The 53657-nt window shown below is 72.7% G+C and carries 37 protein-coding genes (1 of these 37 running past the window's edge); 19 read left to right on the forward strand and 18 right to left on the reverse strand.

Annotated features, from left to right (window positions below):
• Positions 1-914 carry the 3' portion of a cellulose binding domain-containing protein gene (locus ACWD4P_RS08190; RefSeq protein WP_449778990.1) on the forward strand. Its footprint begins 475 nt before the window's first position, so the window shows 914 of its 1389 coding nt (coding positions 476-1389); its start codon lies beyond the left edge, outside the window; its stop codon occupies positions 912-914.
• Positions 915-1021: 107 nt separating this feature from the next.
• Here the strand turns inward: ACWD4P_RS08190 and ACWD4P_RS08195 are convergent, their stop codons facing one another.
• The 5 genes from ACWD4P_RS08195 to ACWD4P_RS08215 all read right to left on the reverse strand — a co-directional run bounded on the left by ACWD4P_RS08195 (position 1022) and on the right by ACWD4P_RS08215 (position 5301).
• Positions 1022-1708, reverse strand: a complete 687-nt coding sequence (locus ACWD4P_RS08195) for a nicotinamide mononucleotide transporter family protein (RefSeq protein WP_359817725.1) — start codon at positions 1706-1708, stop codon at positions 1022-1024.
• Positions 1709-1898: 190 nt separating this feature from the next.
• Positions 1899-2324, reverse strand: coding sequence for a riboflavin kinase (locus tag ACWD4P_RS08200; protein WP_449778991.1), 426 nt, complete (start codon positions 2322-2324; stop codon positions 1899-1901).
• Positions 2317-2874, reverse strand: coding sequence for a flavin reductase family protein (locus ACWD4P_RS08205; protein WP_359817721.1), 558 nt, complete (start codon positions 2872-2874; stop codon positions 2317-2319). Before ACWD4P_RS08205 ends, ACWD4P_RS08200 begins: the two co-directional genes overlap by 8 nt.
• Positions 2875-2909: 35 nt before the next feature.
• On the reverse strand, positions 2910-4256 hold the full coding sequence (locus ACWD4P_RS08210; protein WP_359817719.1) for an NtaA/DmoA family FMN-dependent monooxygenase: 1347 nt from the start codon (positions 4254-4256) through the stop codon (positions 2910-2912).
• A gap of 115 nt (positions 4257-4371) precedes the next feature.
• Positions 4372-5301 carry a ribokinase gene (locus tag ACWD4P_RS08215; protein ID WP_449778992.1) on the reverse strand — a complete coding sequence of 310 codons (930 nt, stop codon included), beginning with the start codon at positions 5299-5301 and terminating at the stop codon, positions 4372-4374.
• 136 nt (positions 5302-5437) lie between these two features.
• Here ACWD4P_RS08215 and ACWD4P_RS08220 point away from each other — a divergent pair, with 136 nt between their 5' ends.
• Positions 5438-6430, forward strand: a complete 993-nt coding sequence (locus tag ACWD4P_RS08220; protein WP_449778993.1) for a LacI family DNA-binding transcriptional regulator — start codon at positions 5438-5440, stop codon at positions 6428-6430.
• A gap of 176 nt (positions 6431-6606) precedes the next feature.
• On the opposite strand, the gene ACWD4P_RS08225 is transcribed toward ACWD4P_RS08220, so the two are convergent.
• Entirely contained in the window at positions 6607-7905 is a 1299-nt protein-coding gene (locus ACWD4P_RS08225; protein WP_449778994.1) for an MFS transporter, read from the reverse strand.
• A 974-nt stretch (positions 7906-8879) separates the two neighbouring features.
• Here ACWD4P_RS08225 and ACWD4P_RS08230 point away from each other — a divergent pair.
• The 9 genes from ACWD4P_RS08230 (at position 8880) to ACWD4P_RS08270 (ending at position 33840) form a co-directional block, all read left to right on the forward strand.
• On the forward strand, positions 8880-14996 hold the full coding sequence (locus tag ACWD4P_RS08230; RefSeq protein ID WP_449778995.1) for an acyltransferase domain-containing protein: 6117 nt from the start codon (positions 8880-8882) through the stop codon (positions 14994-14996).
• On the forward strand, positions 14993-16933 hold the full coding sequence (locus ACWD4P_RS08235) for a non-ribosomal peptide synthetase (protein ID WP_449778996.1): 1941 nt from the start codon (positions 14993-14995) through the stop codon (positions 16931-16933). The genes ACWD4P_RS08230 and ACWD4P_RS08235 overlap by 4 nt, the downstream gene beginning before the upstream one ends.
• A 46-nt stretch (positions 16934-16979) precedes the next feature.
• Complete coding sequence (locus tag ACWD4P_RS08240) at positions 16980-18782, forward strand: beta-ketoacyl synthase N-terminal-like domain-containing protein (RefSeq protein ID WP_449778997.1); 1803 nt, start codon at positions 16980-16982, stop codon at positions 18780-18782.
• A 2-nt stretch (positions 18783-18784) separates the two neighbouring features.
• Complete coding sequence (locus tag ACWD4P_RS08245; RefSeq protein ID WP_449778998.1) at positions 18785-20179, forward strand: cytochrome P450; 1395 nt, start codon at positions 18785-18787, stop codon at positions 20177-20179.
• On the forward strand, positions 20176-20871 hold the full coding sequence (locus ACWD4P_RS08250) for a formyltransferase family protein (RefSeq protein ID WP_359817703.1): 696 nt from the start codon (positions 20176-20178) through the stop codon (positions 20869-20871). The genes ACWD4P_RS08245 and ACWD4P_RS08250 overlap by 4 nt, the downstream gene beginning before the upstream one ends.
• A 636-nt stretch (positions 20872-21507) precedes the next feature.
• Positions 21508-25914 carry a LamG-like jellyroll fold domain-containing protein gene (locus ACWD4P_RS08255; RefSeq protein ID WP_449778999.1) on the forward strand — a complete coding sequence of 1469 codons (4407 nt, stop codon included), beginning with the start codon at positions 21508-21510 and terminating at the stop codon, positions 25912-25914.
• An 89-nt stretch (positions 25915-26003) separates the two neighbouring features.
• Complete coding sequence (locus tag ACWD4P_RS08260) at positions 26004-32462, forward strand: RHS repeat domain-containing protein (RefSeq protein ID WP_449779000.1); 6459 nt, start codon at positions 26004-26006, stop codon at positions 32460-32462.
• Between the two features lie 28 nt (positions 32463-32490).
• The gene (locus ACWD4P_RS08265) at positions 32491-33129 is read left to right on the forward strand and encodes a hypothetical protein (RefSeq protein WP_359817697.1); all 639 of its coding nucleotides are present in this window, start codon (positions 32491-32493) and stop codon (positions 33127-33129) included.
• Positions 33130-33246: 117 nt separating this feature from the next.
• Positions 33247-33840 (forward strand): DUF4291 domain-containing protein, encoded by a 594-nt coding sequence (locus ACWD4P_RS08270; protein WP_449779001.1) that lies wholly within the window; start codon positions 33247-33249, stop codon positions 33838-33840.
• Between the two features lie 29 nt (positions 33841-33869).
• On the opposite strand, the gene tgmC is transcribed toward ACWD4P_RS08270, so the two are convergent.
• From tgmC to ACWD4P_RS08310, 8 genes are all read right to left on the reverse strand, one after another.
• The gene (gene tgmC, locus ACWD4P_RS08275) at positions 33870-35012 is read right to left on the reverse strand and encodes an ATP-grasp peptide maturase system methyltransferase (RefSeq protein WP_449779002.1); all 1143 of its coding nucleotides are present in this window, start codon (positions 35010-35012) and stop codon (positions 33870-33872) included.
• Positions 35009-35980, reverse strand: coding sequence for an ATP-grasp ribosomal peptide maturase (gene tgmB / locus ACWD4P_RS08280; protein WP_449779003.1), 972 nt, complete (start codon positions 35978-35980; stop codon positions 35009-35011). Before tgmB ends, tgmC begins: the two co-directional genes overlap by 4 nt.
• Before the next feature lies 1 nt (position 35981).
• On the reverse strand, positions 35982-36254 hold the full coding sequence (gene tgmA, locus ACWD4P_RS08285) for a putative ATP-grasp-modified RiPP (protein WP_359817687.1): 273 nt from the start codon (positions 36252-36254) through the stop codon (positions 35982-35984).
• Between the two features lie 97 nt (positions 36255-36351).
• Positions 36352-37203, reverse strand: coding sequence for a helix-turn-helix domain-containing protein (locus ACWD4P_RS08290; RefSeq protein ID WP_359817685.1), 852 nt, complete (start codon positions 37201-37203; stop codon positions 36352-36354).
• A 32-nt stretch (positions 37204-37235) separates the two neighbouring features.
• Positions 37236-37769 (reverse strand): DUF6879 family protein, encoded by a 534-nt coding sequence (locus ACWD4P_RS08295; protein ID WP_449779004.1) that lies wholly within the window; start codon positions 37767-37769, stop codon positions 37236-37238.
• Positions 37741-37983 (reverse strand): hypothetical protein, encoded by a 243-nt coding sequence (locus tag ACWD4P_RS08300; protein WP_449779005.1) that lies wholly within the window; start codon positions 37981-37983, stop codon positions 37741-37743. Before ACWD4P_RS08300 ends, ACWD4P_RS08295 begins: the two co-directional genes overlap by 29 nt.
• Before the next feature lie 161 nt (positions 37984-38144).
• Positions 38145-38342 (reverse strand): DUF397 domain-containing protein, encoded by a 198-nt coding sequence (locus ACWD4P_RS08305; RefSeq protein ID WP_449779006.1) that lies wholly within the window; start codon positions 38340-38342, stop codon positions 38145-38147.
• Entirely contained in the window at positions 38339-38548 is a 210-nt protein-coding gene (locus ACWD4P_RS08310) for a DUF397 domain-containing protein (protein WP_449779007.1), read from the reverse strand. Before ACWD4P_RS08310 ends, ACWD4P_RS08305 begins: the two co-directional genes overlap by 4 nt.
• A 335-nt stretch (positions 38549-38883) precedes the next feature.
• Between ACWD4P_RS08310 and ACWD4P_RS08315 the strand changes: the two genes are divergently transcribed.
• Genes ACWD4P_RS08315 through ACWD4P_RS08330 form a run of 4 tightly spaced genes read left to right on the forward strand, consistent with a single transcriptional unit; the run spans position 38884 to position 41472 of the window.
• On the forward strand, positions 38884-40116 hold the full coding sequence (locus ACWD4P_RS08315; RefSeq protein ID WP_449779008.1) for a helix-turn-helix domain-containing protein: 1233 nt from the start codon (positions 38884-38886) through the stop codon (positions 40114-40116).
• A 56-nt stretch (positions 40117-40172) separates the two neighbouring features.
• Positions 40173-40403, forward strand: coding sequence for a hypothetical protein (locus ACWD4P_RS08320; protein WP_449779009.1), 231 nt, complete (start codon positions 40173-40175; stop codon positions 40401-40403).
• Between the two features lie 43 nt (positions 40404-40446).
• Positions 40447-40875, forward strand: a complete 429-nt coding sequence (locus ACWD4P_RS08325; RefSeq protein WP_449779010.1) for an ATP-binding protein — start codon at positions 40447-40449, stop codon at positions 40873-40875.
• A gap of 12 nt (positions 40876-40887) precedes the next feature.
• Entirely contained in the window at positions 40888-41472 is a 585-nt protein-coding gene (locus tag ACWD4P_RS08330) for a hypothetical protein (protein WP_449779011.1), read from the forward strand.
• Positions 41473-41828: 356 nt separating this feature from the next.
• Here the strand turns inward: ACWD4P_RS08330 and ACWD4P_RS08335 are convergent, their stop codons facing one another.
• From ACWD4P_RS08335 to ACWD4P_RS08350, 4 genes are all read right to left on the reverse strand, one after another.
• Positions 41829-42479: a hypothetical protein gene (locus ACWD4P_RS08335; protein WP_449779012.1), complete on the reverse strand. Its 651-nt coding sequence runs from the start codon at positions 42477-42479 to the stop codon at positions 41829-41831.
• 304 nt (positions 42480-42783) lie between these two features.
• Positions 42784-43554, reverse strand: a complete 771-nt coding sequence (locus ACWD4P_RS08340; RefSeq protein ID WP_449779013.1) for a hypothetical protein — start codon at positions 43552-43554, stop codon at positions 42784-42786.
• Positions 43538-44809, reverse strand: a complete 1272-nt coding sequence (locus tag ACWD4P_RS08345) for a hypothetical protein (protein WP_449779014.1) — start codon at positions 44807-44809, stop codon at positions 43538-43540. Before ACWD4P_RS08345 ends, ACWD4P_RS08340 begins: the two co-directional genes overlap by 17 nt.
• 84 nt (positions 44810-44893) lie before the next feature.
• Positions 44894-45529 (reverse strand): TetR/AcrR family transcriptional regulator, encoded by a 636-nt coding sequence (locus tag ACWD4P_RS08350; RefSeq protein ID WP_449779015.1) that lies wholly within the window; start codon positions 45527-45529, stop codon positions 44894-44896.
• Positions 45530-45615: 86 nt separating this feature from the next.
• On the opposite strand from ACWD4P_RS08350, the gene ACWD4P_RS08355 reads away from it, so the two are divergent.
• The 4 genes from ACWD4P_RS08355 to ACWD4P_RS08370 all read left to right on the forward strand — a co-directional run bounded on the left by ACWD4P_RS08355 (position 45616) and on the right by ACWD4P_RS08370 (position 53557).
• Positions 45616-46497 (forward strand): SDR family oxidoreductase, encoded by an 882-nt coding sequence (locus ACWD4P_RS08355; protein ID WP_449779016.1) that lies wholly within the window; start codon positions 45616-45618, stop codon positions 46495-46497.
• A gap of 471 nt (positions 46498-46968) precedes the next feature.
• Positions 46969-47406: an effector-associated constant component EACC1 gene (locus ACWD4P_RS08360; RefSeq protein WP_449779017.1), complete on the forward strand. Its 438-nt coding sequence runs from the start codon at positions 46969-46971 to the stop codon at positions 47404-47406.
• A complete protein-coding gene (locus ACWD4P_RS08365) occupies positions 47399-52117 on the forward strand; it encodes a caspase, EACC1-associated type (protein WP_449779018.1) in 4719 nt (1572 codons plus the stop codon). The genes ACWD4P_RS08360 and ACWD4P_RS08365 overlap by 8 nt, the downstream gene beginning before the upstream one ends.
• A 240-nt stretch (positions 52118-52357) precedes the next feature.
• Complete coding sequence (locus ACWD4P_RS08370; RefSeq protein WP_449779019.1) at positions 52358-53557, forward strand: basic secretory protein-like protein; 1200 nt, start codon at positions 52358-52360, stop codon at positions 53555-53557.
• The last annotated feature ends 100 nt before the right edge of the window (positions 53558-53657 follow it).

Below are 53657 nucleotides of genomic sequence, written 5' to 3' on the forward strand. Positions count from 1 at the left end.
ACTACTCCTTCGGCGCCGCGCAGACCGCGTACGCGCCCTGGGGCAAGGTCACCGCGGGCGTCGCCGGGGTCCCGGTCTGGGGCACCGCCCCCACCGGGCCGACCGTCCCGGCCGGCGCGGTGCTCTTCGACGACTTCGACTACTCCGGCCACGACGACCCGTCGCTCGCCGCCCACGGCTGGGGCGCGCGCTCCGGCGCCGGCGGTCCGGGCGTGGGCGGGGCCGCCTGGGCGGCCGAGAACGTCACCTTCGCCCGGGACGCCGGGAACTCGGTGATGACCCTGCGGACCGCCACCGCGGGGACTCCGGAGTCCACCCGGCAGAGCGAGTTCCACAGCCTGGCGACGAAGTTCCGGTACGGCACGTACGCCGCCCGGGTCCGCTTCGCCGACGCCCCGGTGACCGGCCCGGACGGGGACCACCTGGTGCAGAGCTTCTTCGCGATCAACGACCTCAAGGCCCCGATGGCCGACGACTACTCCGAGTACGACTTCGAGTACCTGCCCAACGGTGGCTGGGGCGAGCCCTCGAACATCTTCTTCGCCACCTCGTGGGAGACGTACGGCCCCGAGGGCGCCGACAACGTGTACACCACCTCCCGGAGTTCGTTCGCCGGCTGGCACGACCTCGTCCTGACCGTCGACGAGAGCGGCATCGTGTACTACGTCGACGGGGTCGAGTTCGCCCGCCACGGCGCCCGCTACCTCCCCGAGCGGCCGATGGCGATCGCCTTCAACCAGTGGCTCACCGACCTCGCCGGCCACGGCGGCACCGAGGAGCGCGCCTACGAGGAGCAGGTGGACTACGTCCTGCACGTCAAGGACCGGGTGCTGACCCCCGCCCGGGTGGGTGCCGCCGTCGCCGCCTACCGCGCGGCCGGGACGTCCTTCACCGACTCCGTGCCCGCCCCCTGATCCGACGGTCCCGGGCGGGCCGAAGCAGGTCCGGGCGAACCGCGGCGGAGCGAAGCGGGCCGGCCCCGGGTGGGACCGGCCCGCGGGAGACGCGCCGGGAGCGGCGGTCAGTCGGCGTCCCGGCCCTCGACCAGGAGGGCGGGCTCCAGCGGCGAGGCGATCTCCTGCGGCTTGCTGCGGGCGGCCCAGTCGCGGATCCCGAGCAGCACCATCACGAAGAAGATGCCGTAGACGATGCCGGAGAAGTACAGCTCGGAGTGGACGGCGAGCGGCACGCCCACCAGGTCGACGGCCAGCCAGACGAACCAGAACTCCACGTAGCGGCGGGCCTGGCTGTACATGGCGAGGATCGAGCCGACGAAGATCCAGGCGTCCGCGAGGACCATCCACCACGGCGCCCCGGGGTAGAACGAGGCGTCCGTCCCCTTCAGCACCGCGGCGAACGCGGCCGTCCCGGCCACCATCGCGGTGATCAGCAGGGCGCGTTCCCGCCAGGACGCCCAGCGGACGTTGATGGCGCCCTCCTGTTCGCGGCTGCGCTTCCAGGTCGCCCAGCCCCAGGAGGCCGAGACGATGATGACGATCTGCCGGGCGGCGTTGCCGCCGAGGTGCACGTTCAGGCTGGCGATCAGCAGCAGCACCGAGCCGAGGATCTGCACCGGCCAGGCCACCAGTGAGCGCCGCAGGGCCAGCCAGACGGTGGCGAGCGCGAGGATGTTGCCCAGGAAGTCTGACCAGTAGACGGGGAGACCGAAGAAGTCGAACTGCTCGTTCAGCCAGTGGAACGCGCTCATGACTCACACCTTTGTTCGTGCGGAGCGAGGTGGGGGAAGGGGCGGTCGGCCCCGCCGAAGCGGGGGGTGCGGGGCCGACCGGGCTCGTGGCGCAGGACGCGCGGGCCGCGTGGGGTGCGGGGCCGCGCGCCGGGCAGGTGCAGGGTGTTGTGCTTCGACTCAAAAGGAAGCAAAGGAAGATGACGGTGCGTCAGGACAGGGATGCGCGGACGTGCCGTCCGTGCGCGGAGTCCAGCAGCGCCTCGGAGCGGCGGACGTCCTCCCGGGCGGCGAGCAGCAGCTCGTCGACGGAGGCGAACCGCTCGGTGGCGCGGATCCGGGCGACGAACCAGAGGTCGACGTGCTCGCCGTACAGGTCGCCGGGCGCGTCGTGGCAGTACACCTCGGTGTGGATCTCGGGGGTGTCGCAGAAGGTGGGGTTGGTGCCGACGCTGATCGTCGCGCGGTGCACGGTGCCGCTCGCGCGGCGGGCCAGCCAGCCGCTGTAGATCGCGGGCGGCGGGACGGGGGTGCCGGGGTCGAGGGCGATGTTGGCGGTGGGGAAGCCGAGCCCCCGCCCCCGGCCGGCACCGTGCACCACGGTGCCGGACAGAGGGGTCGCGGGAGCGTCAGCCATGGGGGGTGAGCTCACGGAACTGGCTGGTGTGGAAGACCAGCGGCTCCACCCCGGGGAACAGCTCGACGGTGAGCAGTTCCAGCAGGACGATCTCGTGGTCGCCGCCGTCGTACACCGCGCCGACCCGGGCGGTCAGCCAGAGCGCCGCGTCGTGGATCAGCACGGCGCCGTCCGGCGTCGCCTGCCAGCCGGTGCCGTCGAACCGGTCGCCCGCGCGGGCGGCGAGCCGCCGGCAGAGCGCGCCCTGGCCCCGGCTGAGCACGCTCAGCCCGAGCGCCGGCGCCTCCGTCAGCCTCGGCCAGGTGGTCGAGGTGCGGGCCACGCTGACCGCGACCATCGGCGGCTCCAGCGAGATCGACACGAAGGAGCTCACGGCGAGCCCGACCGGTTCGCCGTCGCGCAGGGCGCCGAGCGCGACCACCCCGGTGGGGTAGGCGCCGAACGCCCGGCGCAGCGCGGCGCCGTCGAGCTCCGCCGGGTGCGGTTCCACCGGCCGCGGCTGCGCGGACGCGGCGGCGGCCGGGTCCGGGTGGTGGGCGGGAAGGACCATGGTCGTCGCCGTCCTCTCGTCGCGGTTCGGGTGGGTCAGTGCCGGTACTGCGCGGCCGGGTGGCCGGCCGGCAGCGCCCGGTCGGTGGCGCCGGTGAGCCGCTCGCGCAGCGACTCGCCGTCGCCGTACTCGCCGCGGAAGACGCCGCGGGCGCGCAGGAGGGGCAGCACCGACTCGACGAACTCGACGGTGGAGGCGGGCTGCACGGTCGGCGAGAGCAGGAAGCCGTCCAGGTCGGCGCCCTCCGCCAGGGCGCAAATCTCGTCGGCGATCTCCTCCGCGGTGCCGACCACCGGGCGCGCGCCGACGCCGTGGGTGTGCCAGTCGGCGAGCACGTCGCCGACGGTCTTGCCGGCGAACCGGGCGACCTGGGTCTGCGACATCTCGGTGGACAGCTCCGACATGGGGGTGTCGGGCGCGTACGAGGACAGGTCGAGGCCGGTGAACATGGCGTAGCTGGCGACGGTGACCTCCGGGCGCTGGGCGTCCAGGACGCGCTGCCAGCGGCGTTCGGCGTCGGCGGTGGTGGCGCCGAGCACGCAGGAGAACGCCGACATCACCTTGACCTCGTCGGCGCGGCGGCCTGCCCGGACGGCCTCCGCGCGGATCGCCGCGGTGTGCCCGGCGAGCTGTTCCACCGATCCGCTGCCGACGAACATGCACTCGCCGTGCCGCCCGCCGACCCGCCGCCCGGCCGGGGAGGCGCCGGCCTGGAACAGCACCGGGGTGCCCTGCGGGGAGCGGGCGGTGTTGCCGTAGCCGTGCGAGCGGAAGTACGGGCCGTCGTGCTCGACCAGGTGGACCTTGGCCGGGTCGGCGAAGCGGCCCGCCTTGTCCTTCTCCAGGGCGTCGGCGTCCCAGGCGCCCTCCCAGTACTTGTAGACCAGGTCGAGGAAGTCCTCGGCCATCTCGTACCGGGCGTCGTGCGCCACCATGTCCATCCCGAAGGCCTTGACGGCGGTGTCCGCGGTGCCCGTGGTCACGATGTTCCAGCCGAGCCGGCCGCCGGACAGCTGGTCCAGGGTGGCCAGGCGCCGGGCGAAGGCGTACGGCGGCTCCACCAGCACCGAGCCGGTCACCACCAGGCCGAGGTCGGTGGTGCTCGCCAGCAGCGCCGAGGCGACCACGAAGGGGTCCAGGCGCGGGAGGTCCAGGGTCTCCTCGGTGGCGATCGGCGGACGCACCCCGTTGATCTCCGACCAGCCCCAGGCGTCGGCCAGGAACAGGAAGTCGAGCTTGGCGTCCTCGCAGACCCGCGCGATCTCGCGCCAGTACCCGAGGGTGTCGAACAGGTGCCGGCGGCTGTCGGGGTGGCGCCAGGTGGCGGTGCCGCCCGCGTTGGTCTGGGCGTTCTCGAACAGGCCGAGCTTGAGGTTGCGCATGGGGTGTTCTCCGTTGAACTGGTGATGCGGGGGGGTGGGGGGACCGGGGGGGGTACGTCACAGCACGGGGAAACGGGTGGAACGGGGGCGGGGACCGCTGGGTCCCGTCAGGGTGCTACGGGAAGGCGGGGGCGTCGAGGAGGCCGGCGGTCGCGTCGAGCTGCGCCGCGGTCGGCATGGAGGACTGGGCGCCGAGCCCGGTCACGGCCAACGAGGCCGCGCGGACGGCCCGTTCGGCGGCGGCGAGCAGGTCGGCCCCCCGGGCGAGCGCGTCGGCGAGGGCTCCGCAGAAGGTGTCGCCGGCGCCGACGGTGTCGACGGCGTCCACGACGGGCGCCGGCAGGTGCACGGCCGGGCCACCGGGCCGGGTGACCAGCGCCCCGGCCGCGCCGAGCGTCACCACGACCGCCCGGCAGGGCAGCGCGGCCCGTTCCAGCAGTTCGCGGGCGCCGTCCGGTCCGGCGGGCAGCGGTGCGCCGAGCAGGGTGGCGAGTTCGCCGAGGTTGGGCACGAGGACGTCGACGGCGGCGAGCACCTCCGGGGCGACCGGCCGGGCCGGGGCCGGGTTGAGGACGACCGTGCCGTCCTGCTCCCGGGCCCGCAGCACCGCGGCGGCGACCACCTCGGGGGCGATCTCGTGCTGGACCAGCACGACCTCGCCCGCCTCCCGGGCCAGCCGCCGCGGCAGGTCCGCGACGGACAGCGCGGCGTTGGCGCCCGGGTTGACCACGATGGTGTTCTCGCCGGCCCGGTCGACCACGACCGAGGCGATCCCGGTGGTGCCCTCCGCGGCCGGGCGCACCTCCTCGACGTCCACGCCCTCGGCGGCGAGCGCCCGCAGGATGGCACCGGCGTCCGTACCGACCCGGGCGACCAGCCGGACCCGCGCGCCGAGCCGGGCGGCCGCGACGGCCTGGTTGGCGCCCTTGCCGCCGACGCCCTCCACGAAGCCCCGCGCGAGGACGGTCTCGCCGGGCCGCGGCAGGTCCTCGACGGTCAGGACGAGGTCGCGGTTGACCGAACCGACGACGGTGATGGGCGGCATCCGCACTCCTTGGAGACTCCGTGGGAGATCGATCTCCCACACTGTGGACCAGCCCCCGGAAACCGTCAAGTACCCTCGTGCTGCGCATTCCGCCAGCTCAGCCGAGCCCGCCCCCGACCCCGAAGGACCGCCCCACGTGACAGCGCCCCGACTCCTCGACGTGGCCGCGGCCGCCGGTGTCTCCCGCGCGACGGCCTCACGCGTCCTGGCCGGCACCCCGCGCAACGTCGACCCCGAGCTCGCCCGCCGGGTCGAGGAGGCCGCCCGCGACCTCGGCTACCGCACCAACCACTCCGCCCGGGCGCTGCGCACCGGCGCCACCGGCACCGTCGGCGTGGTCGTCCCCTCGCTCGCCAACCCGTACTTCGTCCAGCTCGTCGACGCCCTCGCCCAGCAAGTCCGCGGATCCGGGGGGCAGTTGGTGGTATCCGACGCCGCCAACGACACCACCGTCGAGGCGGAGCAGATCGAGACCCTGCTGGGCGGCCGGGTCGACGGACTGCTCGTCGTCCCAGTCTCCGCCGAGGCGTCCGGCCCCGCCGTCCGGGCCGCCGCCAAGCGCGCGCCCGTCGTCCTCTTCGACCGCTGGGCCACCGGCTCCGGCACCGTGGCCGTCACCCTCGACAACACCGCCGCGATGCGGCTGCTGCTCGACCACCTCGAAGGCCTCGGCCGCCACCGGATCGCCCTGGTCGCCGCCGACCAGGCGTCCTCCTCCGGCGCGGAACGCCTCGCCGCCTTCACCGGGGCGCGCGGCGCCGACGCCACCACCGTGCTGCTGCCCAGCTTCACCACCGACGCCGGCCGCACCGCGGGCCGCCGGATCGCCGAACTCCACGCCGGGATCGACGCCGTCGTCTGCGGCGCGGACGTCCTGGCCGTCGGACTGGTCAGCACCCTGCAGCGCTCGGCCGTCCCCGTGCCCGGCCGGATCGCCGTCACCGGCTTCGACGACACCGAGCTCCTCGAACTGCTCGACCCGCCCATCACCTCCATCCGCCACCCGCTGGCCGCCATGGCCGAACGCGCCCTGACCCTCCTTCAGGCACCTTCCCGGGAGCGCGCGGAGCGGGTCGAGCGCTTCGCGCCGCAGCTGGTGGTGCGCGCCTCCACGGACGCGAGCGCCTGAGGACCCGCGCCGGGGGCGGCGGCCGACGGATCGTCAGGAGGCGGCCCGGGGTGCGGAGCACCGCACCCCGGGCCGCCGTCGGGCACGGGCCGTCGAGCAGGAACCGTCAGGCACGGGCCGTCGGACAGGAACCGTCAGGCGCGGGCCATCAGGCGCAGGCCGTCAGGCACGGACCGTCAGGCCTTCCGCCGCCGCACCGCGATGACCGCCGCGCCCAGCAGGCAGGCGACGGCGGCGGTGACATAGGCGAGGTGGTAGCCGGCGAGCTGGTCCGCGCTCGTCGCCGCGACCAGGACCATCACCGCCACGCCCACGCTGGCGCCGATCTGCTGCGTCACGACGTTCACCGCGCCGGCGACGCCCTGCTGCCGCTCCGGCACCCCGGACAGGCCGGCGGAGGTCATCGACGGGAAGTTCAGCCCCTGGCCGACGCCGCTGACCACCAGGCCGGGCAGCACGTGCAGCACATAGGAACCGTCCTGCGGCGTACCCAGCCACAGCCCGGTGCCCACCCCGATCAGGACGAGGCCGACGGCCATCAGCGTCCGCGGGGAGTACACGGCCAGCAGCCGGCCGGTGGCGAAGTTGGCGGTGAGGAACACCGCCAGGGACATCGGCACCAGGGCGATGCCGGACTCGAAGGGCGAGTAGTGCAGCATCCCCTGCAGGTACAGCGGCGCGAAGAACAGCATTCCGACCGAGCCCGTGTACTGGAGGAAGGCCGCCAGGCTCGCCTCCCGCACCGAGGCGATCCGGAACAGGCCGAGCGGCAGCACCGGGTCGGCGGTGCGGCGCTCCCGCAGGACGAACAGCACCAGGCAGAGCACCGCCGCGCCCAGCACGATCCACGCCGTCGCGCCGCCGGTGCTGACGCCGACGACGAGCAGGGTGAGGCCCAGGGTGCCGGTGATCGCGCCGGGCAGGTCCAGCCCGCCGCGGTGTCCGGCGCCGTCGGGCAGTCCGATCCGCGTCGCGCCGAGCACGCCGAGGCCCAGGACCACCGAGAACCAGAGCACCGAGCGCCAGCCGAGGAACTCGGTCAGGACGCCGCCCAGCAGCACCCCGCCGCTGAAGCTCGCGGCGCCGACGGCCGCGTACACCCCGAAGGCCCGGTTGCGGGCCGGACCGGCCGGAAACGTGTCGGTGAGCAGGGCCAGCGCGGCCGGCCCCGACAGGGCGGCGCCGATCCCCTGGACGGCCCGCGCCCCCAGCAGCACCACGGTGTTCGGGGCCACCGCGCCGACCAGCGCGGACACGGTGAACAGGGCGACGCCGACCTCGAACACCCGTCGCCGCCCGAGGACGTCGGCGAGCCGACCACCCACCAGCAGGAAGCCGGCGAAGGTGACGGCGTAGGCGGTCATGACCCACTGGAGCGTGCTCTCGCCCAGGTGGAAGCGTTCCCCGACGGACGGCAGTGCCGCGTTGAGCACGCCGAGGCCGCTCACGTCCAGGGCCAGTGCCCCGGCCAGCACCCCGAGGGCGAGTCCGGGCCGGCGAACCGTTCCCGCTAAGGAACCGTCGGCATCGGCCGACGGCGTGTCAAGATTCTCAACTGCCATGCGGTCAGCTTGCATTGGTCGATCATCGACTGTCCACCCCGCCCGGCGCGCATGATACCGGGCGTCCGGGGCGCCCGAGACCGCCGGCGGCTCCCGAGGAGATCGAATCGGACACTTTGTCGATCAAATCCCGCCACCGCTTCAACCGGACGTCGAAATGCGCAATCCTGGAGCCCATGAACGCGTAGTCGAAACACTTCTCCGCACCAGCGGGCGGATGAGGACACCCGAGCCGCGGAATCCCCGGCAGCGAAAGAAGCCGGCAGTACGGCCGGCCAGAGCCGAACGCGTCGGCGAGAATTCCACAGTGAGCCGCTGATCGGTGAGCCGCTGAATAGCGGCCCACTCGAACAACCCCGAAGCCCCTGACCCTCACCCCCGTACCGCCGCGTCGCGGTCGGCGCTTCGAGCCCTTCTTCCTGCCGCGAGAGGAGCAGCGATGCCCGACCGCACGCCCATTCATGTCATGCCCACCCCCAGGGCCTCGCCCGTCGGGCGCCTGCCGTCCCAGGCGTCCACGCATGCCCTCGCGGACCGGTCCGACCACGGCACCGTCCGTCCGCGCCCTGCCCTCGACGTGCCGCGGAAAGCCCGGAACGTGCACCGCCTGCGGTCCCCCGGAGCCGTCCGGGCGGGCTGATCCGGCGCCGCCCGGGCCCCGGCTCCCGTTCGTTTCACCGGCTTTCCCGTCCCCCCGGGCACGGAGGCCGGAAAAACCCTTCCCGTCCGCATGCCGCGCGCCCGCCCCACGGCGCGACCGGTGCGGCGGAGGGCCCTTTCACGCCGTTTCCCCCTGCCCATTTCCGGCTGCCCGGATATCCGCCTCCCCCACCGGGCAGCCGTGAATCCCCACCCGTCATTCCATCCGCCCTGCTGAGGGAGTCGCCATGCCCCAAGAGCGCGCAGCGCGCGACATAGCCGCCGTCACGGATTTCCTGTCGGCCCGTTTTGCCGAACTGCTGGACCTGTCCGCGGACGCGGTGGACCGCTGGGCGCCGATGCACCGGTACGGGCTGGACTCGCTGAGGTCCGTGACGCTCGCGGCCTCGCTCTCCGAGTACCTCGGCCGACAGGTTCCGGCCACCTGGATGTGGCAGTACCCGACCCTCGACGCGCTGGCCCACGCCCTCGTCGAGGGCCCCCGGGCGGCGGAGCCCGCCCCGGGCACCGGGCGCCGCGCGCCCTCGCAGGAACCCGTCGCGGTCGTGGGCATCGGCTGCCGGTTCCCGGGCGGACCGGACCCGTCCGCGTTCTGGAAGCTGCTGGTCGACGGCGGCGACGCCGTCGGACCGGTGCCGGCCGCACGCCGCGAACTGCTCAGGGACCGGGCACGCTGGGGCGGGTTCATCGACGGCATCGACCGGTTCGACCCGCTGTTCTTCGGCATCTCGCCCCGCGAGGCCGTCCAGATGGACCCGCAGCAGCGCCTCGTCCTGGAACTGTGCTGGGAGGCGCTGGAGGACGCGGGCATCGCGCCGCACAGCCTCGCCGGCAGCGACACCGGCGTGTTCATGGCCTCCTGCTGGGGCGACTACGCCGCCCTGGCGCACTACCGCGGCCCCGACGCGCAGATCACCCCGCACACCGCGACCGGCATGCACGACGGCATCATCGCCAACCGGGTCTCCTACGTCCTCGGCCTGCAGGGCCCGAGCATGGCCATCGACTCGGCCTGCGCCGGCTCGCTCATCTCCGTGCACGTGGGCTGCCAGTCGATCCGACTCGGCGAGAGCGACCTCGTGCTCGCCGGCGGCGTGAACCTCAGCTTCGTCTCCGACTACTACACCGCCATGGACCAGATGGGCGCGCTCGCCCCCGACGGCCGCTGCAAGTCCTTCGACGCCCGGGCCGACGGCTACGTCCGCGGCGAGGGCGCCGGCGTCGTGGTGCTCGCCCCGCTGAGCGTGGCACTCGAACGCGACCTGCCGGTGTACTGCCTGATCAAGGGCAGCTCCTCCAACAACGACGGCCTCAGCAACGGCATGACGGCGCCGAACCCCCAGGCGCAGGAGAAGATGCTGCGCACCGCCTACCAGCGGGCCGGCATCGCCCCGCACCTCGTGGACTACATCGAGTGCCACGGCTCCGCGACACCGCTCGGCGACCCGATCGAGGCCAACGCCATCGGCGCGGTCCTCGGCGGCGACCGCCGTTCGGAGCCGCTGCGGCTCGGCTCCGTCAAGTCCAACGTCGGCCACCTGGAGGCGGCCGCCGGCATCGTCGGCCTGGTCAAGCTCGCGATGTCGATGCGCAACGGCGTGCTGCCGCCGAGCCTGCACTACACCGCGCCGAACCCGCAGATCCTCTTCGACGAGTACAACCTCAGCGTCCAGGACCGGCTGGAGCCCTGGCCGCGGCGCTCCGACGCCCGTCGCGGCGGCGTCAGCTCGTTCGGGTTCGGCGGCTCGATCTGCCACCTCGCCGTGGAGGAACTGCCGCGCCCCGAGGCCTCGTTGCTGCTGCTGGCCGCGGACTCCCGGGAGGCGCTGGCCGAGCAGGCCCGGGCGCTGCGCGACGCGACCGACCTGCGCGCGCTCTGCCGCCGCACCCCCGGCGACGGCCCGTTCCGGCTCGCCGCCACCGCCCGCGACACGGCCGAACTCCGCAGCGCGCTGGACGCCTTCGGCAGCGGGGCTTCGGCCCCCGGGCTGAGCACCGGGGAAGCCACCGGCCGCCGGCCCCGGATCGCGTTCCTGTTCTCCGGCAACGGCTCCCAGTGGGTCGGCATGGGCCGCCAACTCCTCGCCGGCCAGCCCGTGTTCCGCCGCTCCCTGATGAAGTCCGACCGGCGGATGCGGGAGCTGCTGGGCTTCTCCCCGGTCGAGCAGCTGCTGGCCGCCGACGGCCGTCTCGACGACATGGACGTCTTCCAGCCGCTGCTGTTCTCGCTTCAGGTCGCGCTGGCCGAGACCTGGCGCTCGCTGGGAGTGGAGCCGGACGTCGTCGTGGGCCAGAGCGTCGGCGAGTTCGCCGCCTCCCACATCGCCGGCGCCCTCGACTTCGACGACGCCTCCCGGCTGGCCGCCCACCACGGCCGGCTCCTCCAACTGCTGGCCGTGGGCCGCGGCGAGGGCATCGTGGTGATGACCCCCGCGGAGGAGGTACGGCCGCACCTGACCGGCGGGCTCACCCTCTCCGGCCACAACGGCCTGAGCTCCACGCTCGTCACCGGCACCCCGCAGGAGATCGACGACCTCGTCCGGCGGCTGACCGAGGCGGGCGTCACCAACCACCGGGTGCGGATGGGCCACGCCCCGCACTCCCCGCTGGTCGACCACGTGCTCGCCCCGCTGAAGGTCGAGCTCGACGGCATCAGGCCGCGCAGCACCCGCATCCCGATGATCTCGACGGTCACCGGCGAGCTCGTGGACGGCGCCGAGCTCGGACCGGACTACTGGGCGGACAACCTGCGCCGGGAGATCCGGGTGGTCGACGCCCTGACCAGGCTGCGCGACCACGACGTCGACGCGGTGGTCGAGCTCAGCCCGCACCCCCTGCTGCTCAAGTCGGTGTCGGAGATCCTGCCCGCGACCACCCTGCCCTCGATGCGGCGCGGCGCCGACGAGGCCTCGACCCTGCTCGGCTCGCTCGGCGCCCTCTTCACCGCCGGACTGCCCGTCGCCGCCCACCCGTTCCTGGCCGGCGACCGCGGGCGCCACACCGCGCCGGGCCGGGTCGCCCCCGCCGCACCGGGCCAGGCCGGTGGCGGTACGGCCGACGGGCAGCCGCACCTGGTGCCCGTCAGCGCCCGGACCGCGGGCGCGCTCGCCGACACCTGCCGCGAACTGTCCAACCACGTCGAGCGCCACCCCGACCTGCGAGTCTCCGACCTCGCCTACACCCTGGGCGCCCGGCGCAGCCACCACGGCCACCGGATCGCGCTGTTCGCCCGCGACCGGCAGGACGTCCTGGACGGACTCGCCCGGGTCGCCGCCGGCCGGCCGCACCCCGACGTCCTCACCGGCACCGTCTCCGGCAACGCCGACCGCCGGGTGGCGCTGGTCTTCTCCGGCGGCGGCACCCAGTGGGTCGGCATGGGCCGCGAACTGCTGCGCTCGCACGCCGGCTTCCGCGGCCGGATGCACGCCTGCGACGCCGCCGTGCGCGCGGCCGGCGGCTTCTCGGTGCTCGACCACCTCGCCGCCCCGGCCGAGGAGGCCAGGTACGAGGAGATGGACTTCCAGCAGCCGGTGCTGTTCGCCCTGCAGGTCGCGCTGGCGCAGGTCTGGCTCGACCTCGGCATCGAGCCGACGGCCGTCGTCGGGCACAGCCTGGGCGAGGTCGCGGCCGCCTGCGTGGCCGGCGCGCTGTCCCTGGAGGACGCCGCCCGGGTCGTGGTCGCCCGCTCGCACCTGCTGGAGCGCAAGGCCGCCGCCGGCGCCATGGTCTCCGTCGACCTGCCGGAGGCCGAACTGCTGCCGCGGCTCGCCCCCTACGCCGAGCGCGCGGCGATCGCCGTGGTCAACAGCCCGACCAGCGCGGCGGTCTCCGGCTCCCCCGAGGCCGTCGACGCCCTGGAGGCGGAGCTCCTCCGGGACGGGATCTCCGTGCGCCGGATCCGGGTCGAACGGCCGGTGCACAGCCCCGGCATGGACCCGCTGACCGAGCCGCTGCGCGAGGCCCTCGACGGCATCACCCCGCTGACGCCCGGCATCCCCTTCCACTCCACGGCCCTGGCCGGCGCGGTGAACCCGGTCGCCGACGTCGACTACTGGGTGCACAACCTGCGCGACCAGGTCCGCTTCGCCGAGACGATCGGCGCACTGGTCGACCGGGGCGTCTCCACCTTCGTCGAGATCGGCCCGCACGAGACGCTGCGCGGCGCGGTCGAGGAGATCGGGCTCGCCCGCGGCGCCCGGGTGCACGCCGTCAACTCCCTGCGGCGCGAGGAGAGCGACGTCCGCTGCCTGCTGGGCGCCGCCGCCTCGCTGTACGTCAGGGGCCTGCCGCTGGCCTTCGACTCCCTCTTCACCGACGACGTCGAGCTCGTGGAGACCCCGCTCGTCCAGTGGCAGAAGGAGCGCTACTGGATCGACACCGAACCCCTCCGCGACGCCGCGCCTGCCCACGCCGCCGGGACCGTGCCCGCGACCGCCGCGCCGGCGGTCACCGCGACCACGACGGCTACCGCTCCGGCCGAGGCCCAACCGTCCGGGAGCCCCGCGGAGGCGGACCGGCCGGTGGCCGAGCTCGTCCTCGCCGAACTCGCCGACGCGCTGGGCGTGGCGGTGGACAGGTTCGACGAGAACGCCGGGCTGCGCGACTTCGGCCTGGACTCGATGCTGGCGATCCGCCTCGTCAACCGGATGCAGTCCGTGCTCGGGCACCGGGTGTCGCCGGTGGTGTTCCTGGACGGCCGCTCCATCGCCGAGGTCGTCGCCCACTTCGTCGGCCTCGCCGAAGCACCGGCCGTGCCCACACCGGCCCCGACGGCTCCGACGGCTCCGACGGCTCCGGTGACCCCGGCCGCCCCGGCGGCTCCCGTCCGGGCCCCCGGGGCCGCGCCCGACGCCGCGCCCCAGCGGTCCTTCCTCGACGAGCTCTCCGAACTGGACGCCGAGGAACTGCTGGAGGAGCTGGACGCCCGCGGGTTCCTGGAGGCCACCGACGCCCCGGCCCTGGAACAGCTGCGCGCCGACGGCCTCGGCCTCGAACTGGCCCCGGCCTCGCACGGCCAGGCCTCCCTCTGGTTCATGCAGATGGTCGCCCCGGAGGCCGTGCCCTACAACTTCATGGTGACCGCCCGGATCCGGGCCGCCGTCGACGAGGAGGCCCTGGAGCGCGCCGTCCTGGCCGTGCTGGACCGCCACCCCGCGCTGCGCACCGTCTTCGTGGAGGCCGGCGGCAGCCCGTACCAGGTGATCCTGGACGAGCCGGTGTACGAGTTCGTCGTGGCGGACACCTCCGGCCTGGACGACGAGCAGGCCCGCGAGGAACTGGCCGCGTACGGGCACGAGCCGCTGGACATGGACAACGGGCCGCTGGTGCGGATCGTCCTGCTGCGGCGCGGCCCCGCCGACCACTACCTGCTGGTGCTCGTCCACCACATCGCCTCGGACGCGGCCTCGGCCGACGTGATGATCCGCGAGCTCCAGGAGTACTACGAGGGCGCCGACCCCGCCCTCGACGCACCGGTCGCCCCGTACACCGAGTTCGTCGCGTGGGAGCGCGAGTGGCTGGCCGGCCCGGCGGCCGAGGCGGCCCTGGACTGGTGGTCCCGCAAGCTCGCCGACCCGCCCGCCCACCTCGACCTCTCCGACAAGGAGCGCCCGCCCGGCGTCACCTACGAGGGCCGGGACGTCGCGTTCCGCTGGAGCGCCGAAGAGACGGCTCTGCTGCGGGAGTTCGCGGTCCGCGAGGGGGTGTCGATCAGCACCGTGGTGCTGGCGGGCTTCTTCGCCACGCTCAACCGCGCGGCCGGAACCGAGGATTCGGTGCTGGCCACCGCCATCGCCCAACGGGCCGAGCCCGGCTGGGAGTCCGCCATCGGCTACTACCTGAACACCGTGCTGGTCCGGGCGAACCCGGCCGCCGACCGCGGCTTCCGCGAGCTGCTGCGCGAGGTCCACGCCTTCTCCCTCGGCCTGCTGGAGCACATGAACTACCCCCTCGACCTGCTGGCCTCCCAGCTGAAGCCGCCGCGCGCCGAGGGCCGCTCCCCGTGGTTCGACGTGGTGGTCAACTGGCTCTCCTCGGAGGCCTTCCCGCGCTCCGTGAAGCTCTTCCACGGCGTCGGCGAGACCCTCACCCCGGACGGCGCGCTGCCGCTCGAACCGCTCCAGGTGCGCCGGCACCTGGCCAAGTTCGACCTGGAGATCTCGATGGCCGACATCGACGGCAGGGTGGCCGGCCACGTCCAGTTCAAGCCGGACTACCTGGAGCGGCGGACCGTGACGGCACTGCTCGCGCTGTACCGCACCGTGCTGTTCGACTCGATCGCCCAACCCGACCTGGCCCTCGGCGCCATCGCGCCGGCCGGCCTCCCCGAGGAGACGGACCAATGACCGACACCCTGCACGCCGAGTTCGCCGCCCAAGCCGTCAAGAACCCCGACGCGACCGCGGTGTACTCCGACACCGGCGTCCTGACCTACGGCGAACTGGACGAGCGCTCCCGCGTGTTGGCCGAACGGCTGGCCGCCGACGGCGCGGGCCCCGGCGTCCCGGTCGGCATCTGCGTCGAGCGCACCCCGGACCTGCTCGTCGCCGTCCTGGCCGTCCTGCGCACCGGCGCCTGCTACCTGCCGCTGGACCCGAACTACCCCGCCGACCGGCTGACCTTCATGGTCCGCGACAGCGGCACCCGCCTGCTGCTCACCACGCCCGCCTCCCGGGCCAGTTGCCCGCCCGGCCCGACGCTGGTCGTGCTCGGGCCGACCGTGACGACCGAGCCCGGCGCGAAGCCCGCGGCGGTCGTCCCCGACGACACCGCGTACGTCATCTACACCTCGGGCTCGACCGGCACGCCCAAGGGCGTGGCCGTCCGGCACTCCGGCGCGGTGGCGATGCTCGCCGAGATGGACCGGGTCCTGGAGGGCTGCGACCTGAGCGGCGTCTCGGCGGCCAGCTCGGTCTGCTTCGACATGTCCGTGATGGAGGTCTTCAACGCGCTGTGCCGCGGCGGCGCCGTCGTGCTCGTCGAGAGCGCCGTGCACCTGCCGGAGAGCCGGTACGCGGACCGGATCACCCATCTGACCGTCGTCCCGTCGGTCATGAACGGGCTGCTCGACGCGGGCGCCGTGCCGCCGAACGTGCGCTCCATCGTGTTCGGCGGCGAGGCCCTGCGCCGCAAACTGGTGGACCGGGCCTACCGGGAGACCGGCGCCGTACGGGTGTTCAACGCCTACGGCCCCACCGAGGGCACCGTCTTCTGCTCCTTCGGGCCGGTGCCCGAGGACGGCGAGGACGAGCCGACCATCGGCCCGCCGACCACCACCGACGTGGTCTACGTACTCGACGAGGACCTGCGGCCGCTCCCGGTCGGCGAGTCCGGCGAGCTCTACCTCGGCGGCACCGGCCTCGCGCACGGCTACGTCAACCGGCCGCGCACCACCGCCGAGCGCTTCGTCCCCGACCCGTTCCGCGAGGGCGAGCGGATGTACCGCACCGGGGACCTCGTCCGGTTCACCGCGAGCGGCGAGCTCCGGTTCCTCGGCCGCTCCGACCACCAGGTCAAGCTGCGCGGCTACCGGATCGAACTGGAGGAGGTCGAGGCCCGGCTGACCGCCTGCCCCGAGGTGCGGGAGGCCGCCGCCACCGTCCGGGGCAACCGCCTGGTCGGTTACGTCGTACCCGCGGGCGACGGCGCCGCCCCCTCGAACGGCACGGCGCAGGACGGCGCGGCGCAGGACGGCACGCTCCCCGAGGCGGCGATCCGCGCCGCCGTCACCGGCCGCCTCGCCGCCGAACTGCCCGACTACATGGTGCCCGCGGCGCTGGTCCTCCTGCCCGCCCTCCCCCTGGGCCCCGGCGGGAAGCTCGACCGCGACGCGCTGCCCGAACCGCCGGCCGCCGCCACCGACGGGCCGCTGACCGCCGCGAGCACGCCCACCGAGGTGGCGCTGTCCGAGATCTGGGGCCAGCTGCTCGACCTCGAACCGTCGACCATCGACGTGCAGTCCGCCTTCTACGACCTCGGCGGCGACTCGCTGCTGCTGGTCCGCCTCGCCCGGCTGATGACCCGACGCTTCGACCGCCGCGTCCGCGTGCCCGACCTCTTCAGCTTCCGCGACATCGCCTCCCTCGCCCGCTGGCTCGACGACGAGAGCGGCGCCACCCCCGAGGTGGTCCAGTCGGCCCGCGAGCGCGCGAGCGCCCGCCGGGCCGCCCTGCGCGGCCGCGGCGGCCGCGGCACCGGAACCAGCCCCACCGGCACCAGCGGAACCAGCACCGGAACCAGCACCGGAACCGGCACCACCGACGCCGGCACCACCGGCCGCTGAATCCGGCCGAGTCCCCCTCCCCACACCGAGCGGCAGGAGCCTTCCCATGACCGACAGCCCCGAACAGGACTACGACCCGGGCGACGTGGCCGTCATCGGCATGTCCCTGCGGGCGCCGGGAGCCCGCACCAAGGAGCAGTTCTGGGACAACCTCGTCCACGGCCGGGAGTCCGTCTCCTTCCTCGCCAAGGACGACATCCACGTCGACGAGACCCTGATCCACAGCCCGTTCTACGTACGGGCCTGCGGCGTGCTCGACACGTACGACAAGTTCGACCCGTCGGTGTTCGGCATCAGCGACCGGATGGCCGCCGCGATGACCCCGGAGAACCGGCTGTACCTGGAGAGCGCCTGGGAGTCGCTGGAGGACGGCGGCTACGACCCCGACCGGCTCACGGCCGAGATCGGCATGTACGGCGCCAACAACCCGCAGACCGCCGCGCTCTACAGCTCCCCGCCGGACCGGGTGTCGGTCGGCCCGGAGGCGATCGAGGCCAGCCTGGCGTGGTCGCCGGACACCATGACCTCCAACGCCCTCTACTACATGGGGCTCACCGGCGAGGCCGTCACCGTCGCCGCCGTCTGCGCGGGCTTCCACTACGCGGTGCACCTGGCCTGCCAGTCGCTGCTGCTCGGCCAGAGCGACATGGCGATCGCCGGCGGCTCGATGGTCCGCCTGCCGCACCCCCGGGGCCACCTCTGGGAGGAGAACCGCATCCTGTCGAGGGACGGCCACTGCCGCCCGTTCGACGCCAACGGCACCGGCACCGCGCTGTCCAGCGGTGTCGTCACCGTGCTGCTGAAGCCGCTGGGCCGGGCCGTCGCCGACCGCGACCACGTCTACGCCGTGGTCCGGGGCTCCGCCGTCAACAACAACGGCGTCAGCGCGATGGCATACGGCCTGGCCCAGCCCGAGCGGCTGAGCGCCTGCATCGCCGCCGCCATGGAGGTGGGCGGCGTCACCCCGGACACCGTGTCCATGTACGAGGCCAACGGCCTGGGCCTGCCGGTGACCGACGAGCTCGAAGTGCACGCCGCCACCATGGCGTTCGGCAAGCAGACCGCGACCACCTCGATCGGCGGGGTCAAGGGCAACGTGGGCCACGGCGGCGTGGTCTCCGGCGGCTTCGGCGCGGTCAAGGCCGCGCTGGCGCTGTACCACCGGACACTCCCCGCGACCATCAACCTGACCGAGGTCAACCAGGACCTCGACTTCCCCGCCACCCCCTTCGTCCCGCAGATCGAGGGCGCGGACTGGGAGCCGGAGGCCGGCATCCGCCGCGCGGGCGTCACCTCCATCGGCGGCGGCGGCTACAACGCCCACCTGCTGCTGGAGGAGGCGCCGGCGCCCGCCCGGCGCGCCCCCGAGGCGGCGGGCAGGCCGAGGCTGGCCACCCTGTCCGCGATGGACGACGACGCGCTGGCCCGTCAGCGCGCCCGGCTCCGGGAGCGGCTGGAGGCCGACCCGGGCCTGCGCCTGGACGACGTCTGCTACACCCTCAACCTCGGCCGCAAGGTGATGGGCCGTCGGTGGGCGGCCGTGGTCCGCAGCCGCGAGGAACTGATCGCCGCGCTGTCCGACGAGGCCGGCGCCGCCTCCGCCACCTCGACCGTCACCACCGCGTCGACCGCCGCCGCCCCGCGCGCGGACGCGGGCGCCTTCACCCGCAACGACCGCGGGATCCTGCCCGCCGGGCGGGACGCCGAGGCGCTCGCCGCCCTGGCCGCCGCCTGGGTGACCGGCCTACAGGTGGACTTCGAGGCGCTGCACCTCGGGGAGGACGGCCGCCGGGTGCCGCTGCCCACCTACCCGTTCCAGCCCCGCCGGTTCTGGCGTACGGACTGGTGAGCATGAGCACACCGCCGAACGCCCCGACCCTCACCACCGCGGCCCCCGGCACCCCGGCCACGGCCGGCCCGGCCGACCCGAGGACCGTGGACCCGGCCGACCCGGGCACCGTGGACCCGGCCGACCCGGGCACCGTGGACCCGGCCGACCCGGGCACCGTGGACCCGGCCGACCCGGGCACCGTGGACCTGGGCGACCCGGGCACCTTCGCCGGCCACGGCCACGGCCTCGACGGCTTCTGGCGCACCCTGCGGGACACCGCGCCGCTGCACTGGAACCCGCCGACGGCCGGCCGCCCCGGGTTCTGGGTGCTCTCCCGCCACGAGGACGTCATGGCCGTCTACCGGGACAACGTGAACTTCACCTCCCAGCGCGGCAACGTGCTCGTCACCCTCCTGGAGGGCGGCGACGCCGGGGCCGGCCGGATGCTCGCCGTCACCGACGGCCCCCGGCACCTGGAGCTGCGCAAGATCCTCCAGCGCGTGCTCTCGCCGCGGGTGCTCGACGAGGTCGCGCGGGCCGTCCGGCTCAACACCCGGCAGTGGATCCGCGAGGCGGTCGAGGTCGGCAGCTGCGACTTCGCGGAGCGGATCGCCGCCCGGATCCCGATGACCACGATCTCCAACCTGCTCGGCGTGCCCGAGCAGGACCGCGACTACCTGCTCTCCCTCACCAAGGCCGCGCTCTCCGCGGACCACGAGGACGTCGACGAGGTCGACTCCGAGATGGCCCGCAACGAGATCCTGATGTACTTCATGGACCTCGTCGAGGAGCGCCGCGAGTCGCCCGGCGAGGACGTGATCAGCATGCTGATCGGCAGCTCGATCGACGGAGTGCCGCTGTCCGACGAGGACGTGGTGCTCAACTGCTACAGCCTGATCATCGGCGGCGACGAGACCAGCCGGCTGACGATGATCGACTGCGTCCGCATGCTCGCGGCCCGGCCCGAGCAGTGGCGGCGGCTCAAGCGGGGCGAGGTCGCGATCGAGACCGCCGTGGACGAGGTGCTGCGCTGGGCGTCGCCCACCATGCACTTCGGGCGGAGCGTCGAACGGGAGACCGAACTGCACGGCGTACGGCTGCGGCCGGGCGAGATCGTCACGCTCTGGCACGCCTCCGCCAACCGCGACGAACGGGTCTTCGAACGCCCCGGGGACTTCGACCTCGGCCGCACCCCCAACAAGCACCTGGCCTTCGGCTACGGCCCGCACTTCTGCGTGGGCTCGTACCTGGCCAAGGTGGAGATCGCCGAACTGCTGCAGGCCCTGCGGGACTTCACCCTCGGGTTCGAGCAGACCGCCGAGCCGCTGCCGATCCGGTCCAACTTCCTGACCGGGTTCTCCACCATGCCGGTGCGCTTCACACCTGATCACTCCGGACTGGAGAAGTGCGGATGAACATCTACCTGTCGGGCCAAGGGGCGTTCGCGGTACAGGTCGCGGAGGCCCTCCTGGACCAGGGGCACAAGATCGTCGGCGCGGCCGCACCCCGGCTGCGCAAGGGCAAGTCCGACGAGGGCGACGCGATGTCCTGGGACCGGCTGCGCGCCTGGGCGTTCCCCCGGGACATCCCCTGGACGGACTCGGCCGAACTGCGCGCCCAGCACGTCCCGGACGGCGTCGACGTCATCATCGCCGCCCACTCGCACGCCTTCCTCGGCCGCCGCACCCGCGCCCGGGCCGGCGTCGCGACCATCGGCTACCACCCCAGCCTGCTGCCGCTGCACCGCGGCCGGGACGCCATCCGGTGGACCATCCGCGACGGCGACAAGGTGACGGGCGGCAGCGTCTACCACCTCACCGAGCGCACCGACGGCGGCCCCATCGCCGCCCAGGAGCACCTGTTCGTGCCCCCGGGCTCGACCGCCCAGAGCCTGTGGCGCGACCACCTGGCCCCGCTCGGCGTGCGACTGCTGCTGAAGGTGGTCGCCGACCTCGCCGCCGACCGGCGCATCGAGGTGCCCCAGGACGAGAAACTGGCGACCTGGGAGCCCGCGATGGACACCCAGCCGCTGTTCAAGCCCGAGCTGATCGCCCTCCCCGGCACCGTGCCGGTCGACGGCAGCGCACGGGCGCTCCACGAGCGGTGAGGGGCGGGCGGCGGGGCGGTTGAATTGCCGCGAGCAACTCGTGGGTGCCTCCGGGGAATTCGGCTCCCGGGGGCACCTTCGCGGTTTACCGGGGCCCGAGTTGGCCCCTCCGGAATGCATTCTCCGGACAACTTCGGCATGAATCGGCGAGGTTATTCGACCTGACGGCCGGCCAGCCGAGGCGACCTCTCCCCACCCTGCGACGCAAACACGACCTTCCGGACATGGGGAACCGCTCGCCCCTCCCATGCGTCACGCACCCGGAACCCGGGGCCGGAACGCCTCCGACCGGGGCCACCGTTCGAACCTCGCCGCCAAACACCGAGTGACCAGCGGTGATGACGCCGAGGATGCCCGATGGCCCGAGGGGCCGAGTGGCGAGCCGACGCCATGCGTCACCGTTCACCACCGCCGGAGCGGTCCCGGACCAGGTCCACACCCGACCCCCCTCCCGTGATGTGCGTCACCTCGACTCGGACGGTTCATCCGATTTCACCCGAGCTGTCCCAGCCCGGCGCGCCGACACCAGGGGGGCTTTTCTCATGCATTTCTGATGAGCCATTGACACGACTTTCAGGTTTCCATAAGGATCCGCTCGAACTTCGCCCACATATCGGAAGTCGGAGCTTACGCACAGTGAGAACAGCAGCAAGACGGTCGGGCAGCCTGCTCGCCGCGGCACTCGCCGCGGTCGCGCTGGCCGCGACCGCGGTGGTGCCGGCCGCCGCCGCCGGCGGGGGGACACCTCCGCCCGGTACGACGAGCACCCAGGACACCCAGGACACCGCCGAGACCCTGGCCGTCCACGAGGCCGCCCGCACCGGCAAGCCGGTCGAGGTCCTCGCCAAGCGCAGCGAGACCAGCGACACCGTCGCCCAGCCCGACGGCAAGCTGAAGACCACCACCTACGTCCAGCCCAAGCGGGTGCGCAAGAACGGCGCCTGGGTGGAGCTCGACCCCACGCTGCAGTCCCTGCCCGGCGGCGCGATCGCCCCCAAGGGCTCCACCGCCGACCTGCGGTTCTCCGGCGGCGGCAGCGCGCCCCTGGTCACGATGGCCCGGGCCGGCAAGGAGCTGAAGCTCAGCTGGCCCAAGCCGCTGCCCAAGCCGACCGTCAACGGCGCCACCGCCGAGTACGCGTCGATCCTGCCGGACGTGGACCTGCGGCTGTCCGCCACCAAGACCGGGTTCACCCAGGTCATCGTCGTGCACACGGCCGAGGCCGCCAAGAACCCCGAGCTCGACCAGCTCCGACTCGGACTCCAGGGCCACGGCCTGACGTTCAGTCAGGAATCGGACGGCACCCTCAAGGCGAAGGACCCCTCCGGCGGCGGCACCGTCTTCGAGGCACCCGTCCCCGTCATGTGGGACTCCTCCAAGCCCGCCACCGTCACACCCGACGCCCCGGCCGCTCCGACGAACGCCCCGGCCGTTGCCGCGCCGAAGGCCTTCAAGGCCGCCCCGCAGGCGGCTCCGCAGGCCGAGGCCCCCGCAGCGCCCGCGCAGAACGCGCCCGCCGCCGGCCAGAACGACCCGGCTGTCGCCGGCTACGGCGATCTGCCCGGCGAGGGCGCCAAGATGACCCGCCTGAAGGTCGACCTGCCCAAGGACGGCCTGGTGCTGTCCCCCGACCAGGGCATGCTGGACGCCCCGGACACCGTCTACCCGGTGATGATCGACCCGGCGTGGAACACCCCGCACGCCGGCGACTGGGCGGGCGTCTCCCGCACCTACCCGAACCAGGCGTACTGGCACTTCACCTACAACAGCACCTACGTCCACGACTGGGGCGTCGGCTACTGCGGCGACACCTCGCGCTGCGCGCCGACCGACGTCAAGCGGGCCTTCTTCCAGATGCCCAACCCCTTCGTCGGCAAGCAGGTCCTCTCCGCCACCTTCGGCACCTACGAGAGCTGGTCGTACTCCTGCGACGCCCGCCCCGTCGAGCTCTGGAGCACGGGCTACATCTCCCCCGGCCTGAACTGGAACGCCCAGAACGCCTCCGGCTTCTGGAGCCGCTACCTGCAGACCATCAACACCGCCAAGGGCTGGAGCGGCAACTGCCCCGGCGGCTGGCTGGAGTACGGCGAGACCGGCGCGGTCAGGAACCTCGTCCAGGACGCCGCCAACTGGGGCTGGCCCACCATCACCTTCGGGCTGAAGGCGCAGAACGAGGGCGACACCCTCGCCTGGAAGCGCTTCACCGACGACGCCTACCTCTCGGTGTACTACAACCTGCGCCCCAACCAGATCCCGATGTCCGACATGACGATGTCGCCCGGCTCGGTCTGCCAGTACCCGGGCATCAAGATCAACAAGATGCCGCAGGTCACCACCCGGGCCACCGACCCGGACGGCGAGGCCATCGGCGTGCAGTTCGCGGTCGGCTGGGACGACGGCACGGGCCTGCGCCGGCGCTGGTGGTCCACCGGCTCCGAGGACGCCGCACCCGCGGGCAACACCTTCAAGGCCTCCGGCTCGATCTTCTCCTGGCCGCTGCCCACCAACCTGCCGCAGAACCTCCAGCTCGACTGGGAGGCCCGCGCCTGGGACGGCGCCCAGTGGGGCCCGTGGTCCTCCGACGGTGACCCGACCGGCTGCTACTTCATCGTCGACACCTCCGCCCCGGACGGCCCGGCGATCACCTCGGACGCCTACCCCGGCTCCAAGGACGCCACCGCGGCACTCCCGTGGACCGACGGCGTCGGCCGGAACGGCAACTTCACCCTGAAGTCGGCCGCCACCGACGTGGTCAAGTACCAGTGGGGCCTGGACACCTCGCCGTCCGCGGCCAACGAGGTCGCCACCAGCGGCGGCGCCGGACAGACGATCCGCATCCAGCCGCAGACCGCCGGCGTGCACTTCGTCTCCGCCCGGGCCGTCGACGGCGCGGGCAACGCCTCACAGCCCGAGACGTACTACTTCAACGTGCTCTCCGGCCAGACCCAGCGCACCGGCTGGTCGATGGACGACCCGAGCGGCACCAGCGTCGCCGGCACCGGCGGCAGCATCGAGGCCACCCTCGGCTCCGGCGCCACCCCGGGGGCCCCCGGCCACCTCAAGGAGGCTCTCGCCCTCGACGGCACCCCCAACGGCTACGCCGAGACCCAGGGCACGGCGCTGAACACCACCCGCGGCTTCGCCGTCTCCGCCTGGGTCAACCTCACCGACAACACCCGCAACCGGGTCGCGGTCAGTGAGAACGGCAGCTCCGCGGCCCGCTTCGCCCTCGGCCTGTTCGGCGGCAAGTGGACCATGTGGACCTCCAGCCAGGACAACCCCACCAACTACGCCCTCGAAGCGGCGAGTTCCGACGCCCCCGTGGTGCTCGGCCAGTGGACCCACCTGGTCGGCGCCTACGACCCAGCCACGAAGACCAGCACCCTCTACGTCAACGGCGTGCCCGGCACCCCGGTGACCGTCGCCGCCAACTGGGACGTCCACGGCGCACTGGAGTTCGGCCGCTCCAAGTACTTCGGCAACTGGACCGACCCGTGGAAGGGCTCGGTCGACGAGGTCCGGCTCTGGGACCGCCCCCTGAGCAAGGCCGAGGCCGCCGACGTCGCCGCCGACAAGCAGCTCGCCACCGGCCTGCCCGCCAGGTCCGTCTGGCACCTGGACGGCAGCGACGCCAAGCCGGTCGGCACCGCCGAGACGGACAACCTGACCGCCTACAACGGCGTCGCCCTCGGCAAGCCGGGCATCGCCGACAAGGCGATCCACCTGGACGGCGCCGACGACTACCTGCGCGGCACCCGTCCGCAGGTCGACGGCAGCCGGGACTTCTCGGTCTCCGCGTGGGTGAAGCTGCCCGCACCGACGCCGGGCGACACCACCCCGAAGATGGCGGTCACCCAGATCGGCCAGCACAACAACGAGTTCTCGCTGTACTACTCGCCCTACTGGGGCCGCTGGATCTTCGGCCGGTACAAGGAGGACAGCTCCGCCGACACCCTGGTGCGCACCTGGCAGGACGCCTGCACCGCGGGCAGCCAGATCAACGGCGTGCCCTGCTTCACCGGCACCACCGGTGAGTGGACCCACCTGCTGGGCGTCTCCGACACCGCCGCGAAGAAGCTGCGCTTCTACATCAACGGCTTCCTCGTCGGCCAGTCCGACTACACCCAGAACGCGCCGTGGGCCAACCCCGGCCCCATCCAGATCGGCGCCGTCAACCGCGAGGGCGTCAACGGCGAGTTCTTCGGCGGCGACATCGACGACGTGCGCCTCTACGACCGCGTCGTCACCGGCCCCGAGGCCGGCGCGATGGTCCAGCAGCGCCCGCAGCTGGCCGGCCGCTGGAAGCTCAACGCGGCCACCGGCACCCCCGCCGTCACCCCCGACGAGGGCCCGGCCAAGGCCGGCGCCCAGCTCGGCGGCGGCGCCTCGATCAAGACCGACGGCGGCCTGTTCCCGACCACCGGCACCCTCCAGCTGGACGGCTCCACCGGCTACGCCGCCACCGGCTCCGTCCCGCTGCACACCGGACAGAGCTTCACCCTGGCCGGCTGGGCCAACACCGCCGGCGTGCCCACCCGGAAGATGACGGCGCTCTCGGTGGCCGGCGCCAACAACAGCGCCGTCACGGTGCGCTGGGTGCCCCTGGGCAACGACAGCAACGGACAGCCGTACGGCCAGTGGGAAGCCGAGGTCAGCGACACCGACGCCAACACCGGTGCCAAGCGCACCAGGACGGCGCACACCTCGGCCGTCTCCGTCATGGAGAACTGGACGCACCTGGCGGTCAGCTACGACGCCTTCGCGGACCGGCTCGCCCTGTACGTCAACGGCCAGGTCGAGAACCAGGGTTGCGCGGACGGATCGACCGGCTGCACCCCGCACATCTCCTGGACCGGCGCCCCCCAGCCCTTCGAGGCGGGCGGCGGCCTCCAGTTCGGCCGGAACAAGGATTCCGGCGCCTGGGGCGAGTACTTCTCCGGTGAGCTGGACGACGTCTGGCTCTACCAGGGCGTACTGAGCCCCGCGCAGATCACCAAGCTCGCCGACTACAACGCCGAGCTGGGCACCTCCACCGGGGTCTGATCCCCCTTCTCTCCGCGGGCCGGGCGGCTTTCTGCCGCCCGGCCCGCGGTCTGCCCCATCCCATTCCCTTTCGAGGAGTTGTTCCCCCCATGAGCAGGAAGAGGTCGGTGCTTCGGCTGCCGGCCCGGTCCAGGCTGTCCGCGGTCATCGCGGGCACGCTGGTCGGGTCACTGCTGCCGACACTGCCGCTGGCCACCGTCGCGGCGGCCGCCGAACCGTACACCAAGCCCTCGGCGGTCTCACCCGAGAAGCCCGTCAAGGGCTCCGACGCCAAGGTCAAGGACCGCAAGCCCGACACCACCGTCAGCAGGACCGACGGCAAGCACGGCGCCCTGCCCGGCGCGGGCAGCGCCACCCTCGACGTCCCCGCCGAGAAGGGCAAGGCCGTCAAGGCCGGCAAACTGCCCGTCGCCCTCTCCTCCGCCGGCTCGGCGGGCAAGGCCAAGGTCGAGCTGCTCGGCCAGGACGCCGCCGCCAAGGCCGGCGTCAACGGCCTGCTGCTGACCGTCACCGGCGCCGACGAGAACGCCGGCCTGGCCGTCGACTACTCGTCCTTCGCCCAGGCCGCCGGCTCCGGCTTCGGCTCCCGCCTCAAGCTGGTCCGCCTGCCCGAGTGCGCGCTCACCACCCCGGACCTGCCCGAATGCCGGGTGCAGACCCCGCTGCCCGGCGGCAACGACGTCGCCAAGCAGACCGTCGCCGCGGACACCCTGACCACCGCCCCGGCCGGCTCCATGCGCCTGTCCTCCGCCCCCGGCGCCATGGTGCTGGCGGCCACGGCCGGCACGGCCGGGCCGAGCGGCGACTACAAGTCGACCCCCCTGTCCAGCGCGTCCACCTGGTCGACGGCGCTGAACAGCGGCGCGTTCGCCTGGTCGTACGACATGCCGCTGACGGCGATGCCCGGCGGGCTGACCCCGAAGGTCGCGCTGTCCTACAACTCCGGTGCGATCGACGGCCGGACGGCCAACAGCAACAACCAGGGCTCCTGGGTCGGCGACGGCTTCGACCTGTCCCCCGGCTTCGTCGAGCGCAGCTACAAGGCCTGCGCCGACGACGGCGCGCCCAAGACCGGGAAGTCCAGCCCCGGCGACCTGTGCTGGGGCACGGACAACGCGACGATCAGCTTCGCCGGGCACTCCGGTGAGCTGATCCCGGTCTCCGGCGACGAGTGGCGCATCAAGCACGACGACGCGACGAGGATCGTGCGCGTCCGCGACACCGCCCGGGGCAACGGCGACAACGACGGCGAGTACTTCCGCGCCACCACGCCCGACGGCACCACCTACTACTTCGGCTACAACCGCCTGCCCAACTGGAGCGCCGGCAAGCCGGAGACCAAGTCCGTCTACACGGTTCCGGTCTACGGCAACAACGCCGGAGAGCCGTGCAACGGCGCCGACTTCGCGTCCTCCTGGTGCCAGCAGGGCTGGCGCTGGAACCTCGACCTGGTGGTCGACGCCCACGGCAACGACATCACCTACTGGTACACGCCCGAGACCAACAACTACGGCCGCAACCTCAAGGCCACCGACCGCACGCCGTACGTGCGCGGCGGGCGCCTGGACCACATCGAGTACGGCCAGCAGCAGCGCGACCTCTACTCCGCCACCGTCAAGCCGATGGGCCGGGTCGAGTTCGGCACCGCCGAACGCTGCCTGGAGGGCAACGCCGCACTCTGCGACCCGGCGAAGATCGACGCCAACCGGCAGTACTGGTACGACACTCCGTGGGACCAGAACTGCAAGGACGGCACCGACTGCACCGGCCAGTACTCCCCCACCTACTTCACCCGCACCCGCCTCACCCAGGTCGTCGCCAAGACCCTCCAGGCCGACGGTAGTTACGCCGCCATCGACACCTGGGACCTGACCCACAAGTGGGGCACCGCCGACTTCGACTACCAGCTGCTGCTGGACTCGATCAAGCACACCGGCTCCTCCGCCACCCCGTCCGTCTCGCTGCCGAAGACGACCCTCGCCTACAAGCAGTTGGCGAACCGGCTCGACAAGGTCGGCGACGGCCGCATGCCGTTCATCAAGCAGCGGCTCGGCACCGTCACCGACGAGTTCGGCGGGCAGCTGGACGTCAACTACTCGGCGCCGGCCTGTGACTGGAACGCGCTGCCGACCCCGCAGTCCAACACCACCCGCTGCTTCCCGCAGATGTACCAGCCCTCCGAGGAGAGCCCGGTCACCACGGAGTGGTTCAACAAGTACGTCGTCGACTCGGTCATCGCCACCGACCGCACCGGCGGCGCCCCCGACATGGTCACCCACTACACCTACCTCGGCGACGCCGCCTGGCACTTCGACGACGAGGACGGCCTGACCAAGGACAAGCTCAAGACCTGGTCCCAGTGGCGCGGCTACGCCCGCACCCGGGTGGAGACCGGCGGCGTCGCCGCCATGTCCACCCAGGCCGACCACTACTACCTGCGCGGCATGGACGGCGACCGCTCCGACCCCGCCGACAAGACCAAGAAGCGCTCCGTCACCGTCGACGACGGCCAGGGCACCGTCCTGACCGACGACAACGCCTGGGCCGGCTACGAGTACCGCACCGAGGAGTACGACAAGCCCGGCGGCGCGGTCCTGGAGAAGACCGTCAACACCCCCTGGAAGCAGGAGACCGCCAAGCGCGTCCGCGACTGGGGCACCACCACCGCCAACATCACCGCCACCGCCGTCGCCCGCGAGTTCACCTCGCTCGACAAGGGCGCCGGCACCGCCTGGCGGGAGACCCGCACCAACACCACCCGTGACGGCTACGGCCGCTCCACGCTGGTGGAGGACCTGGGCGACACGGCGGTCACGGGCGACGAGAAGTGCACCCGCACCAGCTACGCCGACAACACCACGGCCTGGCTGCTGTCCAGCATCATGCGGGTCGAGACCGTGGCCGCCGGCTGCGGAACCGACGTCGACCGGCAGACCCGGGCCGACGGCACCTCCGCCGTCCTGTCCGACAAGCGGGTGCGCTACGACGGTCAGGCGTACGGTGCCGCCCCCACCAAGGGTGACGTCACGCTCGCCCAGACGATCAAGTCGCAGACCGGCAACAGCGCGACCTACCTGGACAACGCGTTCACCTACGACGTCTACGGGCGCACCCTGACCTCCACCACCCTGGCCTCCACCACCGTGGTCGACACCACCGGCGCCACCGGGCCGGTCACGTCGGCCTCGCCCGAGGCCCGAACCACCAGCACGGCCTACACCCCGGCCACCGGCCGGCCCACCAAGTCCGTGGTCACCGCCCCGCCCGCCAAGGTCGGGGACGCCACCACCGCCCAGGTCGCCACCACCGAGTACGAGCCGCTGCGCGGTCTGACGGCGGACACCATCGACGCCAACACCCGCCGCACCGACATCCAGTACGACGCACTCGGCCGCACCCTCAAGGTCTGGCAGCCCAACCGCTCGAAGGGCACCGGGCAGACCCCCAACCACGAGTTCGAGTACGCCGTCACGGACGGCAAGATCATCGCGATCTCCGCCAAGACGCTGAACAGCGACGGAACCCAGCAGACCGGGTACACGCTCTACGACGGCTTCGCCCGCGTGCGGCAGACCCAGGACCCCGCGGACAACGGCGGCCGCGTCCTGACCGACACCTTCTACGACGACCGCGGCCAGCCCGCCCTCGCCTACGCCCCCTACTACGCCACCGGCGCGCCCTCGACGACGCTGCGCAACGTCGACGACACCACCGGGGTGGAGAGCCAGACCGTCACCGGCTACGACGGCCTCGGGCGGGTCGTCAGCAGCACGGCCCTCGCGGGCAACGGTGTCGGCACCCCGCTCTCCAGCACGCTCACCGAGTACGGCGGCGACCGGATCACCATCACCCCGCCCACCGGCGGCACCCCGACCACCGCGATCACCGACGCGGCCGGCCGCACCACCGAGCTGCGCCAGTACAAGTCGGCGACCCCGACCGGCGCCTACGACACGACCAGCTACGGCTACGACCCCGCGGGCAACCTCACCAGACTGACCGACCCGTCCGGAACCGCCTGGACCTGGCTCTACGACCAGCTCGGCCGGCAGACCAAGGCCGTCGACCCGGACAGCGGCACCACCGTCAAGACGTACGGCAGCCGCGGCGAGCTGACCAGCACCACCGACGGCCGCGGCAAGACCATCGCCAGCGTCTACGACAACCTCGGCCGCCTCACCGAGACCCACGAGGGCTCGGCCACCGGTCCGCTGCTGACCTCCCAGGCCTGGGACCCGGCCGGCAACAAGGGCGTGCTGTCCTCCAGCACCCGCTACAGCACCGTCGGCGGCACCACCTACCAGTACAAGACCGCCTACTCGCTCTTCGACGCCCTCGGCCGGTCCACCCGGACCACCACCACCATCCCGTCCGTCCCCGGTCAGGAGGCCCTCGCCGGCAGCTACGTCAGCGGGAGCATCTACCGCCTCGACGGCCTGCCGCAGAGCCTGACCTACCCGGCCGCCGGCAACCTGCCCGCGGAGTCCGTCGCGTTCACCTACGACGCGCTGCGCCGGCAGACCGGCGTCGAAGGCATCGGCAAGTACCTCACCAACCAGACCTTCAGCCTCACCGGCAAGCCGCTGCAGTCCACGCTCAGCAACGGCACCACCGGCAAGGAGCTGTACGTCACCAACGCCTACGAGTGGGGCACCCAGCGCCTCGTCTCCAGCCGCACCGACCAGTACGGCATCACCGGGGCCGTTCGTGCCGCCGCCTACACCTACGACCAGGCCGGCAACGTCACCTCCGTCACCGACACCTCGCGCTCCGGCACCGACCGGCAGTGCTTCCGCTACGACTACCTGGCCCGCCTCACCGAGGCGTTCACGCCCAACACCGGCAGCTGCACGGCTCCCAGCGGCACCCAGCTCGGCGGCCCGGCCCCGTACTGGACCAGCTGGACCTACAACACCAACGGAACCCGGGCCACCGAGACCCGGCACGACACCACCGGCAACACCGCCCAGGACGCCACCACCACCTACACCTACCCCGCCCCCACCGCCGCCCGCCCGCACGCCCTGGCCGGCACCAGCACCGTCACCGGCGCCAACGGCACGCCCGTACCGGAGAGCTACGACTACGACAGCGCGGGCAACACCTCGGGCCGGCACCTCAAGCCGGCCGGCAACCAGACCAGTGACCAGGCCCTGACCTGGGACGTGGAGGGCCGGCTCAGCCAGGTCGTCGACACCGTCAAGACCACGGCCGCCTCCACCACGACCGCCACCCGGAGCACCGACTACCTCTACGACGCCGGCGGCAACCGCCTGCTCGGCCACACCCTCGACACCGCCAACCCCGCCGCCGAGAACTGGACCCTGTACCTCGGCGGCACCGAGCTCAACCTCGTCAAGGGCGCGGCGAAGCCCACCGCCACCCGCTACTACGCGCTGGGCGGCGCCACGGCGGTCCGCACCGACGACAACCGGGTGACCTTCCAGGTCGCCGACCACCACGGCACCGCCGAGGTCGGCGTCGACGCCACCACCGGCGCCGTCGCCCAGCGCCGCACCAACCCCTTCGGCGGCATCCGCGGCACCGCGCCGTCCACCTGGGCCGGCACCCGGGGCTTCCTCGGCGGCACCAGCGACACCACCGGGCTCACCCACCTCGGCGCCCGCGAGTACGACCCGGCCACCGGACGGTTCATCAGCGTCGACCCGGTGATCACCACGGCGGACCCGCAGTCGCTGGCGGCGTACACCTACGGCGACAACAACCCGCTGACCCTCAGCGACCCGACCGGGCGCAACATCCTCGAGGAGCTGTTCAACTCCATCACGGCGCTCCTGAAGGCCATCAGGGCCACCAAGAAGGAACTCGGGATCAAGCACCCGATGGACCGGACGACCAGGCACGACGACGCTCAGCGCGTCGCCGCCGGAGAGATCAAGAACCAGGCCTCGAAGATGGGGGCGAACAAGTTCGAGGTCCGGCAGAACGTCACGGTCGCCGGGGCCAGCAAGAAGTGCCTGTACGACCCCTCGCTGACGAGCTGCAACGACGGCAACGCCGACATCGTCGGCTACGACCCCAAGAGCGACGTCTACTACGTGTGGGAGGTCAAGTCCGCCGGCGAGGCGTCCAAGGCCGTTCCGGAGGCCGAGTGGTACGTGAAGAAGATGCAGGCGGAGGGCAAGAAGGCGGTCCTCGGGTGGACCATCGGCGGTCCGTACGACGTGCCCAACGGCGACAAGGTCGTCGGCCCGGCCGAGGGCTCGGTGATCTACGGGAAGGAAGACAACAAGAAGATGCAGAAGCACCTTCCCGCTGGCGGCACATCGCAGCAGTCGCAGGCCGCACGGGTTCCCACCGCCAACCCCGGGCCGGCGCCCGGCAAGTACCCGGGCACCGCGCACCAGCCCGGCCTGGGAACCACCCCGCTGGCCGACACCGGCATCAGCCTCGCACCGGTGCTGATCCCGGCCGGGATCCTCGTCATCGCGGGAGTCGTGGTCGCCGCCCCGGCGGAGGCCGCGGCCGCGGCGGGAACGGCGACGACGGTGGCCGTCACGCAAGCGATGTTCGACCTGGCAGCATGACGATTCCCCGACGGAAAGACAACGGATGATGTCCCTCGAAGCATGGACCCGCCAGTACGTGGCACCGGTGGCGAAGGCCGCCGGTCTGAGCCGCAAGGGCCTGGTGTACCGCCTGGTCGGGGAGAACGGCGACCACGCGCTCCTGGAGTTCCAGCCCCAGCGCCTCAGCACGCCGATGGAGGTCTTCACGGTCAAGGTGTTCGTCGTGCCGGCCGCCTCCTGGGCGTGGAGCTACCGCGCGAACTGGGAATCCGCCAGGAAGAAGGCCCCGACCTCGTCGGCCGCGCTCGTGGAGTGGACCGTGGCGGCACCCGAACACCTCGCCTACGAGCCCGACAACGTCAGCCCGCTCGACGCGGACTGGGCGTACGGCGGGCGGATCGATCCCGATGCCGCCGGCCGGGCCATGGCGGAGGTCCTTCGGGAGCACACCCTCCCGACCATGCGGCGGCTGCTCGACCGTGACGAACTGTGGACGGAGATCTGCCGGCCCAGCTTCGAGTTCCACCGCGGTCGGCCGCCCGGCTGGGCCCGGATGATCCTCCGGGTCGACGAGGCCGCACCGGCCGAAGTCGACGAGCTGGTCGGCCAGGTCGAGACGGACTATCCGGTCGTCGACGAGTTCGTCACCTGGGCCCGGGCCCGGGCCGCCGAACACAACGGATGACCGACGAGCGCCCGGCCGGGCTTCCGGCCGGGCGCTCGCTCTGTCTCCGGCCGACCGGCCGCACCCGCGTGGAAAACCGCTTGGAGGAACGCCGGCCGGGCCACGATCCTGGTCGGCGTGTCAGAACCGAAGCAGCAGATCCGCGCCCTCCACACCGACTCCACCGTGACCGTCTACCAGGCGTACCGGCCGGAGATCGGCCTGCCCGCCGCGCGGGACGGCCGCTTCCCGGCGGCCTGGAAGCGGGACCGGATGACGTGGATCAAGCCGTCGTTCCTCTGGATGATGTACCGCTGCGGGTGGGCGGCGAAGGAAGGCCAGGAGACCGTCCTGGCGGTCGAGATCACCCGCGAGGGCTTCGAGTGGGCGCTGGAGAACAGCTGCCTGTCCCACTACGTGCCCGGACTGCACCCCGACCGGGCCGCGTGGCAGCGCGACTTGAGGCGCTCCCCGGCCCGCGTGCAGTGGGACCCCGAACGCGGGCTGCGCCTCCAGCCGCTGCCCCACCGGTCGCTGCAACTCGGGCTGGCAGGGGAGGCCACCGAGCGCTACGCCGAGGAGTGGATCGTCTCGGTGGAGGACGTCACCCCGCTCGCGCACGCCGTCCACGCCCACGTGCGGGCCGGGGAGTTGGAGGCCGCCCGGCAGCTCCTCCCCGCCGAACGCCCCTACCCGGCGGGCGACGCGCTGCTGGCCCACCTGGTCGGCTGAACCGGGGGCCCGCCGCCGTACGGGCGAGGTCAGATCGGCAGGTTCCAGCCCGGCCCGTCCTCGCTGCCGATCCACACCCGCTGCCCGGTCGCCGAGACAGTGAGGCCGAACCCCTCCTGGTGCGGTTCGCCGGCCCGCTGCCAGGCCTCGACCGCGTCCTCGACCTGATCCCAGAGCCGGAGCGGACCGCGCTGGACGACGGTCCACCCGCCGGCGGGGTGGGGCGCGGTGCGGGCCTGCGAGCCGGTGGCCACGTCCGAGAGGATCTGGTGGCCGCCGACCCCCATCCGTTCGGCCGAGGGCGCCGCGAGCTGGGCGACCCAACTGCCCGTCCAGGTGGCGATGATCTCGGGGTCGATCCGGGTCGGGCGCTCCTCCCCCGGAAGCAGGGAGATACTCTGGCGCGGCGGCCGGTCGTGCGGGCGGGCGATCATGAAGCTGGTGCAGCCGGGCAGGAACCGCCCCGTCCCCTCGCCGGGAGCCGTCACGACCAGCCGTACGAGTCCGAAGCCGAAGCCCCATCCGGAGAGGGTGACGAGAATCGCGCCGCCCGGCTTCACCTGGTGCAGCCAGCCGGGCGGCAGGTACCGGACGGCGCAGGTGGCGATCAGCCGGTCGTACTCGCCCCCGTCCGGGTCGCCGAGCAGACCGTCCCCGACGATCAGCCGGGGCGAGAACCCGGCCGCCCGGATCGCGGTGGCGGCGCACTCGGCCACCAGCGGGTCGTACTCAATGCTGGTGAGGTTCCCGTCCCCGAGGCGGTGCGCGCCCAGCGCCGTCGAGTAGCCGGTGCCCGTGCCGACCTCCAGCACCCGGTGACCGGCCTCGACACCGAGCTGCTGCCACATGGACAGCACCAGGGACGGAAGAGTGGAGGACGATGACGGGGTCCCGGTCACGGCACCCTCGGCCACGTCCTCGGGCCGGACGTGACCGTCGAGTTGGGTGATCAGCGTCTCGTCCGCGTAGACCTGCTCCAGCCATCGGGGGTCTGTCCGGTGCACGGGCCGGTAGGCGGTCGGGTTACTGCCGGGGACGGGTGCGAAGAACGACCCGACGAACAGCTCCCGGGGCACCGCCAGCGCGGCGGCCCGCCACGCCGGATCACCGATCGCGTCGTCGCCGGCGAACCCGTCCACCAGGACGGCGCGCAGCTCGGCCGGTGTGCTCATGCGTTGGGACCCTTCTCCAGTCGGTCGGCGATCGCCCACGCGATCGCCGACGTGGTCTCGACGCCCTGCCAGGCCCACTGCCCGTTGGGGTTGCACTCGAGGAAGTACCATTCACCGGCAGCGGTGACCGCGAAGTCGAACGCACCGTAGACCAAGTGGAGTTCGGCGAGGTAGGCGGCCACCGACTGGGCGACGGGCTCCGGGACCACGACCGGCGAGCAGCTCATCAGGTTCTGCCGTTCACGCCAGTCGAGATCGGGGCTGCTGATCCGGACGCCGAACAGCCGGTCCCCCACCGCGGTCACCCGGGCGTCGAACGCCTTGGGCACCACGCCCTGAAACAGGTGCGGGCACAGGGAGACCGCATCGGTGATCTCAGCCGGATCGACCTCCCGCACCCACACCGTCTGCGCGGTACCGTCGAGGGCCCGGAAGCGGCTGTCCCACACCGGCTTGTAGACGGCTCCGTCGGGCTGGTCCGTGCAGAACCGGCGTGCTTCGTCGGGATCGGCAGTGATGACCGTATCCGGCACCAAGAACCCGCTCCGTCCAGCAGCGGCGAGTTGCACGGGCTTGTACTCCGCGTTCCGGATGTGCCAGGGGTGGTTGACGTAGTGGGTGCCGGGGAGCGATGCAAGGACACCGCCGGCGCCCCAGAAGGCTTGCGCGCCGGCGAACCTGGAGGCGTGCTCTGCCAGCCCGGGCGGCGCCCCGTAGGGCGAGGGTCGGCGGACCCAGACCGACCGCACTCGGGTGAGGTCGAGTTCCCGGCTCGACGTGCGGAGGATGCCTCGCTGACCGCCTGTGCCGTAGCAGGCGGTCAGCGAGGCACTTTCGTGTAGATCGGCACCGGGGTCCAGCCGGACGACCGGAACCCGGCGCTCGGACAGGAGGCGGAGCACCACGTCGGCCGTCACGTCGTGCGCGTTGGTCAGGACCAGGACGGCCCGGTGTCGATCAGTCGCCATCTCAGCCGGTGCCCTGGTCCTGGTCGTTCGCGGGCATGCTGTCCATGTCGGTCGGCGAATTCTGCCCGCCGCTCCGTCCGTCGCCGCCGCCCGTGTTCGTCGGCGTGCTGGTCTCCGTGCTGGTGCCGTGTGCCCCCATCTCGACCTTGCGGCCCTGCTCATCCACGAACACGGCGGTCTGCGTTTCGGGGTCGATCACGGCCGAGACGGCGGGGATCGGGGTGGTCTCGGGATACGGCCCCATCCGGGTCGTGCCCCACGGCGCGGTCGTCATCTGTGGTGTTCCTCCTCGTCCAGGGTTCGAGCAGCACCATGGACGGTAGGGAATCGCTGCGCCCGGCCTCAACGAACTTGCGGGTTCTTGCGTCGATTCACCCGAGAGAGTCAAGCGCCGCCGTAATCACGGCGCGGGCCGCGTCGCCGAAGACAGCGGAATCGGAGAGCTGTCCGAATGCCCTTCCGTAGTCCGACAGCTCACGCGGCTGCTTGACATTGATCTCGGCCGTCAGGGTCTCCACCACGATGTGCTGGCCGTCGAACATGTAGAACGCTTCCAAGGGCCAGACGGAACGCTGAGCAGTGAACGGGATGATCCCGAGCGTGACCGAGACGAGCGGCATCACGGCGAGCAAGTGTCGGAGCTGCCCACGCATCACTTCGGCATCGCCGATGCGATAGTGCAGCACCGACTCCTCCATCAGCACCACAAACCGGTGACCACCTTCGTACAGGAATCGACTGCGCGCCACCCGGGCGGCGACGGCCTCCTCCACATCGTCGGGCGTGCCTTGGAAGTGGGTGATGGCGCGCATCAAGGCCGTGGCGTAGGCCGGCGTCTGGAAGAATCCGGGCATGACGTTGGACACGTACACACGGCACAACCGGGCCCGCTCGTTCAGCGCGTAGACGTTCTCCTGGACCTTTCGCATCCCGCCACGCTGGAGCCGACGCCACTCCACGTACATCGACTCCACCATGCGCACGGTGGCGACGAGGTCCTGCACCTGCTCCTCGGCGCCGCAGGCGGCGCACCAGGCACGGATGTCCGCGTCGGACGGGGTCACCTTCGCAGAGAGGATGCGCGAGGTCTTCGCCGGGTGCCACCCGCACCGAGTGGACAGCTCCTGCCCCTTGAGTCCTGCGTCCAGCATCAGCTCGCGCAAACGTGCGGCAACGGCCTGCCTGGCGGCTTGGGCGCTGGACGACGGCGAAGAGGAGGACACGAGTTCGACTGTCCGGTCAGTGGTCGCGGAGATCAGACGGTGTACTTCGCGTGATCGATGCCACGCTCCCAGACGGCCTCGAAGGCCGAGACGCAGAGCTTCACCACTGTCGGGTCCTCGGACAACTCATACCTGGGGTCGGCCCATTCCCCGGCGCCCGTGAAGTGGTTGAACTCGACCAGCCGACCGTCGAATACCCAGAAGTCATTGCCAGGCAACGCGATGTCCGACGCCTGGCGACGCGGAAGCCAGCGGACATGTTCACCAGCTTCGATGTTAACCGCGGTCCCGGCATGCTCGAAGCGAATGTAGTCGGTCACCGGCTCCGAGACGATCCGGGCTCTACGCATGATCACGCCACGACTGACAGCATCCCGAACGAGCGGCACCCACGCGGCCCAGCCCTCGGAATCGGGGTCGAGGTCGGGGTGGACTCCGGTCTGCTTGAACTCCGCGAAGTCCGCCGACTCATCACCCACGCCGTACCAATCACGCATCTCAAGATGTACGGCCGAGTGCCGAGCAGAGCTCAGCAGGTCAGAGAAGTCCGGAACGTTCTGCGTCATCGAGCGCCTTCCTAATGATCGCCGCCATGCGAAGCGGGACGCGGACCACGTCCTCACCCTCAGGGATTCCGATCACGTGGCCCGGAGTCCACTCGGTCGTGGTGATCGCAGCCAGCAGTTCCTCGCCTGGCTTCCAGCCCTGGAACAGCAACTCCCGCTTCTCCTCGTCCACCCAGACTGTCGGCGAGCCGTTTCCCTGGGTCTCAGGGTCCATCCCGTGGAACCGTAGTGCCATCATGCCCTCCCGTGCCAAGTCGGGTTACGCACCTAGCGTTACCGCCCTGCAGAGACTCACAAACTCCACGGAGCCAAGCAGACGAGGTATCCGGCGAGTCCTCGAGAACGCCACCGTGCCCAGACCCGCACCTGCTCCGGTCAGTCCTGGATTGGGAACTCGCCGTCCCGGATCGCCGCGATGAACGAACCCCACACGGCGGCCGGGAACACGAGCGCCGGACCGTGAGGGTCCTTGGAATCACGCACGGGGACGAGGCCCGAGAATCCGGGGGCCACCTCGACGCAGTCGCCGCCGTTGCCGCCGCTGTAGCTGCTCTTGCGCCACACCAGCTTCATGCCGGGAACTCGCCGTCCCTGATCCCGGCGATGAACGAACCCCACGCGGCGGCCGGGAACACGAGCGCCGGCCCGTGAGGATCCTTGGAATCACGCACGGGGACGAGGCCCGAGAATCCGGGGGCCACCTCGACGCAGTCGCCGCCGTTGCCGCCGCTGTAGCTGCTCTTGCGCCAAGCGGCCGCGCCGAGCCCGATCCTCGTCATCTCTGAACCCCTCCAGCGCATCTGCGATCAGCGCAAGCGAGTCGGCAACCGGCAGCGCCTCCCCGTGGGCCAGATCATAGCTGCGGCGATGCGCCGCCACGATCGCCGAATCACCGTCGACATGTCCACGATCCGGCCTCCGACGGCCAGTTGGGACATCTGTGCGCCTACGGCCTCCGCTTCCACTCGGCGTGGGCCCGCGCGACCGCCGGCGATGCGGAGTCGCCAGGTGATGCCACCGGTGCGATCTGCGACACGGTTCATCGGCACGGGGTAGCTTCCTGATAGTGCCCGGCTCACGGACCGGGCGGGCGGGCGAGCGCGGGAGGACCACTGTGCTTGAGGAACGGGAGTCGATCGGCAAGCGGGTGCGGCGGGCGCGGCTGCGGCTGGGCATGACCCAGGCCGACCTGGCCGCCGCGACCGGCAGGACCCAGGGGTGGGTGTCGAAGGTCGAGAAGGGCGTGATCGAGCTCGACCGGGCCGGCACCATCAACCAGATCGCGGCGGCGCTCCACTGCCACCCGAACGACCTCATCGAGCGGCCCTTCGTCGCCGGCAAGCCGTCGGAGAACCAGTGGCAGGTTTCGGCGGCCGCGATCCTGAGGGAGCTTCGCCGCTACGACCTCACACCGGTGTTCGACGGCACACCCCGGCCGTCGGCCGAGCTCTGGCGCGAGACCGAGCGCCTGCACCGGCTCCGGGACGCGGCCGCCAACGTAACCATCCTGAAGGTGCTCCCGGACATGCTCCGCGAGGCGCGTGCGCTGGCCGAGGTGTCGGTCGGCCACGAGCGCGAGGAGGCCTTCGCGATCTACGCGATCGAGTGCAAGTTCGCGCACACCGCCGCGCACACGCTCGGCCATCCCGAGCTGATCGCCATGGCCTGTGAGCGGGCCGCCTGGTCGGCCCGGCTGTCCGGCGATCCGGTGATGGAGGCGGTCGCGGACTGGATGCGAGTGTGGGACATGTGGGCCACCGCCGACTGGGACGACGCCCTGGCCCTGTCCGACAAGGCACTTCGCCTCGTCGAGGACCGCTACCGCGCCGACGACCCCCTCGCCGTTCGGGCTTGGGGCACCATCCACCTGCGCGCCGCCGTGTCCGCCGCCCGCGCCGGACAACGGACGGAGACCGAGGACCGCATCCGACACGCCCACCTGGCAGCCGAGTCGATGGACGCGAGCCGGATCAAGCCTCTGTTCGATCGACACTCCCTGACCTTCTCCAGCGGCAACGTCCACATCCACGCGGTGTCGGTCCAGTTGGAGATGGGCGACCACGCCCGGGCGCTGATCCTCAACGAACGCGCCGACCCCGCGAAGGTCGCCGCCCTCCCGGCCTCGCGGCGCGGCCACCACCACCTGGACCTGGCCCGCGCCTGGCTGTGGGACGGCAACCGCGACAAGGCACTTCAGGCCCTGGAGACGGCGGAGAAGATCGCCCCGCAGCTCGTGCGCAACCACCCGATCGCCCGCGCCACCCTCCGGAAGATCGTCTACGCCGAGCGCTCGGCCACCCGCGAGAAGCTGCGCCACATGTCCGACCGCTTCCACCTGGACGGGTAGGACCGTATTCCACTGATTCATATTCGACAGTAGTCGCGCACTTACGGTCTGTGTGCATGAGTAGACGACACGCGGCCCACGAGGAACCGCGCTACCCCGAACCACCGTGGGCGCCCCGCCTCGGCGACCTCGCCCACGACACCGCGACCGGCAGGGTCTGCGTCGTGGTGGGCATACCCGGCGAAGACGCCTACAGCTACCACCTGCGCCCGGAGGGCTCCGGCGGCGAACAGGAGTGGACCGCCCCGAAGGACGGGTCCCCCCTTCGCCCCGCGGCCGAGCTGTAGCACCCACCCGACGCCGCCCCCATCCGCCGTGAGGTCCTTCGCCATGCCCCTTTCCCGTCCTCCCCGTGCGTTCGTCGCCCGGCTCGATGCCCGTGTCGAATCCACGCCGCTGGCCCGGTACTTGCTCCGCGCCTACCTGGCCGCCCTCCCCTCCGGGGAGCGCTACCGCGATACCGCCGAACTGCTCCTCGGCGAGTTGTTCGCCAACGCCGTGCAGCACTCCGACGGCCCCGACGACTGCCACATCGAGATCCGCATCTCCCTCACCGGCTCCCGCCTGCGCCTCGAAGTCCACGACGCCGGCACCGGCCGCCCCACCCCGCGCACCGCCGCCCCCGACGACGAGTGCGGGCGCGGCCTGTTCCTCATCGACGAGCTCGCCGAGCGCTGGGGCCACTCCTCCCGCCCGGGCGGCATCGGCAAGTTCGTCTGGGTACTCGTCGCCCCCACCCCCGCCCTCGTCACCCTTTGAAAGCCCGGCCCCATGAACCTCACCACCCTGGCCCGCCACACCCTCTCCCGGGGAGCCACCCCCGCCGCGACCTACGCCCTGATCGCCCGCCTCGGCCACCCACCGCTGCCCGTCGCCCGGGCCGTCTGCCTCGCACTGGACATCCCGCTCGCCGAGACCACCCGCCGCCTCGCCGACTGCTACGACGCCCTCCTCGCCGACCCGCGCCACGGCTCCGAGTGCGACACCGGCGAAGTCCTCGAAGCCCTCGGCGTCTTCGATGTCCCCAAGTCCCTCACCGACACCGAACTCGCCGTCGTCGACCTCTTCCTGACGGCCATGGACGCCATGGGCGGCATCCGCCCCGGCCACCGCCACGGACTCCAGCGCTGGTTCACCACCGGCAACCTCACCACCGCCTACCTCTCCCTCACCACCACCCACCCCCTGCCCCGCACCGGCGACCCTGCCCTCTACTGGACCACCCTCACCACCGCCGGCGAACTCCTCACCACCACCCTCCCCTCCGACCGCCGCATCCGCCACGCCCTCACCCACTGCCGCACCCAAACCACCCGACACCAGAAGTCGACCCCGCCGACTTCCCACGCCTCGTAGCACCACCACGGGCCAGCCGGACAAGGGCAGGTGAGAACCGCCGAGCCCCGGCCCAGGTACTGGGGGGCCGGTCCCCGACCGCCCCGCACTGGAAGTCGACCACATCGACTTTTCGCGCCGCCGGGCAGTGGATGGGCGGACGCCGCGCCGGCAGCCCTGCCTCACGCGGCCAACCGCCAACCCCACCCACCCAGGGGGGCGCCGAACTCGCCGTCGGTGCGGCGGCCTGGGCCGGGGGTGCTCTCGCGCGCCTCGGCGCAGCGGGACCGGCGCGGTCCGGGTTCGGGGTCGTGGCGCTGTGGGACTTCTCGCCGGGGCGGCAAATGCGGTGAGGCGTGGCCTGATGGCCTGGCACGTCAGGTGCGGCTGTCGCCGAGGTGCCGGGCCGCGAGCGCGGTGACCTGGGCGGCCAGGTCGGTCAGGGAGGGGTCGCGCAGTGCGGCGGCGTGTGCGAGTCGGGTCACGTCGTCCGCCCAGGCGCCGGTGGCCCGGTCATCGGCGCCGATCCGGGCGAATCCCCGGTCCAGCAGGCCACGGGCGTCGTCGTCCCGCTTCCGGGCCACCGCCTTGACCGCGCCGACGGCGTTGGCCAGGGCGCTGGCCGGCCGTGACCACTCGCCTTCACGGGCGCGCGCCGCCGGGTTCCCTTCGTCGTAGCGTGGGTCGCCCGCGATCGACGCGGTGCGGACGTCCAGATCGAGCCGCCAGAACAGCGGCAGCCCGACGAAGCGGACGAACAGCAGGCGTCGGCGGTCGGAGCGGTAGAAGTCCGGGTCGACGCGGACGCTTTCGACCGGCCGGACCTCTCCCAGGGCTCCCACCAGGCGAGCCAGGCAGTCCGGGAACCGCGCGTCCGGTACGACCCACGCGATGTCGATGTCGCTGAAGGAGTCCGCCGTGCCGGATCCCATCGACCCGACCGGCTCCGTACGTGAGTCGGGACAACATCTCGTCAGCGCGACGCACACCTCGGCGGCCAGGGCGGCACGATCGGTCTCTCCCACCATGACGCACACCGTAGTCCGCCGCCGGGTCACGGTCCTGGCGCCGCAGGGCGGTCGAGCCAGGCCTTCTCCTGCTCCCTGAGCGGTGGCGGTGGCACCGGGCCGGTGTCGTCGTAGAGGGCGACGGGGTCGTCCGGATCGGGGCACGAACCGACGCAGCGGCCGACGTCCTCGCCGTAGGGCCCTCCGCCGAAGACGGCGTGCATCCAGCCTCGGCGGCCTCCAGGTCGGATCGAAGACGTCTTCCATCCCCTGTGGCGGTCGGGGTGCCCGCGAGCCGCCCGGGGATGTGCGGAGTTCCTCGACGTCAGACGGGCGGTAGCAGATCGCTCTCGCTGATGGTGTACGTCAGCGGGGGGTAGCCGAAGTCCGTCTCCTTGTTCTCACGGCGCCGCAGTCGGTAGAACTCGTGGCTCTGTTCCTCGTCGGCCGGCGTCAGGCGCGCGCCCTGCGGGAGGCAGGGCTGTCCGTCGCGGAACCGCACGAGGGTCTTCGACGTACGGAAGGTCACGCCCAGCCATTCGTTGTCCGCGGCCCGGGCGGGCGCGTCCAGGACGATCTTGTGCCTGAGTCGCCGGTTCACGTCGACGGAGAACGCGACGATGCCGTGGTGGGCGAGCGGGATCTCGAACTTCTCGCCGCCGGATTCCTTCGGTTCGAAGACCAGTTTCCTCGGTGGGCCCGCGTCGGGGTGCCGGTAGCAGGAGAGGACGGCGATGAACGAGTCGTCGGCCAGGTCGAGGGCCTGGTCGGAGTGGCCGCCCATGGTGGTGTAGGCGTTCGTGTAGCGCTCGGCGAGGGCGTTGTTGAAGGCGACCGGGATCGCCGTACGCTCCTGGACCCGCTGCGCCAGCCGTTCGTGCACCGCCCGGAAGCGCTGCGCCGGGTTTCCGTACCGGGTGGTGGTGCGGACGAGGGGCACACCGCCGGCCTCGTCGGTCCTGGTCAGTACGGCGCCCTGTCGGCCTTTTCCCACGTCCTCCCAGCGGGTCGACGCGGAGAGCTCCGCGAAGAGGTCCTCCTCGGCCGGCAGGGCGCACGAGAGGATGCCGTCCGGGATCCTAGATCCGAGGGGCAACGTAGTCTCCCGAGTTCATGCTGAAGAGGAGTTCGTCTCCGTAGTCGACGAGGGACGAGGTCCTGTTCTCCTCGGCGTACAGCCGGCGCAGCTCGTCCATGCCGGCCTGTGTGGGCGGCCTCAGTTCCACCGCGCCTCCGGCCGCCTGCTTGAGGTACGTACGGCCGTTGCTGTGCACGGCTTCGGCGTTGGAGCAGCGCACGACGTATCCCAGGCGGGTCGGAAGCAGTCCGGCGTCCAGCGCCGGGGGCCGGATCTCGTGCGTGTACAGGCGGTTGGTGGACAGCGGCATGAGGAACACCGAGCCGGGGTGGAGGGTCAGGGTGAACTGCGCGGGAAGCGCGCCCCCGTCGCGGGCTCCGGCCGGCTCCTTGAGGCGGAAGTGGAGTCGGGTCAGCCCGCTGACCCCCTTCACGCCGTGGTCGAAGGCGTCTTCGGCCAGGGGGCGCAGCTTGTCGAGCCCGTCGTAGAAGGTGCAGAAGGCCATGATGCCGTTGGTGGGCATGTCCTTGGTCTTGTCGGCGTGGGCCGAGATCCTGGCCTTGGACTGTTTGCGCTCCGCCGTGGCCGGTGTGTTGTGGTAGATCTGCGCGAGGACGTGGTTCAGCGGTGCCTGGTCGCGGAAGACGGCGGCGGCCTCGCGGTTCAGGGCCTCCACGATCCGGGTGTCGGTCGGGCGGAAGCCCTCGGTCGGTCCCGAGAGGTTCGTGGAGCACCGGAGCAGGCGGAAGTGCAGATCGTCACCGTCCCGGGTGACGGGCGTCAGGTAGATGCCGCTGCGGTGGGCCGATCCGGGCTTGGTGGACTCCGTCAGGGACTGGAACTCGTGCTCCGCGCGGATCCGTCCGAAGTGGTCGTCGCCGGGGGCGAAGAAGCGGCGGTAGTACACCCCGACGCCGTGGACGCGGACGGGGACCCGGCCGAGGTCGACGGGCGTCCAGGGGGCGTCGGCGCCCTCGCGGAAGCCCTGCGACAGTTCCCTGATGACGAACACCCGGGCAGCGGAGGACAGTTGGCGGCCGCTGATCCCGGAGAGGTCGCCGCACAGGTAGACGGTCCTGCCCGCGAGGTCGGGCGAGCCGGAGGCGAGGTCCTCCGGGGTGATGGTGGAGCCGAAGAAGTCCCCGACCGCCTCGGTGCCGTGCAGCGCCGAAGGCGCGACCAGGACGGTGCCCGCGTCCTCGATGCGGGCTTCTGTCGGCCGTGCCGCGTCCGCGGTCCGGTGCGGGGCGGGCCCGGTGGCGTGATCGGTCACATGGCGAGGGTACTCGCGTCATGATCGCCCGGACAGGGCCTCCAGGCCTCCGTCTCACCGGCACCGGACGCCGCCCGGCCCGGGTCAGCCCAGCGACGCGCTCGCCGCACGCAGTTCGTCCAGGGCCGCCAGGATGTACCCGGCGAGCTCGTCGTGGGCGCCGCGGTCGTCCTGGGCGCCACCGCCGCCGCCCTCCGCACCGCCGCCGCCCTCCGCACCGCGGTCGCCCTCGGCCCACCGGGCGTATCCCCGCTTGAAAGCGAGGACGCCCAACTCGCCCGCGAGAGCCGCGGTCGCGTCGGGTACGTCGCGGGCGAGCAGGGCGGTGGTCATCGCGGCCGCGAGGCTGACAGTCTTGAGGGTGTCCCGTTCCTGGAGCTCGGTGCTGGCGGCGATGGCCGCCTTCAGGCGGGGGGCGAGTTCACGGCTTCCGGGGCCCATCGCGGTCGAGGCGCGCTCGAGACCGGCGGCGACCGCCTCGAGCGGGCCGGCCCCACCGGGCGCGTCGGCGATCCCCTCGGTCAGCAGCCGGCTCAGGGTCTCCTGCCCGGCGACCAGGAGTTCGCGCTTGTCGGGGAAGTGCCGGAAGAAGGTGCTCTTGGTGACCCCGGCCCGCTCGGCGATCTGCGCGACTGTCGTGGCGTCGTACCCCTGCTCCGTGAACAGGTCGACCGCGGCCACGACGAGGCGTTCACGCGCGCCTGGTTCCCATCGACTCATGGGTTCAGCATATGTGATGGGACTCTTGTCCCATCATCCTGCTACGGTGATGGGACAAGAGTCCCATCACTTCCGGGAGGATTCCCATGCGTGTCTTCGTCACCGGCGGCACCGGTCTGATCGGCTCCGCCGTCGTCGCCGAACTCCTCGGCAACGGCCACACCGTCCTCGCGCTCGCCCGATCCGACGCCTCCGCCCGGGCCGCCGAGGCGGCCGGCGCCGAGCCCCTGCGGGGAGGCCTCGCCGACCTGGACGTCCTGCGCTCCGGCGCCGCCCGGACCGACGGGGTGATCCACCTGGCCTTCGGCAACGACTTCAGCAGCCCCGAGGCCCTCGCCCGGAACGTCGCCGAGGAGACCGCCGCCCTCACCGCCCTCGGCGAGGAACTCACCGGCAGCGGCCGCCCCCTGGTCACCGCCTCCGGTACGCCCCGGGTTCCGGGCCGTGCCTCCACCGAGGCCGACCCGGTGCCGACCGACGGGCCGGTCGGCGGGCGCGGTCGCACGGTCACGGCGATCCTGGGCCTGGCCTCCCGCGGGGTCCGGAGCACGGCCGTACGCCTGCCGCGCACGGTTCACGACCAGGGCGCGGGCGGGTTCGCCGGCCTGCTGACCGACATCGCCCGCCGCAGCGGGATCTCCGGCTACCCCGGCGACGGCACCCAGCGCTGGCCCGCCGTCCACGCGCTCGACGCGGCCGTCCTCTTCCGGCTCGCCCTGGAGCGGGCGGAGGCCGGCACCGCCTGGCACGCCGTGGCCGACGAGGGGGACGAGGTGCGGGACATCGCGGCCGTCATCGGCCGACGGCTGGGCCTGCCGGTCGAGTCGGTGCCGGAGGAGACCTACGGCCCGCTCGGCCCGGTCTTCGGGGCCGACCAGCCGTCGTCCAGCACCCGCACCCGCCAGGCGCTCGGCTGGGAGCCCAAGCACCCCGGCCTCCTGCGGGACCTGGAGAACCTCCGGCCCTGATCGGCGGCCGCGGCCGCCGGGATCCGGCAGGTGGTTCCGCTCCCGCCGGGGCCGACCGTCCTGGACCCCGCGGCTTCCGCCGGGCTCGTCGTGCCGACCTGGCCCGTACCACGTCGCTGACGGACTCCCGGTGGGCGGCGGTCGCGGGTCGCGCGTACCCGGCACGCGCGACCCGGCCCCCACCGTCGCGCCCGGCGCATCCGCACCGCCGTTCCCCCGGACGGTGGATCAGGTCCGCAACCGGCCGAGCGGCGGAGGGGAGCGGCGGGGTGCCGGGGGGAGCGGCAGGGTCCGGCGCCCGCGGCGGGCCGTCGCCCCGGCGCCCCGCCGTGCCGGCGCGCCCGGAACGCGGGCGTCCGGGCTCGCCAGCAGGGCATTTGACCGGGGGCAGTCAGCGTTGTGACGCTATGTCAGAACGCTTCGCACTGCTGACTCCCGGGGGGAACCGTGGACGAACCGCTCCGTATCCGTGTGACCGACGCCGACCGGGGCGCGGCCGCCTCACTGCTGTCCTGGCTTCGGACGGAGGGCGACCTGCGCGGGTACGTGGAACTGGAGGCCTCGCCGCCGCGGCCGGGGTCGCTGGGCACCCTGGCGGACGTGCTCACCGTCGCGGTCGGGGCGGGCGGGGCGGCGTCCGGTCTGACCAGCGCGCTGGTGGCGTGGATCCGGCGGCGGACCGGGGAGACGGTGGTCCAGGTGACCCGTGCCGACGGCAGTTCGATCGAGCTGCGGGCGACGGCCGTGCGCGCCCTCGACGCCGGTGACGTCGCCGCGCTCGTGCGCGAGGTGGGCTCGTCGCTGGCCGCCGGCGCCCCGACCGCGACACCTCCGGCCGCGACGCCTCCGGCCCAGGGGCTCCCGACCACGACGCCTCCGGCCGCCGGGCTCCCCAGCCGCGATGAGTGAGCCCGCGCTGCCGCTGGGGCTGCCGGGCGCCCGGGCGCTGGTCATCGGGACCGGCAGCCACGTCCCCGGTTCCGTGCTGCCCGACGTGCCCGCGGCCGGCGACACCGTGCGGGCGATCGAGCAGGAGCTCGTCGCCCGCTGCGGCCTCGCGCCCGGCCACGTGCGCACCGTCATCGACCCGGAGGATCCGCTCACGCTCGGCGAGGAGCTGACCCTGGCCGCCGAGTCGGCGGACTCCGTGCTGCTCGTGTACTACGTCGGCCACGGCCTGGTGGGCGAGGACAACGAGCTGTACCTCGCGACCCGGGCCACCGACCACCTCACGCGCGGGCTGGCGTACAAGGGACTGTCCTACGCCTCCTTGCGCGCGACCCTGGCGACCTCCCGGGCCCGCTCGGTCGTTCTGGTCCTGGACTGCTGCTTCTCCGGCCGGGCGGTGCCCGTCGCCGCCGCCGCGAACCGCTTCGAGTCGTCCCTCCCGGGCGGCGGGTTCGTCCTGGCCTCCGCCGCTCCGGAGGAGCTCGCCCTGGCGCCGGCCGGTGCGCCGTACACCGCGTTCAGCGGCGAGCTGCTGCACCTGCTGCGCGAGGGCGATCCGACCGGCCCGCCGCAACTGACGCTGGACCACGTGCACCGCTCCCTGGTGCGCACGCTGCGCGACCGGGGGTTCCCGGTGCCCCGCCGCCGGTCGGAGGGCCAGGCCGGGGAACTGGTGCTGGCCCCCAACCCGGCGTACCGGCGGCCGCGCCCGGCGACCGTTCCGGCGCCGCCCGGAGCGGGGTCGGCCGGCGAGGACGACGGCACCGGCCCCGCGCTGGACACCTGCCCCTACCGGGGACTGGCGCCGTACGGCTCGGAGGACGCGCGGTTCTTCTTCGGCCGCGAGGAGCTGACCGCCGACCTGGTGTCGCGGGTGAACGCCCGGCTCTCCGCCGACGGACTGCTCGTGGTCATCGGCCCGTCCGGCGCCGGCAAGTCCTCGCTGCTGCGCGCGGGCCTGCTCCCGGCACTGGACCGGGGTCTGCCCGAGGAGCTGAGGCCCTGGCGGTGGCCGCGTCTGGTCCTCACCCCCGGCGATCGGCCGGTGACCAGGCTCGCGCGCGTCCTGGCCGAGCTGGTCCGCGAGGACCCCGACCGCATCCGGGCGGGGCTGACGGCGGACCCGGAATCGGTCGTCACCTGGCTGCCGGCGGACGGTACCCGTCCGGTGCTGCTGGTGGACCAGTTCGAGGAGCTGTTCACGGCGTGCCAGGACGCCGGGGAGCGCGAGGTGTTCGTCCGGGCGCTGTCGGCGGCGGGCAGGCGCGCGGTGGTGCTGCTGGGGCTGCGCGCCGACTTCTACGGGCACTGCGCCGCCTATCCGGCGCTGGCCGACGCCCTGCAGAGCGACCAGGGCCACGTGCTGGTCCGGCCGATGGCGTCCGAGGACCTCCGGGACGCCGTCGAGAAGCCCGCCGAACTCGCCGGGCTGAGCCTGGAACCGGGGCTGGTGGACCTCCTGCTGCGCGAGCTGCGCACCGGCGGGGACGGGCGGCCCGGTCCCGGCGCGGCCCTGCCCCTGCTGTCGTACGCGCTCGCGGCCACCTGGCAGAACCGTTCCGGCCGCACCCTGACCCTGGCGGGCTACCAGGCCTCGGGCGGCATCTGGGGCGCGATCGCGAAGACGGCGGAGGCCACCTACCAGGAACTCGACGCCGCCGGGCGGCAGTCGGCCCGGCAGCTCCTGCTGCGCATGGTGCACGTGGTCGACGGCGCCGAGGACACCCGCCGCCGGATGCCGCTCGCCGAACTGGAGCCCGGCACGGGGACGGGCACCGGCACGGGGACGGGCACCGGCACCGGCACGGGCACCGGCACGGCGCCGGGCGAAGACCCCTCCGCCGACGCACCGGCCCCCGGCCCCGACCCCGGCGCGGACTCCGCCGCCCTCGACGCACTCGTCCGGGCCCGGCTCGTCGTCGTCGACGACGGGCACGCCGAGCTCATCCACGAGGCCGTCCTGCACGCCTGGAGCCGGTTGCGGAACTGGATCGAGAGCGACCGGGCGGGCCTGCTGGTCCGCCAGCAGCTGCACGACGCGGCGCAGGCCTGGGAGAGCGACGGACGCGACGAGGAGGCGCTGTACCGCGGCGTCCGGCTGGCGGCGGCGAGCCAGTGGTTCGAGGAGTCCGCCGAACGGCACGGCACCACGCCGGCGGCCCGGGCCTTCCTCGCCGCCGGCCAGGCCCGGCAGGCGGCCGAGGCGAGTGCCGAACGCCGCCGCGTCACCCGCCTGCGGGCCCTGGCCGGCACCCTGGCGTTCCTGCTCGTCGTCGCCGTCGCCGGGATCGGCGCGGCCCTCTGGCAGAACCGGATCGTCAACCGGCAGCACGACACCCTGGCCTCCAAGCTCGGTGCCGAGGCCGCCGACCGGCTGCGCCCCACCGATCCGACCCTCGCCCTCCAGGTCGCGCTCTCCGCCCGGCGGGTCTCCGACACCCTGGAGGCCCGCACCAGTGTCTACAACGCGGCGATGACCGCGTACTACACCCCGCTCACCGGGCACTCCGACGCGGTCAAGAAGCTCTCCTACAGCGCGGACCGGCACCTGCTCGCCAGTGCGAGTCCGGACGGCACCGTCCGGCTCTGGGACCTCTCGGACCCCCGAACGGCCAGGAGCACGGCCGTCATCCGCACCGGCAGCGAGAAGGGGAGCGCCGTCCTGGGCCCCGACGGCCGGCTGCTCGTCTCCCGGGACGCCGGGACGTCCGTCCGCCTGTGGGACGTCACCGATCCGGCCGACCCGAAGCCGGTGGCCACCCTGCCCGACACCCCGGGCTCGCTGGCGCTCAGCCCGGACGGGCGCACCCTGGCCGCCGTCACCGACGGCCGGACGGCCCTGTGGAACCTCACCGATCCGCGGCGCCCCGTCCAGGCCGGGACCCTGCCGGTCGGCTACGCCCGACTGCAGGCCGCGTCCTTCAGTCCCGACTCGCACCTGCTGGCCCTCACGGTGCAGGGCGGCGGGAACCACCCGGAGGTGCAGCTGTGGAACGTGACCGACCCCCTCAAACCGGTCGCCACGGCCACGCTCGCCGACATCCGTCCGTACGCGGTGGTCTTCAGCCCACGTGCTCCTCTGCTCGCGGTCGGCACCAACGGGGACGGTGTCGCCCTGTGGGACACCAGCGACCCGGCCGCACCCGCCCGGGTGACCGGTTCGACCACCTTCGGTGGGGGGCCGCCGTACGGGACCTCTCCCGTGGACCTCGGGTTCCTCAGCATGGCGACGGCCGTCGCGTTCTCGCCGGACGGCCGGACCCTGGTGTACGGGTCCTCCAGCAACCTCGGAGCGCAGTTCGGCCACGCCCAGGCCGTGGACATCACCGACCCCCACAAGCCCGTCGAACTCGTCAGCCATCCCGTTCCCGGAACGATCACCGCGATCGTGGCCGGTGACGACCCGGCGTCCATGATCACCGCGAGCGAGGAGCAGCAGATCCGGCGCTGGCACCCCGTCCTCTCCACCGCCCTTCCCGCCACCGGCACGACCGGCGACTTCACTCCGGACGGGCGACTCCTGGTGTGGGCCTCCGACCCGCCGGCCAGGAGTGACTCCACGGATCACCGCTTCACCCTGTGGCGGACGACCGGACCGGCCACCGCCCGCGCGGCCGGGGAGTTCACGGCCTCGGGCACCTCGAAGGTCCGGGCGGTCGACGACCGCACCCTGATGACCTTCAGCCGCCTCGCTCCCGTACGGCTGTGGGACGTCACCGACCCGGACAAGCCCGTACCGGCCGGGGCCCTGGACGAACTCGCCGAGTACGTCCCCCACTCCGGGGAGCCGTCCCCCGAGCCGGACCTCGCCGTCGAGGACGGACTCGTCGCCCTCAACGGCCGCGACGGCCTGATCCACCTGTGGGACGTCACCGACCCGCGCGCCCCGAAGCCGCTGGCCACCGTCGAGTCCCCGGAACCGTCCGGGCGGCTCCACCTCATCCACCGCAAGCTCGTCTCCGTCGACCGCCGGGGCACCGGGATGCACGTCTGGGACCTCGCCGATCCCCGCCGCCCCACCGCCACCGCGACGACCGACCTGGGCAACCGGGCCACCGACAACCCCGCGCTGGAGGGCCAGGCCACCGACCGGCTCGCCTTCGCCCTCGGCGACAGCGAGATGAACCCGAAGACCGTCCAGCTGTGGGACCTCCGCGACCCGGGGCACCCCGACCACGGGGAACTGCCCCCGGGCCCGGTGAACGGCATCGCGCTCAGCCACGACGGGCGGACCGTCGCGGTGACGACCGACAAGACCCTCGACCTGTGGGACGTCACCGACCTCCACCACCCGGTGAGGACCAAGTCCCTCCCCGCCGAACGGCAGACCGGAGCGACGTTCCGGCCCGACGACCGTCTGCTCGCCACCCTCTCCCGGACCTCGCTCGGCAACCCCGGCCAACTCCACCTGTGGAACACGGCGGACCCCCGGAACGCGACCGAGATCGCCGTGGTGACCGTGCCCAAGGAGGCGGAGGCCCACGGCCTCAGTCCCGACGGGACCAGCCTCCTGATCAGCGAGGGCGGCGCCAAGGACCACCGCGTCCACCTCGTCGACCTCGACCTCGACCGGCTCGCCGGGCGCCTGTGCGCCGAGGTCGGCAGCACCATCACCCGCGAACAGTGGGACCAGTACTTTCCCGACACGGCCTACCAGCCGCCCTGCCGCTGAACCGCGCGCGCCGCTCCCGCCCCGGAATCCCCCGCGGGCGGGAGCGGTGCGGCGCGTTCGCGTGCTCCTCCTCCGCCCCGCACGGGCAGTCGGACCGGCCGGCTTCCCGCACGTCCGGGCCCTGGTCGACGATCCGTGAACGCGCCCGTCGACAGGCCGTCGACATCCTGTACAGCTCGGCCCGGTGACATCACCTCGGGCCGGCTCCACCGGGGAGCCGCCCGAGAGGAGACTCCCGAGATGATCACCCGTCGTACGGCCGCGGCCGTCGTCCTGTCCGCCGCGACCGCCGTGGCCGGGATGGCCCTCGGCGCCGGGACCGCCGCTGCGGCAGAGTCCGCCGGTGCCGCCGGTGCTCCCGGTGCTCCCGGTGCTCCCGGGACCACGAGCGCGGCCCGGCCCGCCATCGCCGCCGAGTCCCTGCCGGCCAGCGGCGCCGACTACCGGATATCCAGCTACGCGGGCGGCGCCCTCCAGTGGGACAGCCGCACCAGCGGCTCCACCGTGGTGGTCCGCGACTGGAACCAGGCCTCCGCCCAGCAGGTCTGGACGATCCGGGACGAGGGCAACGGCAACTGGTCGGTCAAGGTGCCCGGCACCAACAACGCCGCCGACCGCGACCGGGGCAGGAACACCGTCGGGGCCTGGAACTACGTCAACGCGGACAACCAGAAGTGGTGGCTGCAGAACACCTCGATGGGCAACGGCCGGGCGTGGCTGCTGCACAGCGTCTCCGACGACAACCTCTGCCTCAGCCGCGGCGCGGACCTGACCGCCAAGGTGGCCGCCTGCAACGCGGGGGACCCGGCGCAGTCCTGGAACCTCGACCGCGACGGCGGCACCACCCCGCCGACCACCGGCCGCCCGACCATCGACCTCGACTACTCGCAGGCCCCCGACCTCGGCCCGTGGCTGGAGCAGCAGAAGAAGACCGTCGCGGACTACTACCCGACGATCTCCGACCTGATCACCAAGGGCGCCTTCAAGGCCCCCGGCTACTTCAAGATCATCATGGATCCGGCGCTGACCCAGTACCCCGCGTACGCCTGGCGCAACCCCGCCACCGGCAACAACGAGATCCACGTCAACATCGGCTACACCCGGAACAACAAGGGCGACACCGGCTTCCTCGTCCACGAGGCCGTCCACGTCGCCGTCTGGGACAACCCGACCGGGCGCCCCGGCTGGCTCGGCGAGGGCCTGGCGGACTGGGTGCGCGACTACAACTTCCAACCGGGCACCGGCGCCCAGCACTTCGGCTCCGACACCAACTACGACAGCGGCTACCAGGCCACCGCCCGCTTCATCGACTACGTCTCGAAGACCTACAACAAGCCCGACCTGGCGCACTTCCTGAACACCACGAACTACAGCGATCAGCTCTGGACCCAGCTCACCGGCAAGACCGCCCAGCAGCTCTGGAACGAGATGCCCAAGTAGCCCCGAGCAGCCCCTCCCCCGCTGTTCCGCGGCGCCGGAGCGCAGGGCCTGGACGGGGTCGGTCAGGAAGTCGTCCGTCGGACCGTCGGTCAGGTCGCCC

The organism is Kitasatospora sp. NPDC002543 (genome assembly GCF_053594915.1).

Excerpts from the sequence above, each read along its gene's own strand:
- ACWD4P_RS08195 (WP_359817725.1), bottom strand. The coding sequence starts at position 1,708 with ATGAGCGCGTTCCACTGGCTGAACGAGCAGTTCGACTTCTTCGGTCTC.
- ACWD4P_RS08200 (WP_449778991.1), bottom strand. The coding sequence starts at position 2,324 with ATGGCTGACGCTCCCGCGACCCCTCTGTCCGGCACCGTGGTGCACGGT.
- ACWD4P_RS08205 (WP_359817721.1), bottom strand. The coding sequence starts at position 2,874 with ATGGTCCTTCCCGCCCACCACCCGGACCCGGCCGCCGCCGCGTCCGCG.
- ACWD4P_RS08210 (WP_359817719.1), bottom strand. The coding sequence starts at position 4,256 with ATGCGCAACCTCAAGCTCGGCCTGTTCGAGAACGCCCAGACCAACGCG.
- ACWD4P_RS08215 (WP_449778992.1), bottom strand. The coding sequence starts at position 5,301 with ATGCCGCCCATCACCGTCGTCGGTTCGGTCAACCGCGACCTCGTCCTG.
- ACWD4P_RS08230 (WP_449778995.1), top strand. The coding sequence starts at position 8,880 with ATGCCCCAAGAGCGCGCAGCGCGCGACATAGCCGCCGTCACGGATTTC.
- ACWD4P_RS08235 (WP_449778996.1), top strand. The coding sequence starts at position 14,993 with ATGACCGACACCCTGCACGCCGAGTTCGCCGCCCAAGCCGTCAAGAAC.
- ACWD4P_RS08240 (WP_449778997.1), top strand. The coding sequence starts at position 16,980 with ATGACCGACAGCCCCGAACAGGACTACGACCCGGGCGACGTGGCCGTC.
- ACWD4P_RS08245 (WP_449778998.1), top strand. The coding sequence starts at position 18,785 with ATGAGCACACCGCCGAACGCCCCGACCCTCACCACCGCGGCCCCCGGC.
- ACWD4P_RS08250 (WP_359817703.1), top strand. The coding sequence starts at position 20,176 with ATGAACATCTACCTGTCGGGCCAAGGGGCGTTCGCGGTACAGGTCGCG.
- ACWD4P_RS08260 (WP_449779000.1), top strand. The coding sequence starts at position 26,004 with ATGAGCAGGAAGAGGTCGGTGCTTCGGCTGCCGGCCCGGTCCAGGCTG.
- ACWD4P_RS08265 (WP_359817697.1), top strand. The coding sequence starts at position 32,491 with ATGTCCCTCGAAGCATGGACCCGCCAGTACGTGGCACCGGTGGCGAAG.
- tgmC (WP_449779002.1), bottom strand. The coding sequence starts at position 35,012 with ATGAGCACACCGGCCGAGCTGCGCGCCGTCCTGGTGGACGGGTTCGCC.
- tgmB (WP_449779003.1), bottom strand. The coding sequence starts at position 35,980 with ATGGCGACTGATCGACACCGGGCCGTCCTGGTCCTGACCAACGCGCAC.
- tgmA (WP_359817687.1), bottom strand. The coding sequence starts at position 36,254 with ATGACGACCGCGCCGTGGGGCACGACCCGGATGGGGCCGTATCCCGAG.
- ACWD4P_RS08295 (WP_449779004.1), bottom strand. The coding sequence starts at position 37,769 with ATGACGCAGAACGTTCCGGACTTCTCTGACCTGCTGAGCTCTGCTCGG.
- ACWD4P_RS08300 (WP_449779005.1), bottom strand. The coding sequence starts at position 37,983 with ATGGACCCTGAGACCCAGGGAAACGGCTCGCCGACAGTCTGGGTGGAC.
- ACWD4P_RS08305 (WP_449779006.1), bottom strand. The coding sequence starts at position 38,342 with ATGAAGCTGGTGTGGCGCAAGAGCAGCTACAGCGGCGGCAACGGCGGC.
- ACWD4P_RS08310 (WP_449779007.1), bottom strand. The coding sequence starts at position 38,548 with ATGACGAGGATCGGGCTCGGCGCGGCCGCTTGGCGCAAGAGCAGCTAC.
- ACWD4P_RS08320 (WP_449779009.1), top strand. The coding sequence starts at position 40,173 with ATGAGTAGACGACACGCGGCCCACGAGGAACCGCGCTACCCCGAACCA.
- ACWD4P_RS08325 (WP_449779010.1), top strand. The coding sequence starts at position 40,447 with ATGCCCCTTTCCCGTCCTCCCCGTGCGTTCGTCGCCCGGCTCGATGCC.
- ACWD4P_RS08330 (WP_449779011.1), top strand. The coding sequence starts at position 40,888 with ATGAACCTCACCACCCTGGCCCGCCACACCCTCTCCCGGGGAGCCACC.
- ACWD4P_RS08335 (WP_449779012.1), bottom strand. The coding sequence starts at position 42,479 with ATGGTGGGAGAGACCGATCGTGCCGCCCTGGCCGCCGAGGTGTGCGTC.
- ACWD4P_RS08350 (WP_449779015.1), bottom strand. The coding sequence starts at position 45,529 with ATGAGTCGATGGGAACCAGGCGCGCGTGAACGCCTCGTCGTGGCCGCG.
- ACWD4P_RS08355 (WP_449779016.1), top strand. The coding sequence starts at position 45,616 with ATGCGTGTCTTCGTCACCGGCGGCACCGGTCTGATCGGCTCCGCCGTC.
- ACWD4P_RS08365 (WP_449779018.1), top strand. The coding sequence starts at position 47,399 with ATGAGTGAGCCCGCGCTGCCGCTGGGGCTGCCGGGCGCCCGGGCGCTG.
- ACWD4P_RS08370 (WP_449779019.1), top strand. The coding sequence starts at position 52,358 with ATGATCACCCGTCGTACGGCCGCGGCCGTCGTCCTGTCCGCCGCGACC.